The sequence below is a fragment of the Shewanella sp. SP2S2-6 genome, assembly GCF_031931965.1.
GTDB classification, from domain to species: Bacteria; Pseudomonadota; Gammaproteobacteria; order Enterobacterales; family Shewanellaceae; genus Shewanella; species Shewanella baltica.
This window is the reverse complement of the sequence record NZ_JAUOEQ010000014.1, coordinates 1-57,671: the sequence shown is the minus strand read 5'-3', so window position 1 is coordinate 57,671 and position 57,671 is coordinate 1. Positions and strand designations below refer to the sequence as shown.

The following is a 57,671-nucleotide window of genomic DNA, read 5'->3' as shown; positions in this document are numbered from 1 at the left end:
CGTGATTAATTTCAACAGCGTACTTTTACCCGCACCCGAGTGGCCGGTTAAAAATGCCATTTCACCTTGTTGTAGATGAAAATTCACATCTTCCAGCGCCATTTGGCCGCCAGGATAAATCTTACTGACCTGCTGAAAATCAATCATAAATTAGCTATCCGCTTTTTCTTGAGTGAACAAGGCATCGATAAATTCTTTCGAATTAAAAGTACGCAAATCATCAATTTGCTCACCCACGCCTATGTAACGGATCGGAATATTAAACTTATCGGCAATCGCAAAGACCACGCCGCCCTTAGCCGTTCCGTCTAACTTGCTGATGGTAATACCCGTTACACCTACGGCTTCTTGGAATAATTGCGCTTGGCTAATCGCATTTTGTCCCGTGCTCGCATCGAGTGTCAGCATGACCTCATGCGGCGTATCTGGGTCGAGTTTTTTCATCACTCGCACCACTTTCTTCAATTCTTCCATCAAGTGCGCTTTGTTCTGCAAACGACCCGCAGTGTCAGCGATCAACACATCCACTTTACGTGCCTTGGCCGCTTGCAAAGCGTCAAACAGCACAGAGGCACTGTCGGCACCTGTATGTTGGGCAATCACAGTAATATCATTACGTTGACCCCAAACCTGTAGCTGCTCGACTGCGGCCGCGCGGAAAGTATCGCCCGCGGCTAACATAACTGACTTACCTTGGCTCTGATATTGTTTGGCTAATTTGCCGATAGTGGTGGTTTTACCCACACCATTAACGCCGACCATTAAGATCACAAATGGGCCATTTGCATTGTCTGGCACTAACGGAATTGCGACTGGGTCGAGCGTCTTCTGCATTTCTTCCCGCAGCAAGTCATATAAAGCTTCAGCATCTTTCAATTGCTTACGCGACGCTTGCTCAGTCAAATTCTTGATCAAACGCGTGGTTGTTTCGACGCCAACATCGGCGATTAATAACTGTTCTTCGAGTTCTTCAAACAGATCATCATCGATTTTCTTGCCGCGAAATAGACCGATAAAACCACTGCCAATATTCTCGCTGGTACGCATCAAACCGCGTTTCAAGCGAGCAAATAGCCCTTCCTTAACGGGTCTCGCCTGCGGCTCAGGCTGCAATTCAACAACAGGCTCAGCGGGTTGCTCCGCAGCTAATGCTTCAGCGGCAGCTTGTTCGGCGGCAACACGAGCACGTTCAGCTTCCTCGGCTGCCGCTTGTTCAGCAGCGAGTCGTTCAGCGGCCAACTGATCTGCAGCAAGCTGTTCGGCCTCTAACTGAGCAGCCGCCAGACGAGCAGCTTCGGCTTGCTGTTCAGCTAAACGTTGGGCTTCAATTTGTGCTTGCTCTTGAGCAACGCGCTCGGCTTCAGCCTTAGCTTGTGCTAATTGCTCAGCAGCGGCTTGCTGTTCAGCTAAACGTTGGGCTTCGATTTGTGCTTGCTCTTGAGCAACGTGCTCGGCTTGCACTTTCGCAAGTTGTTCCGCTTCTAACTGAGCAGCCGCCAGACGCGCCGCTTCGGCTTGTTGCTCGGCTAAACGCTGGGCTTCGATTACTGCTTGTTCTTGGACAATACGCTCGGCTTGCGCCTGCTCGGCAGCTAACTGTTCTGCTGCCAGCTTTTCTGCGGCCGCTTGAGCCTCTGCCTCAACAGCTAAACGTTGCGCCTCTGCGTGTTCTTGTTCTAAACGCTCTGCTGCTTCAGTGTCTTGTGTTGGAGTAACAACTGGAGTTTCAGCGACGACCTCATCTTGGGACTTATCTTTACGAAACCAGGAGAAAAAACCTTTCTTTGCCATGTGTGATTCCAGCGCTCTACTTCAGTGTTGAATTTTGAATAAGACCCTGATGTTATACCAGATTGCCTCGGCAATTACGCCCAAAAAGTCGGCAATTAGCTAAGCTCACTCAGCCTTCTCACCTTTTAGTGAGACTTTGATATAAAATAGTGGCCTTTATTAAGGTGGCATAGTCTACCACTTTCTTTCTTCAGGCAAAATCACGGGGGCACTTTGGTTAAGAATCGAACGGTCAACAATAATGTGACCAAAAGTCAAACCGCCAAAAATAAACCCGGTAGCGGCCAAGTGCGGATTATCGCGGGACAATGGCGCTCGCGTCGTTTACCTATTCAAGATCTCGAAGGTTTACGCCCGACAACAGACAGAGTGCGCGAAACCCTGTTTAACTGGCTTGCCAATGACTTAGTTAATGCGCGAGTACTCGACTGTTTCGGCGGCAGCGGCGCTCTAGCCCTCGAAGCCCTATCTCGCTATGCCAGTTTCGCCAAGATTATCGAGTTGCAACGCGGCGCAGCCATGCAATTAAAAGAAAATCTGCAAACCCTTAAATGCGATAAGGCCGAAGTGCTCAACGCCGATACCTTAGTGGTGTTGCAAAGGGGCTGCGAGCAAGGTTTCGATGTAGTGTTTATCGATCCACCCTTTCGCAAAGGATTGGCAGAAAAGACCATTCAACTGCTCGATACTCAAGCTTGGCTCAATGATGGCGCGCTGATTTATGTCGAGATCGAATCTGAATTAACCCAACTGGCCATTCCATCTAGCTGGCACGCCTTGAAAGAAAAGAATGCGGGGCAAGTGAGTTACCGCTTATATCAATATCAAGCCGACAACACTGCCGAACCTATCGAAGATGAAAGCCATGCCCTTGCTGATTAACCTAGGTAAAGCCATTACCCTCATCGCTTGGTTGATGATGGCCTACAACTTGGTTATGCCATTTGAAGGTAATGTGGCGATTATTTTGAATATCCTGTTTGGCATAACCTGCATGATGCACTGCTTCCAAGTGGCCATTTTCCACATGCTATTTAAGACCTTACTGCCATTAACAAAGCTTGATTATCTGCAAGTATTTATCTTCGGTATTTTTAGCCTGTTAGCTTATCGACAAAAAGTGATGACTCCAGCGAGTTAACCTAACATTTAGACACCATCAGGCATTCAGACAGCAAAAAGCCCTCAACAGAGGGCTTTTTAATGACTAACGATAACGCAAGTTAATCGTTAAACCTTATCCTTTAGGGTAAGGGTGAGCGACGCCTTTGTGACAGTCGATACAGGTTTTTCTGTCTTCAGGGGCTTTCTTGAAGTTATTGCTGTGCATTCTCACTGCCATTTTGCTCATATTTTCTGATTGGTTTTCATAAATACGGTTGTGACAGTTTTGACAGGTTGAAGAATCGATTGCACGTAGGTAATCACGCGCTAACTCAGCTTGTTCTTTACGGTTTTCATCTAACCATGCTTGCGTGTTAAAGCCATCGATAGTTAAGAAACCAATAACGTCCTTAGAAACGATGATCTTTTTCTTCAGGTATTGGAATGGTTCCTGTGCGATGTGACATTGCTGACACTGAACCACGATACCCACACGGTTATTGCCGTGGGCAGACGCCATCACTTCATCTTTCAATGAATGCTGGCTGTGGCAGCTCATACAGAATGCGTCTTGGCTGGTTGCATGTAAGGTTGTTTGGGTTGCGAAATAGCCCACAACACCGATAACAATACCGACGACCAGTAGCGCCAGGATTGAATATTTTGCGCTAGGTTTAAATAGTGCACGCCAGTTCATCACTCTATCTCCAAAAATTGTCAAAATTAGTTTTTATAAGACTAGTTTATGTTCTTTCATTTATTAGAAATTTGATTTTAAGCCGAAATTTGCCGATTAAATTAACCTTAAAAGCGCAAAATGAGACTTAGCTCTAACTATTAGGACGACATTTGGTAAAAACCGCTAGCTGAGCTGCAATGCACTTTAACTAAAGCTAATGCAATCATCCCATAATCGCAAGTTAGCGATTATCGCGATGAGATTTCCCCTTTGAGAATCAATAACTATTGAAATCATTTCTAGAAAATAGAAATGTGATCCGGTCGAGGTTTTGTTTAATCATTGAAGGAGGCGGAGAAATAAATCATTAAAAATTAAAATTTGAACCGTATATGAAACTTTATCGGGCTAACTAAGGTCTCTAAGGGTAAGCAATCAATTTTCCGAGTTATCATGGCTAAATTTTGGATCACCATAGCAGTGTTATTTTCGCTAATCGCCCAATCGGCGATGGTGAGTGCTATGCCAACTTCAGCCAACACCAATGGCCACAGCAGTCAAACCATGCTGATGATGGATGCAGAAATGAACTGCATCATGCCAGATTGTGCTGCATCCGATTGCTTGCAACACTGCCAAGATAGTATGACAAATCATTGTCAAACCCATTGCCTATCATCACTTTACCTTGAGCCTGCAATGCTAGAACTGGCCTTCGCCAACCCAGCAAGCAAGCGTATTGCCATCCAAGGCTGGGCGATGCAAACTGCCGATCTTGGACTCATCACCCCGCCTCCCACCTCCAATTCACTGTAACGTCTTTCGTTTTTTACAACGTAAAACCGACTAAACACCTTAGCTTGCGCCGCTGCATATTCGCACTGCAACTAGGTACAGAGAATTTTTGGAGTTTATTATGAAAACCACTTTATTGAACAAAAGCTTACTAGGCCTTACTTTCGTTATCGGCGCCTTATTAAGTAGCACCACAGTTACAGCCGCCAGCTTAAAAAGCACAGATTCGCTCAGTGTTATCAGTATCAATGGTGTGCCAGCGACGCCCTTTAAACCTATCCAACTCTCCGCCGGGAAAGTACTGCTCGAGCTAAAATATCAGGATATATTTGATTATCGCGCCGATGATAGTGGCAACTGGGTTAAATCAGCGCCGCTTTACTTAGTGCTGGATGTGAAGGCGAGTGATAGCTACCAAATCACCCAGCCCAAAATAATGACTGAAGCTGAAGCGCGCCAATTTATTAAATATCCAACGATTCAACTCAGTATTAATGGTGAGAAAGCGGGCGAATATCCACTACAAAGCCACAGCCAACTGATGGCGAAAATGTTAGTCAGCAATCCCGCTTTCTAATTTAGACGAGTTAAATATTTAATCTGAGGCATGTGCTGAAATGTGAGTTAAATCATTACAGCATAATGCCTCTATGCTAGACTCAAGCCGTTCATCATTTGGAATACTTATGCATCACACACTCGGTCGTTACTTTTTAGTCATGTTCACTTTACTCGCACTCGTCGGGCAAAGTGTTGTGTCTAATGGTCACGCCATGGTGCCACACACTATGGATATGAGTGCGATGAATCATGAAGCTTCCTCCCAAATGCACCATACTGCCATGATGCAGATGAACACTGAGAACCCTTCTGACTCACATTCAATGGCCAACGCGGATTGCTGCAACGATAAAATGCTTCCCGGCGCGAAACAGCATTGCTGTGATGGCACCACATCATGTTCAAATGATTGTGGTCATTGTTTGACGATTTCAGTCGCTGGCACTCTATTCAGCCCACACCTCTGGCCAAGTGTGAGCATGAGCGATACTGCAATGGCCACTCCTATGCCTCATTTCCACTCGATCTCTTTGTCTTCGGCCTTTAAACCTCCGATAGCCTAGGCCTACTTTGCGCTTAATGGGCAAATCGCCCTTAAAGAAGCCAAGCTAAAACGACAATCCAGTTAGCCCTAAGCTAACACCCAAATTAGCCGTTTATTGTGGTGCCTTATCGTTAAATCGTGCACCCGAGTCTCGCAAAACGTTGATAACTGAGCCGAATGCCGAGCTGTGGCATTAATCCGTCTATCAAAGCGAACCGCTTTGATCTGCCGTCCTCACAGACGTTTATGCGCTCATATTCGGCCGTTAATCCGATGGAGTGAATAATATGAAAACCCTAACTAATCTCGCCTTAATTACATTCTTGCTGACCAGCACTAGCGTGTTTGCCACGGCTACGCCGCACGAACATCAACACGACAATGCAAATCCGCAGCAACAAGCACAAACCTATGTTTGCCCTATGCACCCCGAAGTGACAGGCACTAAAGGCGATTCCTGCCCTAAATGTGGTATGGATTTAGAGCCAAAAGCGACGGAAGCAAAAACAGCTGAAGGTGCGATGCACAACGCGCACGAACACCACTAAGCTAGGCTGGAGATGAGGCATATGAACCAATTTAATACCGCGAAAAAGCAGGCCCCTAAGGCCGTACTGATCTTGAGTAGCTTACTCATCAGTACGCCTTGGCTGAGCCATGCCCAACTGGCGAGCACACAAGAACCCGTTGCGACCGAAGCTGCAGTGACACAATCCGCCATTGCACCTAAAAACAACCAGTTAAATCAAGTGAAAACCTACACTTGCCCTATGCACCCCGAAGTGCTCAGCCATGAGCCCGGTCGCTGCCCTAAGTGCAATATGTTTTTGGTCGAAAAACTCGATACCGCGAGTCCTGCTGCCGAGCATGCACAGCATCAAGCCGCAGATCACCAAGCCTCTGAGCATGGGCAAACCTCTGCCGCCAAAGCTTCGAGTCAGGTATTCGATACCCCAACCCCTAAGGCCGACAGTTTAGTTAAAGCCCAAAATCATGTGACAACAATCAAGTACGTTTGCCCTATGCATGCCCACATTATCAGTGACGTACCCGGCACTTGCCCTATCTGCGGTATGAACTTAGAAAAGGTCGAAACGGGCGGTAATACCCAAGAAATCAACATCAATGTATCCGGCAGCATGCAGCAAGCGTTGGCACTCAAAGTCGCCAAGGTTGAACGCGACACACTGTGGAAATTTGTCGAAACCGTCGGTCAAATCGACTATGACGAAAGCCAAATCACCCATATCCATGCCCGCGTTACTGGCTGGATTGAAAAACTGATGATCAAATCCGTAGGTGATACCGTCAAGAAAGACCAGCTGATCTACGAGATCTACTCTCCCGATTTAATTAACGCCCAAGATGACTACCTGCTCGCCATGGACACTGCCAAAGCAAACGGCCAAGGTCGCTACAAAGATTTGGTGCGCAATGCGGGTTTACGCTTATCTTTCCTCGGTTTTAACGATAAGCAAATCAAACAATTAGCCGATTCACATCAAACCCAGTATCGCGTACCTTTCTACGCAAAAGAGGATGGCATAGTTAAAGCCCTCGACGTTCGTGATGGCATGTACATTCAGCCTTCGACCGAAGTCATGTCCCTAGTGGATCTCTCCAAAGTTTGGGTGATTGCCGACGTCTTTGAGAACGAGCAAAGCTGGATTGCCAAAGGTCAGAAGGCCGAAATTGCCGTTCCAGCCATGAATATCAGCAGCATCGAAGGCACGATCGATTATATCTACCCTGAGCTTGATCCAGTCACTCGCAGCCTGCGAGTACGAGTAGTGCTCAACAATACCGAGGTAGATTTAAGACCTAAAACCCTCGCCAAAGTCTCACTATTCGGTGGCCCGAATAAAGATGTGCTAGTGATCCCGCAGGAAGCTTTAATTCAAACGGGCAAAGAAAACCGCGTGATCGTCAAGCAAATCGACGACAGCTTTACCGCCAAGGCAGTAACCGTCGGCATGATGAGCCAAGGCAAGGCCGAGATTATTTCAGGCCTGAATGAAGGTGAACGTGTGGTGATTTCGGGGCAATTCTTACTCGACTCCGAGGCTAGCCTCAAGGGCAGTTTAATGCGTTTAAGCAGCGGTCATCAGCACTAGGAGCGCGTTATGTTGAAATATATTATCGAGGCGTCCATCAGGCAGCGATTTATGGTGTTGATTATCGCCATCATGATCACTGTTTGGGGCGTACAGGAGCTGCGAAAAACGCCGCTCGATGCGCTGCCGGATTTATCCGATGTGCAAGTGATCATTAAAACCCCTTATCCGGGTCAAGCGCCAAAATTGGTTGAAGAACAAGTGACTTATCCCTTGTCGACCGCCATGTTAGCCGTACCTGGTGCTAAAACCGTGCGTGGTTATTCCATGTTCGGCGACTCTTACGTGTATGTGATTTTTGAAGATGGCACCGACATTTACTGGGCTCGCTCACGGGTGCTTGAATACCTGAGTCAGATCAGCAGCCGTTTACCGCAAAATGTGCAACCTTCCCTCGGCCCCGATGCGTCTGGTGTCGGTTGGGTGTATGAATATGCGCTGGTCGATCGCTCCGGCAATTTAGATTTATCGCAACTCAAGAGTCTGCAGGATTGGTATCTCAAGCTAGAGCTGCAAAGCGTGGCGGGCGTGTCTGAAGTCGCCACCGTTGGTGGCATGGAGCAAACCTATCAGATAGTACTTGAACCCGATAAAATGGCGATCTATAAGCTGGATATTGCCACCATTAAACAAGCCATAGACAAAGCCAACAGCGAAGCTGGCGGCTCAGTGATCGAGATGGCCGAAGCCGAGTACATGGTGCGCGCCAAAGGCTATCGCCAGACGCTAGAGGATTTTCGTGAAATCCCCCTTGGCATCACCAGTCCTTCTGGCACAGGTTTAACGCTCAAAGATGTTGCTACTGTGCGTAAAGGCCCAGCCTCTCGCCGCGGCATAGCCGAACTCGACGGCGAAGGAGAAGTCGTTGGCGGAATTGTGGTGATGCGTTACGGCGCAAACGCCTTAGCGACAATTGATGCAGTGAAAGCAAAACTCGAAGAACTCAAAGCTGGCCTGCCCGATGGGGTTGAGATTATCCCAACCTATGACAGATCCCACTTGATCCTTAAGTCCGTCGACAACTTGTTTAGCAAGGTCGTCGAAGAAATGTTGGTGGTCGGCTTAGTCTGCTTGCTGTTTTTACTGCATGCGCGCTCCACACTCGTGGCCGTGATCACCCTGCCGCTATCTATCCTAATCGCCTTTATTGTGATGAATAAGATGGGTGTTAACGCCAATATCATGAGCCTTGGCGGCATCGCCATTGCTATCGGCGCCGTGGTGGATGGCGCGATTGTGATGATCGAAAACCTGCACAAACATTTAGAGCATTTTAAAGCGGAACATGAGCGCGAACCCGATACAAAAGAGCATTGGCGCATCGTCACCGAGGCCTCGATTGAAGTCGGCCCTGCGCTATTTTTCTCATTAATTATTATCACCTTAAGCTTTGTACCTGTGTTTGCACTCGAGGCGCAAGAAGGTCGATTATTCGCGCCACTGGCCTACACTAAAACCTTCGCCATGGCAGCGGCGGCCTTTTTATCGATCACCTTAGTGCCGATTTTGATGGGTTACTTTATTCGCGGCAAAATCCCCAGCGAACGCAGTAATCCCATCAGCCGTTTCTTGATCGCGCTTTACCAACCGTCACTCAAACTGGTACTGAAATTCCCTAAAGTCACCCTGATGTTAGCCTTAGTCGCGCTGGCCAGCGCTTGGTATCCTATGACCCGCATGGGCAGCGAGTTTATGCCCGCCCTCGAAGAAGGCGATTTGCTCTACATGCCAACGGCATTGCCAGGCATCAGTGCCAGCAAGGCCGCCGAAGTGCTGCAGCAAACCGACCGTTTAATTAAAACCGTGCCCGAAGTGGCCCGCGTGTTTGGCAAAGTAGGCCGCGCCGAAACCGCGACCGATCCCGCGCCGCTGACCATGCTTGAAACCACTATCATGCTTAAACCCCATGACGAATGGCGTGAAGGCATGACCTTAGATGGCATCATTGCCCAGCTGCAGCAAACCGTAAAAGTACCGGGACTCACCAATGCTTGGGTGCAACCTATCAAAACCCGTATCGACATGCTCTCGACGGGGATCAAAACCCCTGTCGGCATCAAGATCACTGGAGCCGATGTCAACGAACTGCAAAGCATTGGCACTAAGATTGAAGCTATCTTAAGCAAAGTGCCACACACCAAGTCGGCCTACGCCGAACGCAGTGGCGGCGGCCGTTATATCGATATCAGTCCGAAACTGGATGTGGCCGCTCGTTACGGTATGACGTTGCAGGATATTCAAGATGTGGTGCGTTATGCCATTGGCGGTATGGATATTGGTGAGTCGGTACAAGGCGCCGAACGTTATCCAATCAACCTACGTTATCCCCGTGAACTGCGCGACAACATCGAGAAACTGCGCGAGCTGCCCGTGATCACTAAGTCGGGGCATTATCTGCCGCTACGTAACTTGGCCGACATCGAAATTAACGATGGCGCGCCTATGTTAAAGAGCGAGAATGGCCGCTTAATCTCTTGGGTGTTTATCGATATCGAGGGCACCTCTATCGGTGAGTATATCGCCACCGCGAAAACGGCCTTAGACGCCGAACTCGTCGTCCCGCCCCGTTACAGCTATAGCTTTGCGGGTCAGTACGAATATATGCAAAGAGTCGATGCTAAGCTTAAACAAGTGATCCCTATGGCGTTAGCCGTGATCTTCATCCTGCTGATGATGACCTTCGGCTCCACCATTCAGGCCAGCATTATTATGCTAAGCCTCCCCTTCGCATTGGTCGGCAGCACTTGGTTGTTGTATCTGCTGGATTACAACATCTCAGTGGCCGTCGCTGTCGGTATGATTGCCTTAGCGGGTGTCGCCGCCGAGTTTGGGGTGGTGATGTTGGTGTATCTCAATAACGCCATCAAGCACAGGCAAGAAAAAGATAATTACCACAGCGTCAATGACCTGAAAGAAGCTTTGATTGAAGGCGCCGTTATGCGGATCCGCCCCAAAGCGATGACAGTGGCGACCATCTTCTTCGGCCTACTGCCCATAATGTGGGGCGCAGGTTCGGGTAACGATGTGATGCAAAAAATCGCCGCACCTATGGTCGGCGGCATGGTCACAGCGCCCATACTGTCGCTGTTTGTCCTACCCGCACTCTATCTACTGATTTACTCGCGTAAATTAAACAAAGACGCTTAGATATTTGAAATAAAACCCCTAGCGTCCTCAAAACTCTAGGGGTTTTATTATTTAGCACTACTCAGATTCATAAAATTCACCCGAGCCTTCTTCAGCAAAATAGTGCTGCATCAAAATAAATTTAGGCCGAACGCAGCTTTAACTCGTCGTAATACAGCATCCGACTCTTCACGGGCTTGTTCCGTTCCAACTTTGAGTATCGACACTAACTGAGCTTTATCAGATAAGAGTAAAGCCCGGCGCTCACGAATTGGCGCAAGCAACTCTTGTAAGCACTCCTCTAAAATAGCTTTAGTCTTACCATCACCTAAGCCGCCTTTTTGGTAATGCGATTTGAGCTCAGCCACATATTCTATGTCAGGGTGAAAAGCATCGAGATAAGTAAAAACGACATTGCCTTCGACCCGTCCCGTATCATTCACATTCAAATGCAAAGGATCGGTATACATAGCCTTAACTGCCTTTGAAATATCTTGCGCACTTGAACCTAACATTATGGAATTGCCCATAGACTTAGACATTTTACCTTTGCCATCAACACTGGGTAAGCGTGATACATTACTCAATAACGGCTTACACTCCAGTAGCACCTCATCCTGTGCTATCGAATTAAGCTTCCTAACGATTTCATTCGTCTGCTCCAACATAGGCAACTGATCATCTCCCACAGGAATAAGCGTCGCACGAAAGGCGGTAATATCAGCGGCCTGACTAATGGGGTAGGTTAAAAAACCTGCAGGAATGGCCCGACCAAAATCTTTATTGTTTATCTCACTTTTAACGGTCGGATTTCGTTCCAGTCTGGCAATAGAAACTAAGTTTGCATAGTACATAGTCAGCTCAGCCAATGCTGGAATAGCTGACTGTAAACATATAGTGGTTTTACTGGGGTCGATTCCGATAGCGAGATAATCAGCTACAACATTTAAAATATTCGATGCCACTTTCTGAGGGTTATGCCCATTGTCCGTTAGGCCTTGCATATCGGCGACAAGGATAGTTTGGTCAAATCTATGTTGTAACTCGACTCTTTGCTTGAGCGAGCCAACATAATGACCCAGATGTAAAGGCCCTGTCGCCCTATCACCAGTAAGCACTTTCTCTTGAGTATTTGAGGATAAAAGCGGTTTTGATGAACTAATTTGCATGTTATATCTCCGATAAATTAACCAACCGGAGACACAATAATGGATATTCACTAGTTGCCTTCCGGCAGCTTTTGAATATAAGAATCCTAGCGCCGCTCTATAGGAATAAGCGCCACCAAGTAGTTACGAAAGTGTATGATATGAAAGACATAGAATATTTTTTCATCATTTGACCTTAACTAAATAGCTAACTCATTGCAAATATAAAAAGCAGTAAACTAGATATACTCAGCACTTCCACTGCTTTCAAAACTGTACTGAATCCAATCAAACACGCTAACAATCCCACTGTCACTAAACCAAATCTCATTAGCGAATTCGTTGAATTACCTGCAAAATGGTTTGCCAGCAAGCGTCCGTTTAGCCTTGCTCTGATTAATTGCTAGAGAAGAAAGGATTCCATCACATGACCAAGCCATTTTGTTTGACCATCCGCCGGATATGGCCGCAAGCACTTTCCCTTAAAAGCCTATCGCGTACGTTACTTGCGGCGTTCGGTTTATGCGCTGCGTTAATCATTTCAGCAGCACCTGCCTTTGCCGCGCCCGCGACCGGTGAGTTCGTTGCCGATAAACGCTGTGAGCTATTTCAATCGAAAAATAAGCAGACGAATCCAGATCAATGGCAGAGCAATATTGGTGAGCGCTATCCGGTACTCGAAATCCTCGGCAACAGCGCCAAACCTGATTGGCTGCGAGTGCGCACCAACGCAGTGAAGTCTCCCATGCGGTGGATCAGTGGCGCTTGTGGTCAGTATCTTTCCAATGTTGCCGGCAGTAATGTATCGACACCTGCAACAGCGGTAGAACCCGCGCAAACCACCACGGCATCGAACATTAAAGCCAAAAGCCGAGATAGCCTTAAAGAGCATGGCACACCAGAGAAACGCCAAGGAGATCAATGCCAAATCGGCGGTGAATTTGACGCCAACGTGCTGGCATTAAGCTGGCAAAGCACCTTCTGCGAACTCTATGGCCGCCGCAAAGCCGAATGCCGCGCCCTCAGCCAAACGCCAGAATCGAGCCAGTGGCAACACTTCAGCCTGCACGGACTGTGGCCGAATAAACAACAATGCGGCACACGTTATGGCTATTGCAGCACAGTCAAACTGCAACCAAATGATTTCTGTACTTATCCTGAGCTTGAACTTAACCCATCGGTGCGCAAAAATTTAGAAGAAGTCATGCCAAGCGCCCAATATGGCACCTGTTTAGAACGCCACGAATGGTGGAAACACGGCACTTGCCGTAGCCAAGACCCTAACGAGTACTTTTTATTGGCAACCCAGCTGACCCAAGCGGTCAATGCCTCGGCATGGGTACAAAAATTTATTCATGAAAACATAGGTAAAAGTGTCAGTAAAAGTGAGTTAAACCAAAGTTTTGATAGCAGTTTCGGTCAAGGTGCTCACGCTAAAATGAGCCTAGAATGTGGCAAGGGATTACTGAGTGAAATCCGCATTAATTTGCCCGAGGTCATTAAAGCCTCAGACTCCTTGCCTAGCCTACTCGCCAAGGCTAACAAGGCAGGCAGAGGCTCCTGCCCTGAGACAATCATGATTGATAATGCTAATTAAACAGATGGTTAGACACATAAAAACGGCGACTGAGTGTCGCCGTTTTTAATCTTAAATGTGACTCGTCCTAAATATGGCCTTACATCTGATTAAGCTCGATCACCGCAAAGGTGGCACCTTGAGCATCAGCTATCACAGAGAATCGACCCACATCGGGGATATCACTGGGCGGAATGCACACTTGCGCGCCTAATGCTTGGGCTTTTTCTGCAAATGCATCGCAATCGGCTACGGTAAAATAAAGCAGCCAATGGGGAGAGATATCGCCCCATTCTGGCATGATGGTCATCATACCGCCGATGGATTGCCCATCAACTTGCCACTCAGAGTATTCGATGTCTGGCATATCGCTGAGCGTGTTAGTCCAAGGGAATATTTTGCAGTAAAAGGCTTCTTCAGTACGCGGCTCTTTGCAAGCCAGCTCAACCCAGCAAAGGGTATTGAGTTCACCCTGACGGCGAGCACCTATGTGGTTCTTCGCTTGCCACAGTGCAAAACGTGCGCCTTGCGGATCGCTCACCTGCGCCATCACGCCCGCATCTCCCACAATATGCGGCCCCATGTGCACTTGGCCGCCCGCAGCTTGAATAGCTGCAATGCTAGCATCCATATCATCCACGGCAAAGTAGACACGCCAATGACTGGGGATCTGCGACTCAGACTCAGGAATTTGGTACATGGCGCCTAAATCATCACCTGCTAAATTAAATAGCGAAAAATGACCTTCCTGGATTGGCATGTCTACTGAATCCCAACCAAATAACGCTTGGTAGAATGCCTTAGCAGCTTGCCAATCGTGGCTTGCGAGTTCAACCCAACATGCATGTCCTTGTGCGTACTGAGTAATTTTCATCATTTGCTCCTTCGTTTTTACAATCATTCGAGTTAAGCCTGAGTTCGGGCTTCTGTACAGTGTCGGGATAAAAAAGATCTGCAGGATTAAAACTCAATCGCTAAATACAAAAAAGCCCTCACATGGAGGGCTTAAATCATCGAAAAAATTAGGAATATTGCGGCAGTAAATTTGCCATCGCGAGCAGATGACAAGCACCCGTGACTATGCCAAATAACACCACAAGAATAATCAACGGTGTACCGCCTATCACTCTAAAACCTGTGCTCTCGGGGAATAACTGCCGCGATTTATAGGCCATCAGCGCCGGGACGATTACCGCCCACACTGTCGCCGCTAATGCCGCAAAGCCAATCGCCACCAAGAAGCCGTCGGGGAACAATAATCCTAAAATCGTCGGCGGCACAAAGGTCACTAACGCGGTTTTCATCCGGCCCGAGCGAGAATCGTCAAAACCAAACAAGTCGGCTAGATAATCGAACAAACCTAAGGTCACCCCTAAGAAAGATGAAGCCACGGCCAAGTTAGCAAACAGCGTTAACATACTGTTCAACCAGCTACTCGCCATCACCTCGGACAAAGCGCCCACCAAGACGCCCATATTGCCGCCTTTGGCAATAATATCGATAAACTGGCTGCGGGGAATATTGCCCATAGTCGCCACTAACCAACAGGCATAAATCACCAGCGCGATAAAGGTGCCGACGAAAATCGCCTTGATAATGGTGGTGGAATCTTTGCCGTAATACTTCACTAAGCTGGGAACGTTACCATGGTAGCCAAAGCTGGCAAGACCAAAGGGTAGCGCCGCCCACAGATAAGGTGAAAAGCTACTATTACCATCGGGTTCGAGCAACTTAGTCACATCGATTTCGATCAGTAAATTGCCAATAGCGAGGAAGAAGGTAATGATCATACCGCCGAGCATAATCGTGGTAATGCGATCCACGGCCTTAGTGCTGATCAACACTATGCTCGCCAATACTATGGCAAACACTAGCCCTGCCACACTTTGCGGTAACTCAATTCCCATGCCCTGCAAGCTGTGATTCACAATCGAGCCACCGCCGCTGATATAGGCATAGGTCAAAATATACAGCACGAACGCGATGGAAACGCCGTTCACTATCCGCCAAAACTGCCCTAAGGTTTGCTTGCTTAAAGTATCGAAGCTGGCACCGGGCTCGAAATGCAAATTGGTTTCGAGTAGCAATAAGCCCGACATCAACATGCAAAACCAAATGCCCAATAACATTAAAATCGAATAGCCAAACCACATACCTGCACCGACCACGGGCAGAGAAAACATCCCAGCACCTACGGTCGTGCCAGCAATAATCATGGCGCCGCCGAGCAAGGACTTACCTGCGGGCTTATGCTTAGCCGCATTCATATGATTTGCCATTAAACTGTATGCTCCGCGGTGACACTCGCCACTATCGTTTGTTTCACTGACGGACGTAATAAGCTATTGGCTTGATCTCGTATGCGATTGATATTGGACTTATCTTGGTTATCCGCCAGATATCCCAATTCTTTGAGCTTAACGCTCAAGGTGCCGTAAAGTTTCTTATCGTAGAACTCAGGCGCGGTAATGCCATGCAAAGCGCCTAAACGCTGGGCAAGTAGATGACTCTCAGACTCAAGTTCTGAGCGCTCCATCTTAGGTCTGTTCGCTAACAGGTTGAAAATAATCGCATAGCGTTGCAAGGTCTCGCTCACGGAACTGGCTAACAATAATAGTTGGCTAGTGTGCTCTGGCACGACAGCTAAGGTATCAGTCTCGACCACTAACCCTTGTTCAATGAAGAAATCCAGCACTTGATTGACATAGGCAGGTACATCTTTAATGCCCATAAAGAGTTCGGCTTTCAGCAGTGGATAAAAATCGGCAACGATTGACACCACTTGCTGACGCGGGATCTGCTCATTATGCGTTAAGCAGCTCGCAATTAATGACGGCACAATAAATAAGTGAATGATATTGTTACGATAGTAAGTCATAGACACAGCCTGACTCGCTTCGATAGACACGATTTCACCTAAAGGATCGGCACACACAACAAACTTATTCAGCTCTAAACCTTGCTGCACTAAATGCTTACCATCACCTTCGGCAACCGAAGTATAAGTAGTGTAAGGCACTTTTTTGAGTAGGGTCAGATACAGATCAAGCTGACGTTCCAGCAGACTGCGCTCTAAGGCATTTTGATCTGTGGCCAGCAACACTAAACTCGTCAAGGTCACCGAACTCGCCGCCGCCGCATCGTTGATATTTGTCATCACTCGATTCGCCAGCACGTTTACAGCTGGCGTTAACCAGCTTGGTTTTTGCTCAGGATCATCGGCCAACTCAGTACGCCAGTTTGGCGCGCGCTCATTTAAGAAGTTTTGCAGGGTTATAGGCTCGCCAAAGTTCACATAACCTTGACCGAAATTACCCAGTTTGCGGATCGCGCCAAACACTTGCCACACAGATTCTTTTTTCTTTTTCTTACCACTTAACTCTTTATGGTACGTCGCCACTTCCATCACATGGTCATAGCCTAAATACACAGGCACTAGCGTGACTGGACGCTCGATACCGCGCAGCACACTGTTCATAGTCATAGCAATCATGCCGGTTTTTGGCGCCAATAGACGACCCGTACGTGAGCGGCCGCCTTCGGAGAAATATTCCACCGAATAACCTTTAGCAAACAGTTGATCTAAATACTCACGGAATACTGCGGTATACAGCTTGTTGCCATTAAAACTACGGCGGATAAAGAAGGCACCACCGCGACGGAACATAGGTCCAGCGGGCCAGAAGTTGAGGTTAATACCTGCGGCAATGTGCGGCGGAACCATACCTTGATAGTACAAAATATACGATAACAGCAGGTAATCCATGTGGCTGCGATGACAAGGTACATAGACAATCTCGTGGCCATCGTGGTGCAGCTGACGAACTTGCTCGGCACCTTTGATGTTGATCCCGCTGTAAAGCTTGTTCCACAACCAAGTTAAGAAACGCTCGGCAATACGCACTAAGCTATCTGAGTAATCTGCAGCGATTTCATCAAGATACTCAATGGCTGTCTCGCGCGCTTGGGTCTCAGAAATCTTTTTGTTGGCCGCTTCTTCTTGAATCGCTTTACGCAAGGACTCGGATTTGAGCAGCGAATGAAACAGTGCTTGGCGATTTGGCAGCACAGGCCCTGTCATCACCTTACGTTGACGACGGAAATGCACCCGCGCTACCCGCGCTAACTTATGGGCGATCCCCATGTCAGTGCCGTGTTCGTCGGCCATGTATCGCAGAGATACCGCATTTGAAAACTGTACGAAGTTATGTCGACCTAAGAATAGAATCATCAAGCATTTGCGCAGCCAAGTCGGGTTTTCCCGCTCAAACACAGCCGCCTTCATAGTGTCGTCTTCTTTCCCTGGCGTGCGGCCCCAATACAGGCTCACGGGCACCAGTTGAATGTCTAATTCAGGGCGCTCCTTATGCACGGCCAACAAACGCATAAAGCATTCGAGGAAAGGCTCGTTACCGGCACGCTCACCAAACAGCGGCTTACGCCCTTGAAGGCAGACAACCCGAGGCGCAATCACACCATTTGCCACTAAAGGCTCATAGGGGCTCGGCAGTCCTAACTTAGCCGTAATTTCGCTCAGGGCAGCGATGTCACTCAGCGATTCCGTTTTCATCACATAAGCAAGGGGTCTGGAGGCATCCAGATTCAGATCGGCAAAGGGATCCTGAGGCACAACAATAGTGTGCACTAAGTGTTTTTGGATCCAGCGTAATGATTTCAACCAAAGAGAGTCGTGTTTAGGCATTATTCTTATGCAATTAAGTACGTTTACTAGCCCGGTAGAATACCAGACTATGGGTAATATTCGCTAATTCTCTCCAACATAGCTAAAAAGTGGTTAATACTTGCGCTGCAAATAATACTGTATATACTAACAGTAACTGTATAGAAAAACAGGAAACACCATGAGACCTTTGACGCCACGCCAAGCTGAAATTTTAGAGCTAATTAAACGAAATATTGCCGATACTGGCATGCCACCCACTCGGGCAGAAATCGCGACCCGTTTAGGTTTTAAGAGCGCCAATGCGGCTGAAGAGCATCTTAAAGCGTTGGCGAAAAAGGGCTGCATTGAGATCATGCCAGGCACATCGCGGGGCATTCGCCTACCTGCGGAAGTCGAAGATTTAACTGAAACAGGTTTACCACTTATCGGTCAAGTGGCTGCTGGCGAACCTATTCTTGCCCAAGAACATGTCGAACAGTACTACCAAGTCGACCCGAGCATGTTCCATCCCGCCGCCGATTTCTTACTGCGGGTTAAAGGCGACAGCATGAAGAATATCGGCATTCTCGAAGGAGATTTGCTGGCTGTCCATAAAGTACAACAAGCTAGAAATGGTCAAGTGGTTGTCGCTAGAGTCGACGACGATGTCACTGTTAAACGTTTCGAAAAAAAAGGCAATGTGGTCTATCTACACGCCGAAAATGAAGACTATTCCCCGATAAAAGTGGATTTAGGCTATCAAAGTTTAACAATTGAAGGACTCGCCGTCGGTGTGATCCGTAATGGAGATTGGCTATGAACAAACTACTTGGCAATGCACCCCGCCATCCGGGCTTGTGGCTCGATGAAGTCCGTGATGCCGACTATGACTGGCACCACGCACCTATCGCCTGCATGCCAACTAAGACTCAAGGCCGCCAAGAGTTAATCCATTTGAGTGCGCAACTCGCCCAGTTAAGCCAACAGGGTCGTTGGTTAGTACTCATCAACCCACCGAGCATTGGCTACAAACAAATGCTCGCCAATGCAGGCGTGCGTATGGACAGAGTCTTGCTGGTGCACGCTAAAGATGAAGTCGAAACCCTGTGGGCGATGGAAAAAGCCTTAACAAGTGGTACGTCCAGTGCGGTTATTACTTGGACCCAATCACTGGATGCACGCGATAATCGTCGCCTGCAAATCGTCGCTAAAAGTGCCCGCGCCATGGGTATAGTGCTAGAAGACGTAAACAGTCACTTACATGGCGACGTACGCATTGAGCAAGGCAATCTCTTCGGCCAACAATCTTTTTTTAGCGCTGTACATTAAATATTCATTTATTTTTTTACCTTGAAAGCCGCCTCGCCTATGAATGTGAGGCTTTTTTTTGGCAATTTTTCAGACAATTAGATAAATAAGTGATCTTGATCAATATTTAAACAGCAAGTATGGTTGATTTAGTCGGCGATGATATATCGCCGCCCGTGGCAAATAAATCGAGCCGTAATCGAGTTCAAAATGCCACTAAAAATAGAGAACAGATTTATTTCAGTCGTATGTGCCAGCGTGGCTAATACCAGCAGTAACAATACTTAATTAAAAGTAACAGCCGCCAACGCACGTTGAAGTCAAAAACGCTTTTTTGGGAACTGAAGAGTTTGCATAGAGTTGAGACTTACTGTGTTGCTCTTCTTTGTAGTTGCTATTCGCAATTGGCAGAGGAGAAGTCTTGTGAAGCAATTGTTGTATTGTTTACTCGTGGTGTTATTCGCACCACCGTTGGCCGCCGCGGACATGCGGTTCAACATGACCCCTGGCGTAACCGAGATCAGTGGCAAGGTTTATCACTTGCACATGACCATCTTGTATATCTGCTGCGCCATTGGCCTTGTGGTCTTTGGCGTGATGATTTACGCCATGATCAATCACAGAAAATCCAAAGGCGCTGTCGCGTCGCACTTTCACGAAAGCACTAAAGTTGAAATCGCTTGGACGATTCTGCCATTTATCATTTTGATCTTAATGGCGATTCCAGCGACAAAAACCTTAATTGCTATGGAAGATCCCAGCAATGCCGATCTCACCGTTAAAGTCACAGGTTCCCAATGGAAATGGCACTACAGCTATTTCGATCAAGACATTGATTTTTACAGCATACTCGCAACCCCAAGAACACAAATCGACGGTACCGAAACCAAAGGGGAAAATTACCTTTTGGAGGTCGATAAGCCGCTCGTGCTACCGATAAATCGCAAAATCCGCTTTTTAATGACCTCAGAAGACGTCATTCATTCATGGTGGGTACCTGCTTTTGCGGTGAAAAAAGATGCTAATCCTGGGTTTATCAATGAGGCCTGGACTCGCATAGACAAACCCGGCATTTACCGTGGTCAGTGCGCCGAACTTTGCGGTAAAGACCATGGTTTTATGCCGATTGTAGTGCAAGCCTTACCCGAAGCCGAGTTTGAAGCTTGGGTAGCGGAGCAAAAACAAGCTGCAGGCGCGGCGGCAGAAGCTGCTCAAGCTGCATTGTCACAGACCCTTAGCAAAGAGGAGCTGATGACCCAAGGTGAGCAAGTTTACCTCGGTCACTGCGCAGCCTGCCACCAGCCTAATGGCGAGGGGTTACAAGGCGTATTCCCACACCTCAAAGGCAGTCCGATAGCAACGGGACAGCTCAGCGGCCACCTTGAAATCGTGATCAACGGTAAAACGGGTACGGCCATGCAAGCCTTTGGTAAGCAATTGAATGCACAAGAAATTGCCGCTGTGATTACCTATGAGCGTAATGCGTGGGGTAATAATACTGGCGACGCTGTGCAGGCCAAAGATGTTAATGAGCATATGAACGGCAGTACTGGCACACAGGCACCTGCTACCGCACCAGTCAGCACGACCCCAACACCCGCACCTGCAACAGAGCCCGCAGCCGTTGTCGACTCCACAACCATAGTCGATCCAGCGAGTCTCCCTACTCTCACCCACGACGCCTTGATGGCCGAAGGTGAAACTGTTTACGCCACCACTTGTGCGGCCTGCCATCAGTTAACGGGAGCTGGCATACCACCAGCCTTCCCCGCACTCGCTGGCAGTGCTATCGCCACAGGACCCGTTGCTAATCATCTCGACATAGTAATACATGGCAAAACGGGCACGGCGATGCAGGCATTTGGCAAACAACTCAGTCCACAGCAACTCGCGGCCGTCATTACCTATGAGCGCAATGCTTGGGGCAACAATACCGGCGATACAGTGCAACCCGCTGATATCGCCAGCCATGGACAGTAGGGGATTATGATGAGCACAACGACTCAAGATCAAACCGCAGCCCATGATGACCATCATCATGGTGCGCCAAAGGGCATCATGCGCTGGGTGCTAACCACCAACCATAAAGACATTGGTACTCTGTATTTATGGTTCAGCTTCATTATGTTTTTAACCGGTGGCGCTATGGCCATGGTGATCCGCGCTGAACTGTTTCAGCCCGGATTACAATTGGTCGAGCCCAACTTCTTCAACCAAATGACCACAGTCCATGGGCTGATTATGGTGTTCGGCGCCGTGATGCCAGCCTTTACTGGGCTCGCCAACTGGCTGATCCCTATGATGATTGGGGCGCCCGATATGGCGCTGCCACGGATGAATAACTGGAGTTTTTGGATCTTACCCTTCGCCTTTACCATTTTGCTCAGCTCACTGTTTATGGAAGGCGGCGGGCCTAACTTTGGTTGGACCTTCTACGCGCCACTATCAACCACTTATAGCCCCGATAGCACGGCACTCTTCGTGTTCTCTATTCATATCATGGGGATAAGTTCAATTATGGGCGCAATCAACGTGATTGTGACCATAGTGAACTTACGTGCGCCCGGCATGACATGGATGAAGTTACCGCTATTTGTATGGACTTGGCTTATCACAGCATTCCTGCTGATCGCTGTGATGCCCGTCCTCGCGGGCGCTGTAACTATGGTGCTGACCGATAAGTTTTTCGGCACTAGCTTCTTCGACGCCGCGGGGGGTGGCGATCCTGTGATGTTCCAGCATATTTTCTGGTTCTTCGGCCACCCTGAGGTCTACATCATGATTTTGCCGTCCTTTGGCATTATCTCCGCCATAGTACCCGCCTTCAGCCGCAAACCATTATTTGGCTATGCATCAATGGTTTATGCCACTGCCAGTATTGCAATTCTGTCGTTCCTCGTGTGGGCGCACCACATGTTCACTACAGGCATGCCAGTGTTTGCCGAGCTGTTCTTCATGTATTGCACTATGTTGATTGCGGTGCCAACGGGGGTGAAAGTGTTTAACTGGGTCGCGACTATGTGGCGTGGTTCACTCAGCTTCGAAACCCCTATGTTGTTCGCCGTGGCCTTTATCATACTCTTCACCATTGGCGGGTTTTCGGGGTTAATGCTCGCCATTACGCCAGCCGACTTCCAATACCACGACACCTACTTTGTGGTGGCGCATTTCCATTATGTGCTCGTGACTGGGGCGATTTTCTCCATCATGGCGGCAGCCTATTACTGGCTCCCTAAATGGACGGGGCACATGTACAACGAGCGACTGGGGCAATGGCATTTCTGGTGTTCGGTGATTTCGGTCAACGTACTGTTTTTCCCGATGCATTTCCTTGGGCTAGCTGGTATGCCAAGGCGTATCCCCGATTACTCGATTCAATTTGCCGATGTTAATCAAATAGTCTCGATTGGTGGCTTCGCCTTTGGCTTATCGCAATTGATTTTCTTAGTGTTAGTCATCAAGTGCATCCGTGGCGGCGAGAAAGCCCCCGCTAAACCTTGGGAAGGTTCCGAGGGTTTAGAGTGGACATTGCCAAGCCCAGCGCCTTACCACTCCTTCACGACACCACCTGAGGTGAAATGAAATGACGAACCATCACCAGCCAGAAAAACCTAAGTCAAATCGAAAGCTTATCAGCATGCTCGTCATGGGCTGTATTGGTATGTTTGGTTTTGGGTTCGCGCTGGTGCCGCTATACGATGTGCTATGTGAGAAGCTGGGGATTAACGGTAAAACCTCCAATACCGCCAGTAGTTATCAAGCGATAACCATAGATACTAGCCGTATTGTCACAGTGGAATTTATCTCCCAAGTGCAAACGGGTATGCCGTGGAAATTTGAGCCGCAAACCAAGCGGCTCGAAGTTCACCCCGGCGAACTGATACACACAGCATTTTTGGCACGCAATGTGTCAGACAGGGCCACGGTCGGTCAGGCGATACCTTCAATATCACCTGGGCAAGGCGCGGCATATTTTAATAAAACGGAATGTTTTTGCTTTAATCAACAGCACTTAGCGGCTTCGACAAGCGCTGAGTTGCCGCTCATTTTCTTTGTGGATCCTCAGTTACCTGAATCCATCCACACTCTGACCCTCTCTTACACCCTCTACGACATTACCGACAAGCAGTTAGCGTCTGCCATAGAGCAAGGAGCTGCAAAATGACCACAAAACATGAAAATTACTATGTTCCCGCCCAAAGTGCTTGGCCCATCATTGGCGCTATAGGATTGTTTCTAATCGCCTTGGGTGCAGGGCACTTTGTCCATCAACTAAAATCTGGCGCATCGGGTGGCGGTTATATCCTGCTAGCGGGTATCGCCGTGATCCTCTTTATGCTGGTTGGCTGGTTTAGAACCGTGATCAACGAATCTATGACTGGACTTTATTCGCACCAAATGGATAGATCCTTTCGCCAAGGCATGAGCTGGTTTATTTTTTCAGAAGTGATGTTCTTCGGCGCATTTTTTGGTGCGTTATTTTATGCCCGAATGGTCGCAGTGCCTTGGCTCGGTGGCGCCTCCAATAATGCCATGACCCACGAAGTACTCTGGCCACAATTCGAAGCCGTTTGGCCGTTGCTCACTACGCCAGATGGCACCAAAACCGAAGCGATGCCTTGGAATGGCCTGCCGTTAATCAACACTATCGTGCTGCTGACCTCCTCAGTCACCTTACATTTTGCCCATGTCAGCCTAGAGAAAGGCAAGCGCTCGGCCATCACACTGTGGCTCGGGATCACCATACTTTTGGGTATGGGTTTCCTTGCCTTGCAGGCCGAAGAATATATGCATGCCTACCATGAGATGGGGCTCACCCTGACCTCAGGGGTTTATGGCAACACCTTCTTCCTCTTAACTGGCTTTCACGGCATGCATGTCTCGCTCGGCACTCTGTTTTTATTAGTCTTGTTTTTCAGAGTGTTGAAGGGCCACTTTAGCGCAGATAAGCATTTTGCTTTCCAAGCGGGGAGTTGGTATTGGCACTTTGTCGATGTGGTCTGGCTGTGTTTGTTTATTTTCGTCTACGTACTTTAAGGCTTTAGTAAGGCGTGGGATTGGGCCTGATTAACCCAGTCCCTAATGCCACCAGCAGCAACAGAATAACGAGTACCGAGAAAATCACCCGGCGACCAAGATAACGGCTCATAGGCACTTTGTCGTCACCTTTAACCATAATAAACAAGGCCCTACCTAGATTAAAAATGATGAACAGCAACAGCAGAACTAAGACCAATTTAAAAATGAATAGGGTATTCATGCAATATCCTTATGTTCTGCTGAATAAATTAACGGTTTTTTTACTGATATTGACTGTGGCTGTATTCGTGATGTTGGTCAAGTTGGGTCTATGGCAGTTAGCCCGTGGTGAAGATAAAACGACGCTTTTAGCCCAAATGGAAGCAAGACAAGCTTTGCTGCCATTAAGTTTTGAGCAGCTCCAACTCAAAGTCGGCAAAGAAGGCGTAACGGGTTATCGACTGCAAGTACGCGCCACTCCCGCAAGCTCACAAATCTGGCTACTGGATAATCAAATCTATCAAGGTCAAGTGGGCTATTTAGCCTTCCAACCATTGCAAGTAGAAGTTGAAAAACCTTGGTTGCTGGTCGAGTTAGGCTTTGTTGCCGCAGGCTCCCATCGGGATGAGTTGCCCCACATCACTCCCCTAAGCGGGGAATTAAATATCGAAGGCAGGCTTTATCAAAAGCAAATCAATCCCTTGAGCCAAGCTTTAATGGCTGAAATGGGGGCGAACATTCGCTTTCAAAATTTAAATATGCCCGAAATGGCTAAGGTATTAGGGCACCCAGTGTTACCTGTCGTGTTGCAACCAGAGCAATTACCTTCCCTCACATTGCCGCATCCTTGGCAACCCTTCCCACTGTCGGCGCAAAAACATTGGGGTTATGCGCTGCAGTGGTTTTCGATGGCAGCCGTGTTTGCTGGGCTCATGTTGTGGCAAGGGATTAAATATGTAAAACGCCAGAGTGCCGAAACAATCGCAAACTCAAGGAGCGAATAGGGAAATTCGTACCATACTTAGCAAGACACAAATAAAAACTAAATAAATATAAAACAATAAATTAGGGATAATTTGAATGAGAGGAGCAAGCATGAACTCCCAGAATAAATCGAAACACAAAGCATTGGGCTTGTTGTTGCTGGCGTTTATCGCGCCCGTGGTGATAGCCAAGCTAGTGCTGAGCCTGAATTTATACCACGGCGGCGCCACTAATCATGGCGAGCTGATCAATCCTGAGACCAGTTATGCCAGCCTTGGGGTTGAAAATCCCAATCCCAAAGAATGGCAACTGCTGTATTTACTGCCCGCCCAATGCGACGATGCTTGCCGCGAACGCCTGTATATTTTACGTCAAAGCCACACTGCTTTAGGGCCAGATCAGGCGCGAGTAGAACCGCTCATCCTCACTCATCCCGACAGCGATCTTAACGCCTTAAGCGCCTTTCACTTCAACACTCGTCCCGCCAATGCTGGCTTAAACCATTGGCTAGATGAACAGCAGCTGATCATAGTCGATCCCTTAGGCAGCTTAGTGCTGCGCTATCCCCAAGTGCAGGGCAAAGAAGCCCATTTAGCTCAAGGCAAGGCCTTGGTTGCGGATCTGCGTAAGTTGTTAAAACTGTCGAGGGTAGATTGATGCAGCTAACTTGGGTCCTACGCTTAACCTTAGTCTTTACCTTGTTGGTGATCTTAATGGGCGCTTACACTCGCCTATCGGACGCGGGGCTAGGCTGCCCAGATTGGCCGGGTTGCTACGGCCATATCAAGGTGCCCACCCAAGACCATGAAATCGCCCATGCACAAACCATCTTCCCCGATCATGATATCCACCCGGAGAAAGCTTGGCTGGAGATGATCCACAGATATATCGCCGGCGGACTTGGCTTACTGGTGTTATTCATCTTAGTGCTGTGTTTGAAAACGCCGGAAGCACCGAAAAAATTGCCGCTCATCATAGTGCTATTGATCCTCTTTCAAGCGGCACTCGGCATGTGGACAGTGACGATGAAACTCATGCCCATAGTGGTGATGTCGCATCTTATTGGTGGCTTCAGCCTGATTTCTCTGCTGTTACTACTCTATCTGCGAACCCGACCACGGCGGATCTTTAATAGCGAAACCCATGCCCGCAATCTGGCACCGCTGGCACTGGTGAGCCTATTCGTTCTTGTAGGACAGATTATGTTGGGCGCTTGGACATCATCTAATTATGCGGCGCTCGCCTGCACCGCGTTACCCATTTGCGAAGGCAATTGGGTGGATAATTTGGCAATAGCGGAAGCCTTTTCACCGTTTCAAGGCCAACACCACAGTTTCGAATTTGGGGTGCTCAATTACCCAGCCCGTATGACTATCCACATCGCCCACCGAATTGGCGCTATCGTTACCGCGAGTTTATTACTCGTGCTCGCCTATCGATTATTTGTTGGCGCTGCTGGGATGAGGGCCTTAAGCCTCTTATTGGTAGGGCTAGTGATCCTACAAGTGAGCTTAGGTATTTCTAACGTAGTGATGCATTTACCACTCGGCATTGCCGTGTCTCACAACGGCGGGGCGGCATTACTGCTGCTGACCTTAGTCGCAATTAACTATTTTTTATGGCGCAAAGCATAAGCGAGGGATCCAAGATGGCAAAACCACTCTCAATCACCAGTAGCCTACCCACTTTCAGCGTGACATGGCGCGCCTATTTTGAAATGACCAAACCTAAAGTGGTCGCACTGATGCTGCTCACTGTCTTAGTCGGCATGTGTCTGGCCGTGCCCCATGCGGTGCCCGTTCAACCTTTACTCGCTGGTATGCTGGGCATTGCCATGATGGCGGGCTCGGCGGCGGCGTTAAATCATCTGATCGATCGCCGTATCGATGGCTTAATGGCGCGCACCTACAATCGCCCACTACCCAAAGGGCGTATTTCGGCCACGCGCGCCTTAATTTTCGCTGCCAGCTTAGGCAGCCTTGGCTTTATCGTCTTATATTCCTTAGTGAATCCACTCACGGCTTGGCTCACCTTTGCCAGCTTGATTGGTTATGCCTTGGTTTATACTGCCTATTTGAAACGCGCGACATCACAAAATATTGTGATCGGCGGCCTTGCGGGAGCCATGCCTCCCTTGCTGGGATGGACGGCAGTGACGAACGAATTTCATGGTCATGCGCTGCTGTTAGTGATCATCATTTTTACGTGGACGCCGCCACATTTTTGGGCTCTGGCCATTCACAGACGCGCCGAATATGCCAAAGTGGATATTCCTATGCTGCCGGTTACCCACGGTGTCGAGTTTACTAAAACCTGTATTCTGCTTTACACAGTATTGCTGGCGATTGCTTGCCTATTACCTGTGCTGGTTGGCATGTGTGGGCCCGTGTATTTCGTCTGCTCTAGTTTACTCAGTAGCGGATTTATCTATAAAGCATGGCAACTTAAATATCGGGATCATGATGGCTTGGCGATGCAAGTGTTCCGCTTCTCTATCTATCATTTGATGTTGTTATTCATGGCATTACTGCTCGACCACTATTTGTGGAACTAGTGTATGCAACTCGTTTGTCGCGCTAACCTGTCGTTATGGAGCCAATAATGCAGAAAAGAATTTTAGTCATCGCCATATTATTGATCGGCCTTGGCGGCCTATTTGCGGTGAAATTTAATCCCCCGAAACCTATCGAGCTAGAGAGTGGTTTTTTGTTTCCGCAGGCCTATGAATTAGCGCCCTTTGAATTGGTTGATCAACATCAGCAGGTTTTTACCAACGCCAGCTTGCAGGGGAAATGGAGCTTATTCTTTATCGGTTTTACCTTTTGCCCCGATGTTTGCCCGACAACCTTAAATAAACTCGCGGCGGCTTATCCCGATCTAAACAAAATTGCGCCATTGCAGGTGGTGTTTTTATCCGTCGACCCCAAACGGGACACACCGGATAAACTCCTGACCTATGTTAATTTTTTCAATCCAGAATTTAAAGCGGTCACGGGCGAGCAGACACAAATCTTCCCGCTCACCCGCAGCTTAGGACTGACCTATGCCATGGTCGGTGAAGGGGAAAACTACCAAGTCGACCATAGTGCGGGTTATGTGTTGGTGTCGCCGCAGGGAACGCGAGTCGCAGTGTTTAAGCCTACGGCAGCGTTAGGCAAACCGCCGCAGGTGTTAAATGATGAAATGATTAGCGATTTTAGAAAAATAGTGGCGCAATACAAACCTAGCCGTTGATCACTCTTTGACCCAAGAGCCATCGTCCTTTGGCCTCACCCAAGGCTGAGAAAACCAATAGTAGCCATTGCGCGCCTTACTCGGCGCAGTGCAGTTGTAACGCGAACGACCCGCAGGTAAGGCTAAATCCGCTTGAACACTAAACTCGTTCTCACTCAACCAAGTCGGCTGTTTTGAACCTTGGCCTTGGATATAACACATCACTTGCTTAGCCGAGATATCGCTCATATCTAGGGTGACTTTAAGCTCTGGGCGCCAATGGCCGCCCTTTAACTCAGGATCACTAGGACTCTGCGCAATCACAGGCATATTTAAACTGTATAGCTTGGCCTTAAGGCTTTTTAAATCAGCATATTGTCCTGCAACAGGGAAACGCGGCAGCGCCGTTAATGGCGAATAGGGCCCAGCGGCACCCGATTGTTGCCCCAAGGCGACAAAGCCGTTCTCAGTTAACATATTCTGCAAGGCTTGATTGTACTCACCGTAGGGATAAGCCAGCATTTTGAAATTGTGACCTGTGGCATCCAAAATGGCTTTTTCTGTGTCTAAAACATTGGCCTTTACCCTCGCTAGCCACTGCGCCTGTGATTCATTTTCTAAGGCGCGGATCAAATGTTCGTGCGCCCAACTGTGGTTAGCAATATCGGCGCCTTCCTTGGATAGCGTTATCAGCTCATCCCAAGTCATCATCTCGGTAAACTTTTGTTTAATCGGCTCAATTGCCACAAACAAGGTGTAGGGAAATCCAAATTCCTTTAGGATAGGATGCGCCGTAGTGGCTATGCTGCGATAACCATCGTCGAAGGTAATTGCGACTGTTTTCGCAGGTAAATCTTGTTTTTGCTTTATCGCTTCAACTACCTGAGAAAGCGGGATCACCTTAAAGCCATCATCGGCTAGAAACTGCATTTGCTCACGAAATTGCGCGGGCGTCACGCTTGTGGCCGCAGGAGTGGTTTCTGACACATGGTGATATTGCAGAATGACCACGGCATGGGCAGAAAACGTCATTAGCCCTATGAGTGCCAACAGCACACGTTTAACCATAATGTGAACACCTCTGAAATTAATGAATACTGCTAAATCAACTTGGCTCGACCTAATGCTTAACGGCGCGAAAAATCGTCAATTACTGGCGCTTGCCCTGCCGATGATACTCTCCAATATCACTATCCCACTTTTGGGCTTAGTCGATACGGCTGTCATAGGTCATCTGAGTGAAGCCTATTATTTAGGGGGAGTCGCTGTCGGGTCAACGATTATCACATTAATCATTTGGTTATTGGGATTTTTGCGTATGGCGACCACAGGTTTAGTCGCGCAGGCCTATGGTGCAAATGATCTTCACGCCCAGCATAAACTCTTAGTCCAAGGCGCTATGCTAGCTGTGTTATTGGGCGCTGGCGTTATCGTGCTGCAAGTCCCGATATTAAATTTAGCGCTAGGATTATCCGAAGCGAGTAGCGAAGTCGAGCGCTATTGCCGCGAGTATTTTCAGGTACGAATTTGGTCAACGCCCTTCGCCCTACTCAACCTCGTAATGCTTGGCTGGCTATTGGGACGTCAGCAACCTAAAGCCGCCATGTGGCAGCTGATATTAGCCAACCTTGCCAATATTATTCTCGATGTGGTGTTTGTCCTCGGCTTAGGCTGGGGCGTTAAAGGCGCCGCCCTCGCCTCAGTCTTTGCCGATATCACCGCTTTCTCAGTCGCACTCACTATGGTGTTACAGCAACTCAAGCGCGAAGCCGATTTTCACTTATCCCAGCTATTACCCCATGTCACCCTGACGGGGTACGGCAAATTACTGAGGCTCAACACAGATATTTTTATCCGCAGCCTCTGCCTGCAAGCGGCCTTTGCCTTTATGACTTTTCATGGTGCGGGTCTGGGTGATAATACCGTTGCCGCCAATGCCGTGTTACTGAATTTACTGCTGTTAATCTCCTATGCACTCGATGGCATTGCCTATTATGCCGAGGCAGAGGTCGGCCGAGCCTATGGCCAAAAACAGGCGGAGCAATTACGGGAAGCAGTGATCTTAGCCTGGAGCTGGTCGGCCATTACTGCGTTAGGGTTCTGCGCTGTATTCAGTCTTTTTGGTAGCAATATTATCGCGTTATTGACCAGCATTAATGAGGTCAGAGCCACAGCACAGACCTATCTTATTTGGCTGATATTTTTACCTTTATGGTCTTTTAGCTCGTATTTATTCGACGGGGTTTATATAGGTGCCGCTAAAGGCAAAGTGATGCGCAATAGCATGATACTCGCCACCTTCGGTGCATTTTTCCCGACCTGGTATTTGCTGCAGCAACTATTATTGCCTGAGCAAGGTAACCACGCCCTTTGGGCCGCCATGAGTGCCTTTATGATCGTCAGAAGCCTGACGCTTGCCGGGCACTATTATTTCAGCAAAGACTTTTTAAATAAATAAATCTGTAAAGACAGTAGTTTACAAATCGCAAAATCACTATGATGTTGATTTTACAATTGTAACAAAGATGTGATTCTATAATGAAAAGGATTTTACCGCTGCTTTTTATGTGGCTATGCAACCATGCCGTTGCCGACACAGCGCCACAATTACCCGTTGAAGCCTTTGCCAGCATCCCAGATGTGAGCTCTGTACAGCTCTCGCCTAACGGCAAAAAACTCGCATCGGTTGTACGCGTCGACCAAGCCAAACTCAAAGGTACTGTCGTTAGTATCCAAGATATAGAAACGGGCGAAAAAAGCATTCCGCTGCACACGGATAATCAAAAATTTGTCATCCTGTCTCTGCAGTGGGCAAACGATAATATCTTACTGATCAGTGCTAAATTTCCGGCTAACCGTTACGGTACACCGACAACCGAAACCCGCCTTGTTAAGTATGATTCGACCACAAAAAAGACCTCAAGTGTCATTCCCCGCAGTGTCTTAGATCGTCTCAATTGGATCCCGCAACATCAGGGGCAAATTATCGATCTTATGGCAGATGACCCCGACAATATTTTACTGTCATTAGACGGAATGGGCGAAAACGTAGGCGAAGATAGTGTACTTAAAGTCAATTTAGCGCAGGGTAAATCCAGTTACACCCAAAATGCTAAAAAGAAGATCATCAGTTGGATTACTGACAGGCAACACAAGGTCCGTATTTCTATCTATAACGATGATACTGAGTACCGCATTTATGAACAGGCTGAGCAAAAGAGAGATTCACGTTTACTTTGGACCTTTAAAGCCTTCTCAGAGGACAGTGTTTGGCCATTAGGTTTTGATGCTGACCCCAATATTCTTTACGTTCGCGCCTATCACCAAGGTTTCGAAGCCATATTTAAAGTCAATCTGACCGATCCTAAGCTCACAAAAGAATTGGTCTACGCCAATGAAGATACTGACGTTGAAGGTAATTTACTCTATTCGAAACTGAAGAAAAAAGTGATTGGTATCAGTGAAGGTGACGGCGAAGAATACACCTTTTGGGAAAAAGAATATGTGGGCCTACAAAATGGCCTAAAAGCCGTGTTACCCAACGCACACAACTATATTACCCAGTTCAGTGCCGATGAACGCCGCTACATAGTGTATTCCACTAGCTCGACCGAGCCCGGCACTTACTATTTTGGCGATAGAGACGAAAAAACGCTTTATCCAATCGCTAACCGATACGGCAGACTCAAGAGTGAACTCCTCGCCGATACCCAATATTTAACTTATGAGGCAAGGGATAAGCTCAAAATCGATGCTTACCTAACCGTGCCAAAAGGGCTTGAAGCCAAACAACTGCCGACGATTATTTTCCCCCATGGCGGCCCCATCAGTTACGACAGCAACGACTTCGACTACTGGGCACAGTTCTTCGCTAATCGTGGTTATGCGGTATTTCGGATGAACTTCAGGGGCTCGGCAGGTTACGGCTATGAGTTTATGAAAGCTGGTCTAAAAAGCTGGGGACTCGAAATGCAAAACGACGTAGAAGACGGGACTCGCTACCTAATAGATCAAGGGATTAGCGATCCTAAACGTATTTGTATTGTCGGAGCTAGCTATGGGGGTTACGCGGCCTTAATGGGTGCAGCCATGACTCCCGATCTCTACCGCTGCGCCGTAAGTGTAGCGGGTGTCACCGATGTGGCCTATCTAGTGAAATCGAGCCGAAGATTTACTAACTACAAAGTGGTTAAAGAGCAAATAGGGGATGACTTTGATGCGCTCTATGACCGCTCCCCGATCAGTAAAGCCGATAAAATTAACATCCCAGTATTGCTGCTACATGGCGATAAGGACAGAGTGGTGAAGGTTCAACATAGCCGAGAAATGTATGACGAACTCAAATCACTGAAAAAACCAGTGGAGTATATTGAGCTGGAAAATGGCGATCATTACTTGAGCAATAACGACAACAGACTCGCGACATTTAAAGCCTTAGATAAGTTCTTAGCTGATAATCTCAACCCTAAGTTATAACTGAACAACAGTACTTTAAGCGAAAGCCAAAACATAAAAAAACGCGACTCTAAGGTCGCGTTTTTTATTCAGCTCAACAAACAAGATTAAGCGTAAGAATGCTCACCGTGTTGGTGATCTGTCACGTCACGTACGCCAGTCAACTCACCTGGGAACATGTCTAACAGTTGTTTCTCGATACCATCCTTCAGGGTGATATCAACTTGAGAACAACCGTTACATCCACCGCCGAACTGCAGTACAGCTACGCCTTCTTTAGTGATTTCAACCAGCATGATATTACCACCATGGCCGGCTAACTGAGGGTTGATCTCAGATTGGATCACGTATTCGATACGCTCGACTAAAGGTGCATCACCAGACACTTTACGCATTTTTGCGTTAGGAGCTTTGAGCGTGAGTTGTGAACCTAATTGGTCAGTCACAAAATCGATAGTGGCATCTTCAAGGAAAGGTGCACTCTTCTCATCGACCATAGCATTGAAGCCAGTGAACTCGATTTCTATATCATCACTTTCCACTGCATCCGGTGGACAATAAGACACACCACACTCGGCTTGCGAGGTTCCTGGACTGATCACAAATACGCGAATATGAGTGCCTTCAGGTTGATCTGCTAACAACTTAACAAAATGGGCTTGAGCCGCATCGGAAATGGTAATCATGAAAACCTGCTCCGTCAGGGGATACCTGAGTGTTTTAGTAAGAATTAGCCGTATGATACTCCGACTCACCTTCGCTTTGTAGTCCCTTGGGTAGCAAGTTTGTGGATTTTTGCCATAGCGATCACGATTTACTCATCATAAATAAGGCTATAAACACCGTATTATGCACGAATAAACAAGCATTCTTTACAAAAAAAGCGACCCAATTGGGTCGCTTAAGCTAGACATAAAACACAACTTATTTAGCCGCTTCTTGTCCTGCTATACGACCAAAAACAATAATATCAGTGTAGGCATTGCCACCAAGACGATTAGTACCATGTGTTAGGCCTGTCACTTCACCTGCGGCAAATAAGCCGGGAATAGCATTTCCTTGCTCATCCAATACACGAGTATGAGTATCAACCACAAGTCCACCCATTGTATGGTGCACAGAAGGTGTAGCCTTTAAAATCCAATAAGGTCCTTTACTTAAATCAACCAATCCTGAGCGATGATTAAAAGCCTCATCCTTACCAGTAGCAGCATAATGATTAACATCTTTGATAGTCGATGCTAGTTTTTCCACTGGAATATCGAAAACCTTCGCCGCTTCTTCCAATGTATCAACTTTATACATCAGACCATCTTTAGTGAACTCTTCTAGCTCTCCTTGGTGCATAGCAACGGTATGGGCAACATCTTCAATAGCTTGGTTCCATAACACATAAGTATAACGGCCAGGTTGGGCTAAAATGGCTTGTGAGATAACATCGCGGCGCTCTAATTCCTCAACAAAGCGCTCACCCTTCTGGTTGATTAACACCGCACCAAAGAAGCGAGAGTCTGCAATCAAGGCAATAGCACCAGAGGTTGGGCTACAAATAGGGTATGACTGGATATATCCCATATTTTTAGCTGCTGCATGTATTTTTTCTGCCATCACAATACCGTCACCAGTGCCACCTGAATGACCAGTGCTACCATAACGTTCATCTAACTCTGGGTTGTATTTTTTGCGCATTTTCATGTTAGATGAGAATCCACCCGTAGCAATCACAACACCGCGTTTAGCATGGTATGTAATAGTTTTTCCATTATGAGTCGCTTCTACACCAACAATTCGACCCGTTTGATCTTGGATTAACTTTTCAGCCTTAGTATTAGTATGGATCGGTAAGCCCACTTCTTCAGCTTTAATAGAAAACTTACTAATCACCTCAGCGCCAGTGTGACCTTTAGGGATTAAGGCCCGTTTAACACTATGTCCACCAAACTGAAATAACTGATCAGGATAAAATTCTACTTTGACGTAATCCCTTAACCACTCTGCAGCCCCTACAGCATTATCGACCATGGTCTTAACCATTTCAGGATCACCTTTAAAATCGCCACCTTTTAACGTATCGCTAATAAACAGGTCTTTGCTATCAGTCACACCCATATTTTTCTGTACCCAACTATCAGCAACATTCATCTCAGCACCCGAGATCAATGAGTTACCACCAATAATTGGCATTTTTTCAATAATAACGGCAGTTCGGCCTGCGGCCATTGCTTCTAAGCCTGCACTAAAGCCTGCACCACCAGAGCCAATGACTACGACATCATAGGTATATTCTGCAGGAGTTAATGCTTCACTTTTTTTAGCTGAAGCGACAGCAACTAGTGTTACCCCTGCGGCTTCAATACTCTTGCCCACGGCTTCTTTTAGCGCTTTAGACGTCACTGTTGCACCAGTGATACCATCAACCTCGATAGAGTTGTTATCAATAATTGCCTGTTTCACATCTTTAAATACGGCACCTGCAAGGACTTTATTTTCCTTTTGCTTAAGTACATCAATCGCAACAATATGCCCGTCTTTGAATGTTGTTTCGACCTGCACTTCGCCATGCTTACCTTGAGCAGTACCTTGGCTTTTTATTATTTGATGCGTAACTTGGCAGCCAGCAATAATAGCTATCGCAGTTACAGTAAGACCTATCATGGATTTTTTATAATGCATTATTGCTTCCCTTATCAACTTTTATAAAGAGATTGAATATTTTAAATGATCACTAATAGAGATGAGGCCGTATATTTGAAAAACATCAGACCCTCTGATTAATAGTTAAAATTGATAACCAATCGATATACCATACTCAAGCCCATCGTTATATTGCGAACCCCAACTATCATAATGAGTTAGATGCAACTTAGAATATATTGAATCTGTTAGTTTTGTTTGTATAGTTGTTATGATTTGGTGGCCGTAACTGTTGTATGAAAAAAGCTCTTGATGTACTTCATCCCTATCGATTTGAGCCTCATAATTTAAGCTTAAACTGTGGTTAAAACCCAAAAAGTCAAATGGATACTTTGCATTCAGTACGACCGCGTAGCCTGATAAATCGTTAAACTTCGCTGATGTAGGTGAAAAATTTCCAAATGTATAGTTCAAACCAACACCATAATTTAATGATAAATCTTTGAATTTAGCATTATGGGTAAGACCAAAATAAAGATTATCCTCAACTAAAGTTTCACTCGCTGATACAAAGTTTTGCGTCCAAAAATTAAACTGAGAGTCTCCTAGCCGATTTTCTATTATCATTAACGATTTAATTGCAGTTTTGCCATCTATGTTTCTTTGATTTTCAGCGAGTTCGGCAGGATTTTCTAACTTAACATTAGCAAAATAGGATCCCCAATCTGCAATTCCCAGATGATTTAACTTAACAAAAGGTTGATTAAAAACGCCTGGGTTATCATTTTTCGTGTCGTTTGTGTAGAATTTATAACCTAAATCTACGCTAGTCTTATTCACATCAGCATATACTGAACCACTGACAAAAATCGCGCCAAACAAAGCTGTTATAACACTCTTGTTACACATAAAACCTCTCACATATCCATATATTATTTGAGACAATGTTCTTTTAAAAAAGAATACTATCCATGCCTGATAAACTTTATTGGATTAATTTACTATAGCTAACATGAAGGCTATGTGATCTAGACCCAAAGGCGCTGTTAGATTTAAAAAGTGTGTGGTTAAATGTAGTAAACATCGATGAAATATATTTAAGTCATTTAGTTATAATTAATTTTGCTATAAACATGCCATTTTTTGATGATGTTGTAAAAAACCAATCGAGTTGATCTGCCAGCCGTTTAACCAACAGTAATCCTAAACCGAATCCATTATGACCGTTACTATTGTAGGAATTAATAATTTCAACACAATGACCTTCTTGAGTAATATTAATATCGACTCCACCATGTTCAATACTATTCTTTAATAAATTACTTATTATTATTTTTAAAGGCTGGAGCTGAACTAGCAAACAAGTATCATCAGCTAATAACTGTATTTTTTGTTCATGACCATGTACTTGTTGCTGCTCCTCGATAATACTGAGAAGTAAAGGTGACAGAGCTACGTTTTCTTTTTCTAGGCTGGAGCACTCTTTATTTGTTAACCATAGCAGTGTTTCAATAAGAGACTTCATTTGTCCAGTCGCTTGAGAAGCATACAAAGTCGCTCCAGTGAGTTCACCTTGTTGTAAAGCGAGGATTTCGAATGAAGACTGGCATATTGCAACAGGCGTACGTAATTCATGGCTAGCAAATCGCAGAAAATTTAGCTCCCGCTGCTGAGCCTCTTGAAGTTGTAAAATTGAGTTATCTAAAGCATCAACAATAGCCTTTAATTCAGCATATTCTTGTTTCGGTAAGCTAAGTTTCCTTCCTCCCTCCCAATCATGCTGCTTAATCGCATGGCTAATTTGATGGACAGGTGTAATCACTTTACTTTGCATATAAAACGCAAGGCCTGCGCTTGCACAGAAGGTTATCAATACTAGAAGCAAGATTGCAGTCATGTTTTTAGGTGCAAATTGCAAGTCATGGGTAACGCTGTACTGCAGCCAAACATAGAGTGGCTGGCCACTCTGTGTGTAGTACACACTCAAAGCATCAACAAAGGGACCTTCTGCATGCTCATACAGAATTGTATTCGCATCAGTTAAGACTTCATCATTACTTAATTGTCGAATCAGCGGAGGGATATCTGACCAATTAAGATAGACGGTTAAGTTATCAGTTTTTAGAATCGGCTGATTAAGTAATTGTTTTTGCGGTTGAGCATGTTCCGCCATAGTCAGTAATGATTCAGCAGCTTGCCCTGCATTATGTATGGTGACCTCATGCATAGAAATCATACCTGCACACATCATGCACAGTGGTATAAAGCTATTAATACCTAATGTTATTAATAGAAAAATAACACCCCATACTTGGTAGTTCCGCTTGAGGCTAAGCTTAGGAGCTTGCATTGATATCATCCCTAAGGCTTAGACCGACTCCACGAATCGTATGCAATATTTGTCGTTCAAAGGGTCGATCTATCACCCTTCGTAACAGATGAATATGGCTGCGTAAACTATCACTATCAGGAGCACTATTGGGCCAAATCGTTCGCTCAATCTCTTCTCTACTCACTGTTTCTGGGCTACGCCGAGCTAATAAAACAAGGATCTGCCAGCCTGTTTTAGGTAAAGCAAGAAGCTGTCCTTGGCGATATACCCTATGGTTTCCAAAATCAATTTCTAGCTCCCCAATGACTAGCCTTTGAGGCGCCGGACGACGCTGAGCAACCACCTTCAATCGCGCGACGAGTTCCTCCATTGCAAATGGTTTTACTAAATAATCATCCGCGCCAACAGCAAACCCATTCAAGCGCTCATTCAGACTGCTACGTGCGGTTAACATTATTATGGGCGAAGTAATGCACTGTGCTTTCCAGCGTTCACATGCTTCAATCCCATCACCATCAGGCAAATTTAGGTCGAGAATAATAGCGTCAAATTGCTGCTGGCTAATTAGCATATCAGCCTGAGCTAGGTTGAAAGCGTAATCGCACTCTATGCCACTCAATTCAAGATATTGAATGATGTTGTTAGAGAGAAGTCGATTATCTTCAACCAGTAATATCAACATATTTAGATCAACTCATATTGATGGGCTAAATGGATTAAGTTTGCTCTATTTGTAGCCCCAAATTTCTTGCGCATAGCTTCCATATGATATTCAACTCCTCTGACACTTATCGGGAGCTGAGTTGAAATTTCGTCATTCTGAAGGCCGTTTGCGACCATGAGCAGGATATCTCTCGCATTATCTTTAAGTAGCGAGCTTTGTAGAAATGGATTGAACAATTGTTTATTACATTCAAACAGCTTGTTTTGGGCTTCCTTTAAAGTATCAGCCAATCCCTCTAATGCTATCTCTGAGTCGCTAAGATGGCTGAGTAGTATGAAGCGGCCTGCCCAATGACGATTAGTGTGGCATGAGATGGGCCAGCTCAAAACACTTTGAATATTATGCTTACTAAACAGTAGGCTGGTCTTATCATTTTTTTCACTCGTGAATCTATACATATAAGATTTTGAAGTATCTAATGAAAATCCAAAATTGAAATCATTGGCTGCAACCTGATTTAAATAAAAACGCTGTAATTCAGCGACAACAGGGGAAGAAGCTATACTGGCGATAGGTTTTCGTAACGCCGTAGGAGAGAACAGATTGGTATCTTTTGGAAAGTGATAATTTTCATACGCACAATGTGGAACTCCCTGAAACCAGAAACCACAGATACCATGCAGCTTCAAAGAATAGCTTATCGCGTGAATAACATCTTTCAGCATAGATGCCGCATTTGCATTTGATAGCGCCTGTTTAGCGTCCATAAATACCCTCCAAACGAAATAACATAGGAAGGTACATCAATAAAATTAACAAATAAAACTTATTGATACAGATACTTAAACCTTGTCTCAGAATTAAAACTTATTCATTTTCACTCAGTATTTTTGACATAATTTTGACATACACATAGATATAATGATGTGACCGCTATGTTTTAAACAGCGTCAACATCATCCAACAAGCCTGGCGCCTCTGCCCTTGCCAAACACCATACCTGCACATGTACGTATCGCGCTTCGAATAAGCGGGCAATTTCAGAGACTGTGGTGCCTGTCGTGACCACATCATCCACCAGTGCAATACGCTGGAACGCAAAATCATCCGCTAACATAAAGGCATCGTGTAAGTTTCGTCGTCGTTGTGCACCTGAAAGTCCGGCCTGCGGCCGAGTGTCTTGCTGGCGCGTTAATCCCTCGCTCACTAACGGCAGTTGCATGAGCTGTGATAACTCATGGGCAATTAACCACGCCTGATTAAATCCCCGTTGTTGTAAGCGTTTTGGATGCAATGGAACTGGCACTATCGCTTGCGGCAAGGTGATTAATCCTTGCTGTTCTAATAGCTTAATTCGCGCCACTAAGGCGCGACACAGCACGGGCAAAGCGGCAAGTTGCCCTTGATATTTAATCGCGCCAACCCAAGCCCCTAAACCTTGATGGTAACTGCAGGGGGCAACGACTTTACGCGGCTGACGCTTTTGGCATTCCCCGCAATAATCGACCTCGATTTGCATCGACTTACCGCAGCCTAAGCAAATAGGTCCATGATATAAGCCAGATTGAAGACAAACGATGCAAATGCCCGTCTCGGAGATAGGTATGGATTGGTGGCACAGCAGGCAACGGTTAGGTAAACTGCCCGCCAACCACCTTGTGCCGAGTTGATAGCCTAAACGCATAATCCGCAAAGCAGATTGCGGCCAAATCCTTTTGACAAAGTGCGGCATACATTCACCTAATCCATTTTTGAGGCACTCAAGTGAGCCAAGTGACATCCACAAACCACGCAAATTTGCATATTGAAATCAGAGGCCAAGGGCCAGATCTGGTGATGCTTCACGGTTGGGGAGTCAATAGCGCTGTGTTTACGCCATTACATGAGTCACTGTCTCAGTATAGGGTGCACTATGTCGACTTGCCGGGCTTCGGCCATAGTCAGATGGTGGAAGGTGATCTATTAGCTTGGGTCGATGCCTTAGTAGCCGCATTACCAGAACACGCTATTTGGGCCGGCTGGTCACTCGGTGGGCTCGTTGCGACTCAGGCAGCACTAAGTTACCCACAAAAAATCAAAGGCTTGATCACTATCGCCTCATCCCCCTGCTTTATGGCAAGGGAAGACGAAGCATGGCCGGGCATTCCACCCCAAGTCCTTAATCAATTTAGAGAACAACTCGAGCAAAATTTACCTAAAACTATAGAGAGATTTCTAGCGATTCAGGCCATGGGCAGCGAAACCGCCAAAGAAGATATCAAACGGCTGCGCGATCTTGTTCTTGCGCGCCCATTACCCGATGCCAGAGCCTTAACTCAAGGTTTAAGCATGCTGACTGACATCGACTTAAGACCGCAACTGACAGAATTACAGCAACCTTGGCTAAGGATCTGGGGTCGACTCGATGGGCTAGTGCCCAAACGCGTACCACCTAAGATGCCGATCACGCCGCAAATTGAAGATATGATGCTTGCCAAAGCCTCCCATGCGCCGTTTATTTCCCATCAACAGGAGTTTTTGCAAGTATTTATGCCTTGGTTAACGTTACAGACACGTTAACGCTTTATCTTTGAGCGATTAATGACTAGTATTTAACCATTAATGTGCCAAGGAATTTTCCATGTTAGTTGTCAGTAACTACCCCCAAGTCCCACTAGCGACCAGTAATGTCGCGACGGACTCGGCTCGGGTCGACAACCAACTGAAACCAGTGGTCATTCCCCCACAAGCTGCCACTAAAGGCCATGAAGAACGCGCCTTTAATCCGCAGAATGAACGCACAGCAGATCAAACTCAGCAACAAACCAAAACGCTCGAGAATAATCAGCAACAAGTTCAAGAAAAACAGCAGCAACAGCAATCCTCGCAGCAACAAAGCCAACAACAGCAAGAGAAAAAAGCCCCCCTTGTGGTGGCCGAGCGGGTGTTACCTAAGACGCTTAAAGTTGCTGCACGCGGTCAAGCGGCGCTGCAACGTAAGGATATCCGCTTAAAGGTCAGTCAAGGTGCGGCAAATTATGCCAGCAGTAACGCCAAAGCGAATACCAGTAGTGCGGCAAGGCAATCACTCCAAGGTGAATCAACTCAATTTTATCAACAGCTTGGGCAACGCATTGGTCAGTTCTATCAACAACAGACTCAGCCAGAGCAAGAATCTATTATGTCGACGTGGATTTAACCTATTCCAATCGTATGAATCCGTTTGCGCACAAAATTAACCTGAATGATAAACAAAAATGCCGCTAAAAATAGCGGCATTTTTTATGCTGTTTAACGCTTATTTAGGCAAACGATACAGCTCTTGCTGGTAGGCCAAACTGCCCCATAATGCCCAACTTAAGGCTTTCTTCTCTAACGCTGCTGCAGCTGGCGCATAAGGCGTTAACTGCTCAGTTTTTTCGTTATATTCGAAACCTTGAGCCGCTTTTTCTGGCTGCAGGATCACTACATCTTTACCTTCCATCAGGGCAAAGTTTTTATCGTATTGCATTAACGCGCGTCCAGGCCAATCATCGCTGACCTGGGTCAAATCTCGGCCTAGCATAGGATAAGAGTCTGAAATACCAATCAATGATAGAAGTGTTGGCGGTAAATCAATTTGGCTCACAATGCGATGATCGCGTTTTGGCGCTAAATTATCCCCAAGGATTAAACCCGGAATACGAAAACGTGTCACTGGCACCAGATCCGCGCCACCCACTCGACTGTCATGGTCGGCAACCACGATAAAAATCGTGTCTTTCCAGTAGTCCGCATTTTTCGCCAGTTTGAAAAACTCACCAATCGCATAGTCGGCATATTTCGCTGCATTGTTGCGGGTTTGCTTAGGTTGCTCGTACAGCTCGATACGATCATCTGGGAATTCAAATGGATCGTGGTTGCTCGAGCTAAACACTAAACTAAAGAAAGGCTTACCTTCGCTGTGCAGACGCTCAAACTCACTATTCGCCTTACGCATTAAATCTTCGTCAGAGGCGCCCCACGAACCCACAAAGGTCGGAGATTTATAATCTTTCTGATCTATGATGTCACTAAAGCCGTTGCCCAAAAAAAAGCTACGCATATTGTCGAAATGGCTCTCACCACCATAGATAAACTGCGTGGTATAACCATGATTTTTAAGTAATTCAGCTATGCTGAAGAAGCCAACTTGGCTCTTACCCAGTTTCACCACAGCACGGGCTGGAGTCGGGGTAAAGCCTGTTGTCACGGCTTCGATTCCGCGCACTGAACGAGTACCAGTAGCGTACAAGTTATCGAAATACCAACCTTCTTTGGATAAAGCATCGATATTCGGAGTCAGGGGTAAACCGCCTAAACTGCCCACAAAACGTGCGCCTAAACTCTCTTGCAGTAAGATCACTAAGTTCTTTGGCTTACCAGTATAACTGGCTTGGTTAAAGCTTAGCGATGGGATATCCGTAGAGGTAAATGCACTGTCAGGACGACCACTTTCCTGTCTTATGGTCGCAATAATCTCAGCATTATCTAACTTACCATACACTTTAGAAGCATCTTCTTCACTGCCCATTTGCTTGATGGCAAACACTAATGAATAGGCTGAATTGATAACTAACGAGTTAACTAATGGATCATCGGCAAAGGCCACTAGAGCAGGGTTAAGTGGCCTATGACCTAAGGTTGAACGAGCACCTAATATCGTGATAGCGATAACAATTAATGCTAATACTGGACGCCAATACCAGCGTGGAAAGCGTAAATTTTTAGTGAGCTTACCGCTTAACACCCAGCCACCCCAAAGCGTACCGATAGTTAATAGTACGGAGAAGATCAGCTCAAGTTTGCGACCCGCCCACAGCATAGAAAGCACTTCTTTCGGGTAGATCAGATATTCCACATACAAACGATTCGGGCGAATACCGTATTCTTCAATAAACGCAGGGGTCGATGCTTCTAAAAAGAGGATGATCCACAGACCGACAGTTAACCACACCCGCAAAATCGGCTGCCACAGACGGCCAATAAAATGATCACCCGAAAACAATGCGGTTCCTAAGGCAGCAATACCCCATAACCAGCACAGGGTAGCGATATCGACGCGTAAACCTTGGATTAAGAGATGCGACCAACCATCAACAGCGGCCACGCGATCGGCTTGCCACAGCCCTAAAGCGATACGGCTCGCGGTGGCAATAAAAAGCACTAATAGCGAGAAAATAAAGATGGCGCGGAAAGGCCCATGGGCATTGTTGTGCCCGCGAGGTGATAAACCAGATTGCATGTGTTACCCCAAAACGTATAAAGAGCCACTCAGCGTTGGAGTGTCAATTTGAAAAAAATCGGTGAATAAGCTGTGCTATGACAACCGATTTTGCTTAACGTTGCATTAAATGCCGACTTTATATTCCCTAAGACGATATTGATGCAACAATTTTGTGAGTAACATGTAAAAAAGTCGACTCGGACATGGCTTAAGTCCGAGTCTTAACGGTTCACGCTTACTTTTTCAGCTTAGCGAAGGCATCAGCAAAGGCATTGCCCATGGCCGCGTTCGCAGGTGCTTTAGGTGCTTGCTTTTGCGCAGGACGTGCAGCAGGTTTCGTCGACTGTGGTGCCTTATCATTATGAGCTCTGGCAGGATTATGTGGTCTTTGCTGCGATTTACTTTGATCGATAGCTTCATCCAAACGCATGCTCAAACCGATACGGCGACGCTCAACGTCCACTTCCATCACTTTGACTTTAACCACATCACCCGCCTTCACGATTGTGTGGGGATCGCTGATAAACTTGTCGGTCAGTGAAGAGATATGCACCAGTCCATCTTGATGCACGCCAATATCGACGAAGGCACCAAAGTTAGTCACGTTGGTCACCACGCCTTCGAGCACCATTTCAGGTTTCAAGTGTTTAAGTTCTTCCACACCATCTTTAAACTTGGCGGTTTTGAACTCACCACGGGGATCGCGACCAGGCTTATCCAGCTCGGCTAAAATATCCATCACAGTTGGTAAACCAAACTCCGCCGTAATGAACTCTTCAGGTTTGATGCTGCGCAGTAGATCTGAGTTACCCATCAGGCTCGCCAGCTCCACTTGTTTAGCCTTAGCGATAGTTTCGACGAGTGAATAAGCCTCTGGATGCACAGACGAAGCATCGAGTGGGTTGTCACCTTCACGAATACGTAAAAAGCCCGCCGCTTGCTCATAGGCTTTAGGCCCTAAACGTGGCACTTTCAGTAACTCTTTACGATTTTTAAACTGACCATTGGCATCACGGTAATCGACCACGTTTTTCGCTAACGTCTTGTTTAAACCGGCCACTTGCGACAACAAAGGCGCAGAGGCCATGTTGAGATCCACACCCACGCCGTTTACACAGTCTTCAACCACGGCTTCCAGCGAACCCGATAATTGGCTTTGGCTCACGTCGTGTTGGTATTGGCCCACACCGATAGACTTAGGCTCAATTTTCACCAGTTCGGCTAACGGATCTTGCAAACGACGCGCGATAGACACAGCACCACGAATCGAGACATCGAGATCAGGAAACTCTAGCGCCGCCAATTCCGATGCCGAATACACAGACGCGCCCGCTTCGCTGACCATCACTTTAGTCAACTCTGGATGGGTATCTTTCACGGCGGCAATCAGCTCAGCGGCCAGCTTGTCGGTTTCCCGTGATGCCGTGCCGTTACCAATCGCAATTAATTCAACTTTGTGCATTTTGACTAAGTTAGCCAGAGTACGAATCGACTTTTCCCACAGATTTTGCGGTGCATGCGGGAAAATCGTCGCATGGCACAACATCTTACCCGTGTTATCGACCACCGCCACTTTCACGCCAGTACGTAAACCTGGATCGAGTCCCATGGTGGCTTTCGCGCCCGCTGGAGCGGCCATCAATAAGTCACCTAAGTTACGGGCGAAAACTTTTATCGCTTCGGCTTCGGCGCGTTCGCGCATTTGCGAAATAAACTCTGTTTCCATCTGTAGCGCAATCTTAATGCGCCATGTCGCCGTCACCACGGTTTTTAACCATTGATCAACGCTGCTATCGCCTAATTTCAGCCCTAAGTGATCACAGATAATCACTTCGCAGTAACTACCTTGGCCCGCTTCGGCGGCGGGGTCTGCATTCATAGATAAGGTTAAGAAACCTTCGTTACGGCCACGCAGCATAGCCAGCGCACGGTGTGATGGGATCTTAGCTAACTGTTCGGTATGCTCAAAATAATCTCGGAATTTCGCGCCTTCTTTCTCTTTACCGGCAATTAAACGGCTTTCTAACACACTGTTTTGGCTTAAATGCTCACGCACTTTACGCAGTAATTCAGCGTCTTCGGCGTAGCGTTCCATCAGGATATAACGCGCACCTTCGAGCACAGCTTTAACATCGGCAAAACCCGCTTTGCTATTGATATAACCCGCCGCTGTAGTCTCGACATCTACGCTACGATCAACCAGTAAGGCATCGGCTAATGGCTCAAGCCCAGCTTCGATAGCGATTTGGCCCTTAGTGCGGCGCTTAGGTTTGAAGGGCAGGTATAAATCTTCGAGACGTGTCTTGCTGTCGGCGTCGTCAATAGCCCTTTGTAATTCTGGCGTTAACTTACCCTGAGCTTGGATGCTAGACAGAATCACTTGGCGTCTGTCGTTCAGCTCACGCAGGTAACCTAAACGTGTGTACAAGGTACGCAGTTGCGTATCGTCTAATCCGCCCGTGGCTTCTTTACGATAACGGGCAACGAAGGGAACTGTCGCACCATCGTCAAGCAGAGTGATGGTTGCGGCAACTTGTTGCTCACGAACATTCAGTTCTTGAGCGATAATCTGAGCGATGTTATGTGCATTAGTTTGCATAAATAAAGTGTCGTGCCTAACTGTAAAGTAAGTCGTTATTGCGCCAAAGATACCACAGGCGCCCCGTATGTTTCATGCTAAAGCCTAAGTCAAATCAGAGTCTTTGATCTTTCCCCGTTATGCCATGGTGACCGCAGCGGTTGTCACGGCGGCAACCCTGTCGCTAATCTGCCTCGCTGGCGAGAGTGGTTTCAAAAGGAGTGTAACGGATCTGATTGATATACCACTCTTTTGGACCCGATGGCGTTTGCACTACCACCTCATCGTCCACTTGCTTGCCGATTAAGGCACGCGCCATGGGCGAGTCGATGGTGATGTAGCCCAATTTGGTATCGAGTTCATCTTTACCGACGATCCGGTAACGCACGCGATCACCCGCTTCATTTTCAAGCTCAAACCAAGCGCCGAAGAATATTTTACCTTCCTGCTGCGGTGAGTAATCGACGATTTTTAACTCTTCCAGCCGCTTAACTAAGTACCTTACTCGGCCATCAATTTGTCTTAACAAACGCTTGTTGTAGGTGTAATCAGCGTTTTCGCTACGGTCGCCTTGCGCCGCCGCTTCTTGGACTTTAAGGGTGATTTGCGGCCGATATTCTTTCCACAAATACTTCAATTCTTTATCTAAAGTTTGCCAACCCTGTCGGGTGATCAAATGCGCTTTCATAACTCTTTATTATCCACATGCTGAGCAAAAAACAGCGGCAATTTCACAAAATGCACGCTAAAAATCACATACAAACTCACGGGCTAAAGCCCTAGGCCTACTACTTGGTTACGTCCACTCTCTTTCGCCAAGTACAATTGCTGGTCCGCTGTTTCGATCAGTGTTTGCCAAGTCAAATCACTTTTGGGCAGCACGCTCGCAACACCCGCACTAATCGTCACTTCTTGGAAGCTCGACTCGAGATGTTCAAGATGCAAAGCTTGTACTGCATTCACTATTTTCTGTGCCGTATGAATGGCACCGGCAAGCTTGGTTTCTGGCAGAATACAAATAAACTCCTCCCCGCCATAACGTGCAACAAAGTCAGTCGCGCGCTGCAGAGAATCGCTTATGGCTTTTGCAACCTGTCGCAAACATTGGTCGCCTTCCTGATGACCATAACGATCATTAAAACGTTTAAAAAAATCCACATCTAGCATCACCACAGATAAGGCTAACTCGTTGCGGCAGCAATGTTTCCATATTTCAGGAAGTCGCTGCTCAAACTGACGTCGATTGGCGACGCCCGTTAAACTGTCATGCAGCGCGATGGAATGCAACAGATCGGATTGTCGCTTGAGGGTAAACTGATTCTTTACCCGCGCAGTGGTGATAATTGGATTGATAGGTTTATGGATAAAATCGACTGCACCCAGCTGAAAACCTTTAACTTCTTGCACTTCATCAAAATGAGCCGTGACAAAAATAACCCCAATAGTCGCGGTTTCAGGATCGGCTTTAATATGTTGGCAAACGTCAAAACCCGACATACCAGGCATTTCAATGTCTAACAGCACTAAATCTGGCTGTACCTTCTGGCATATGGCTATCGCCTGCTCACCATTGGTCGCCATGAACAACTCATACTCTTCATTGAAGAGTTGATGCAGTATTTTGATATTGAGCGGCTGATCATCAACGATGAGGATCTTACCTTTCTCACTTTGGGGCCGAGCAATTAATTCTGCAAGATGCATTACGCCTCCTCCAACATGATAATCCGTAGCGTATCTAATGCCTGATTAAAATCGAGCGCTTGCACTTGCCCATGCAATATGGACCATTGTGGATGGCCTGACAGCAATTCAGCTAACTGGTCAGTTAAGGCCATAGCCTCTAAATTGTTCTCTTTTAATAGGTTCATTAGGGTATTAAGGTCCGTCTTAACACTTTGCACCGATACCGAAGAATACACGGCTTTTTCTACATTATCGCTAATAACTGCATTAAATTCTTCCACCTCAAAGTAGGTTGAAAGCTGCTGACTACTCTGATTAATGAGTACCTCTAACGTATCCGTCCAGCGCTTAATATCAATCAGTTCAGGGCATTCTTGCTTAAACTGTTTCTCTAAGTAAGCCGCATGCGCAGCTAAACGCCGAGCACCAAAATTACTGGCAATGCCTTTAATACCATGGCTAATCGCCGCCGCCGTTGAGTGATCAAATATCTTAGTCGACTGCTTAAAGAGCGCGAGTTGCTTCATCATTTCAGGCGCAAAACTTTTGGCCATTTTTTGGAAGAAAGACTGATTCCCCCCAAAACGACGCAGGATCAGGCGAATATCATCGAGTAATTGCTCATCACTCTGCTCCTGCGTCGCTTCAGGCCAGTGCCCTTCAAATTCAGCAGAGGTCATATCCTCACGGCCAACTAAGCGCAAAATACTCGGTAGTAATAGTGGCATATCGATGGGTTTGCCAACATGGTCATTCATACCCGCATTGAGACACTCTTGCCTATCGGACTGTGAAGCATTAGCTGTCATCGCAAGTATCGGTAATGCTGCAAAACGTCCATCAGCGCGGATACGTCGAGTCGCCTCCAATCCATCCATATCGGGCATTTGCATGTCCATGATGACAATATCGAATAAGTCACCACTCTCGAGCACCAAGGAAACACCTTCCATGCCGCCTTCTGCCAATACGACATTCGCGCCCTCATAACTCAATAGCTCATCGATAACTTGTCGATTGAGTTGATTATCTTCCACCACTAATATGGTTAGCCCTGCTAAAGATCGCTGTGAACGTGGCTGAGGGTGCGCCTCCATTGTCTTACCTTCGATGGCATTCAACACAGCTTCTGCCAAGATCTGCGATGTCACAGGTTTAGTGAGGAAATTAACAAAAGGGACACTGCTAATCTGCTGACTCTCGGCAATCACTTCATGACCGTAAGCCGTTAACATTACCACCAGCGGAGTCTGGTTATTCGCGTCTGAGTTACGCAGCATTTCGGCGGTTTGCAACCCATCAAGGTCTGGCATACGCCAATCCATCAACACCACATCAAACGGTGCCGATTTTTCATGGGATTGTTTAGCCTTCTCTAGAGCAGCATATCCGCCTAAGGCAGTTTCAACCTCACACCCAAATCCGGTCAAAATTTTCTCTAAAATTTCTACCGTCAATTCATTATCATCAACCACTAACACTCGGTATCCGCTAAGGTCTGCGTGCCGAGTTTCTTCGACTTGTATGATAGGAAACGTCACATCAAACCAGAAACGGCTTCCAACACCCACCTTGCTGGTCACATGTAACTCACTGCCCATAAGGCCGATCAGCCTTTTGCTTATTGCTAGCCCGAGCCCTGTGCCCCCAAAACGGCGTGATGTTGAGGATTCTGCCTGTTCAAATCCGGTAAAAATCCGCTCAATCTGCTCGTCACTGATACCAATACCCGTATCGGTAATTGAAATTTGCACTGTGACTGTATCTGCCTCATGTCGTAAACATTCAATGCCGACAATCACTTGACCGTGGTGAGTGAATTTAAGGGCATTACCTGCGAGGTTAACGAGGATCTGTTGCAATCTAAGTTGATCTGCTAACAGCCAAGGAGGCAAAGCCGTGTCGAGATCAAACATCACCTCGACATCTTTATCACCATGGTTACCCGACAGTACAACGGCAAGATCCCGCATCAGCAATTCAATCGAACAGGGATGAAGATCGAGTACTAACTTGCCAGCATCAATTTTAGAAAAGTCGAGAATGTCGTTCAGCAGTCCTAATAAGGACTTAGCGGCCGTTTGAGTTTTATTAACATAATCTTGCTGCTGCCTAGACAAAGAGGTGTATTGAATTAATTGCAGCATGCCTAATACGGCATTCATTGGGGTGCGAATTTCATGGCTCATATTGGCTAAAAATGCAGACTTAGCCGCACTCGCCGCATCGGCCTCCTGCTTAGCTTCTCGCAAGCTTTCTTCCAATTGTTGCTGTTCAGTGATATCTAAATTAATCCCAATCACTCTAATCGCATGACCCTGTTTATCGCGCTCTACTTGGGCGGCTGCCTGAACGAAGCGAATCGAGCCATCTGTCCTTACCACCCTAAAAATAGGGTCATATTTCGCCGTTCCTTCAACAGCGCCTTTCAATTTAGCATCAGCAAAAGCAATATCGTCAGGATGGACCCGCATCGACCAGTGCTCATAGGTTAATCCTTGTTCACGAAGACTTTCAGGCTGATCGTAAATCGCAAACATACGTTCATTCCATTCAAGCGAATTACCGAGCAGATTCCAAGTCCAGATACCTAACTGAGCCACTTCGGCGGCCTTACTTAAATGGTTACTGGCCGTCATCAGTGCTTGTTGCTGCAGTAACATCAGTGAAATATCGACGCCAATGCCTAAATAACCAATAATCTCGCCAACACTGTCCCGCATCGCAGTGACAGAAAGTGACACTTGAAACTGGCTACCGTCTTTACGCACATAGGTCCAATTGCGGGTTTCCGAACCTTCGGCTCTTGCCTTATAGATGAAAACATCAAAGCCTTGAATGTCGTGACCATATTCAGCGGAGAGCTCCGCAGACCTGACCATTACCTCCTCTGGCAAATGCAGAGGCGCAGGGGTAGATTGACCTATCATTTCCTCGGCTGAATAACCGAGTAAGCGCTCTGCTCCACGGTTAAAAATGGTGATATTCCCTTGTACATCAGTGGCTATGATGGACATTTCAGAGGCGGCATCGAGCACGTTAGTCAGTAATGACCCTAAGTTATTTTTCTCAATCTGTGTCAACTTACGGTCGGTAATATCAATCCTTAATGCCACAAAACGTTCAATTTTACCGTATTCATCAAATACTGGACCAATCACAGTATCGAACCATTTCAACGTTTGGTGCTTATCACGATTGCAGATTTCACCGTGCCAAGACTGTCCCACGTTTATCTGTTGCCACATAGCTCGCCAGAAAGATGCATCATGTTCACCTGACTTGAGTATTGCATGGGTTTTCCCCACCAGTTGCTCACGCGCATAGCCACTAATACGGCAAAAATTATCATTCACCTCTAAGATGACGCCATTGGGGTCAGTAACGGAATAGAGTAGCTGTTGATTAATAGTGTCGAGCAAGGTTTGGTTTTCGAGTAACGCCTGCTGCAGCGCATGGGTACGCTTGGCTACTTGCCGTTCGAGACTCGCATTTAAGCTCAATATATATCGCTCAGCTTCCTGCTGCGCCGTAATATCGCGGATCGTTTGACTCATACCTACTATGTTGCCGTGTTCGTCGTAAATAGGCATGGCTGTTGTCGAGGTTGATAAATGGCTACCATCTTGTCGTTGATGGCTAGATATCCGATTTAATAAGGTTTTCCCCGCTAACACTTCGGCGAATAATGCTCTTTCTTGCTGCACTATGCTGGCAGGAATAATCAATTTACAACACGACTGGCCAAGAGCGTGCGCCTCGGTATAACCAAATAACTGCTCCGCACCTCGGTTCCAACTGGTAATTTGGCCTTTAGTGTCATAACTGATAATGCCATCGAGGGAATGCTCCAGCATGTTAGCGCGCCTTGCCTGCTCAAGTTGTACTTGTTTCTTACGCTGCAAACTAATAGACCACATGGCAATTAACGCAGCTAAAAGCAGGCTAAACAAACTGCCACTTAACAGCACTAAACTGGGCTGATTAAGACGCAGTGACTTAATAAATGATGGATAAGCGATGACTTCTATCTGCCATTGACGCCCAAAAATGTCTTTCGTCATTTTATGGCGATATGCAGATAGTGGAGACGCATCATCAGGGTGTGTTTCAAAAAAACTGATGGGGTGCTCAGCTTGGGTGATATCGCTAAGGAGCAGCTTAGTCATCTTTTGATTTAGCGCTAACCCAGTCAGTACTTCATTCGTCACTAAGGGTGCATAACTCCAACCATACCCAGCTGAAAGTCTTTCCTGTTGTGTTTTAGGTACTAAACCCGTGCGATAAATAGGCTGCAGAATTAAGAATGATTGTAGCGGCCTGCCCGTAGCCTGCACTAATGTGATGGGTGCAGATAAACGCACTTCACCGGATAACATAGCCGCATCGGCAGCGGCTTTACGATGTGCCTCTGAGGCAATATCTAAGCCAACGGCAGCTTTATTGCGGTCTACTGGCTCAATATATTCAATAACGTATCTTTCACCATCATGAGCGTTAAGTTGGCGAATATTAAAATCAGGCCAATCATCTTGACGAACTCTTGCTATAAATGCCGCTTCATCGGCACTGGGTACTCGACGAATAAAGCCAAATCCACGGGCGCCGGGAAACTCATGGTCCACATCCCGCGTTAAACTATAGCGATGGAAGCTAGCACGACTAATTCCATGCTCACCCGCAGTGACTATCGTACCGCGTGCACCGCGTAAACCATATTGATATAAGGTGATACGGTTAATCACGTTCTCACTGATTTGCTCCGCGTTTTCGCGCAAGGCTTGCTCAATCGTTTGGGCGTTCATGCGCCCCGTCAACCCTGTTAATAACGCGCTTAGCGCCAATCCAATCAACAGGACTAATAAGCCCCATTTCGAAGCATTTTTATAACTCATGGACAAGTGCATAAACGCCTAATAATTGATAATCAGAGAGTTATGATTTTGGACTAATAAAAATCCTTTTGCCACTCAGCGAATATCAACAAACGATAAATGCGCCAAAAGTTGCTGATGCCCATTTAGTTACAATTTCACCCTTGGCGTGAATAAACGCGAGTATTCCCATGCAATTTCATTTGCTTAGTATTAACATTGGGCAATAAATGTCAGCATTTATCGCATTCAAGCCACTAAGGTGAGCTAGTCGCCTAGGTTGAATGCGGCTATATTAGGCAGATTCGTTTTCAATTTCAGCCAGTTGGTTAATCTTAACTGTTTCTCGTCAGTAGAATAAGCACCAATCTGAGCAATTAAAGGACATCCCATGGGACAAGAAACCTCGAAAATCCTCGTCGTCGATGATGATATGCGCCTGCGAGCGTTACTCGAGCGTTACCTGATGGAGCAAGGTTATCAGGTGCGCAGCGCGGCCAATGCCGAGCAGATGGACCGCCTATTAGAACGTGAAAACTTCCATCTACTCGTGCTCGACTTAATGTTGCCCGGTGAAGATGGCCTGTCTATCTGCCGCCGTTTGCGCCAGCAAGGTAATCCTATTCCGATCGTGATGCTGACGGCCAAGGGCGATGAAGTCGACCGTATTATTGGCCTAGAGTTAGGCGCCGACGATTATCTGCCAAAACCTTTCAATCCACGGGAATTGCTCGCGCGGATCAAAGCCGTGATGCGTCGCCAAACCCAAGATGTACCCGGTGCGCCCGCCCAGCAAGAAGCACAAATCAGCTTCGGTGAGTTTTCGCTAGATTTAGCCACCCGTGAAATGTACCACGGCGACGAATCGATTGCGCTCACCAGCGGTGAGTTTGCCGTGCTTAAAGTGCTCGTCACCCATCCACGCGAGCCCTTGTCTCGGGATAAGTTGATGAACCTCGCCCGTGGCCGCGATTATTCTGCGCTAGAACGCTCCATCGACGTGCAAGTGTCACGTCTGCGGCGTTTAATCGAAAAAGATCCTGCAAATCCGCGTTACATTCAAACGGTGTGGGGATTAGGTTATGTGTTTGTGCCCGATGGTGCAGCGCGTCGATGAGCCGCATTGCCATCTTAATCTCCTGCGGTTATTGAGCCCCCGATGAAAGCTAAGTTTTGGTGGCGGTTTGTGCCTCGCAGCGCGTTTAGTCAAACCGTGATGCTGATTGGTTGTCTATTACTGATCAATCAGCTGGTGTCTTACGTCACAGTTGCCGTCTATGTGCTTAAGCCAAGCTACCAACAAATCAATCAGTTAATCGCTCGCCAAGTCAAATTGCTGTTTGTCGATGGCATAGATATTGGCCGCGAGCACTTAACCATAGTCGATGCCCTCAATGCCAAAGTCCACGACGATGGCATGAAGATTTACAATCAGCAGCAAGCGCGCGAAGCTGGCATTGAGCAAGCGACTTACTATGGTTTCTGGTCGGCGCAGATGTCGGAATATCTCGGCGGCGACGCCGAAGTGCGTGTCACCCACGGCAGCGTATTACAGATTTGGATCCGTCCACCACAGGCGCCCTCGATTTGGATAAAAGTGCCGCTTATCGGTCAGAATGTTTCAGACCTTTCGCCGCTCACCCTCTATTTAATGGTCATAGGCGCCCTCAGCGTCGCTGGGGGGTGGTGGTTTGCCCGCCAACAAAACCGCCCACTTAGGCGACTACAAAAAGCCGCGATTGCCGTTTCCCGCGGTGAATTCCCCGATCCCTTGCCGCTTAATGGTTCGAGTGAAATTGTCGAAGTGACTAACGCCTTCAACCAGATGGCGCACAGCATGAAACAACTGGAGCAGGACAGAGCGCTATTGATGGCGGGGATTTCCCACGACTTGCGCACGCCGCTCACCCGTATTCGTCTCGCTTCTGAGATGATGGTTGAGGAAGATCAATATCTTAAAGATGGCATAGTCAACGATATCGAAGATATGGACGCCATCATCAGCCAGTTTATTGCGTATATTCGCCAAGATCAGGAAACCAGCCGTGAACTAGGGCAAATCAATAAACTCATTCAAGATGTCGCTCAAGCAGAAGCCAATCGCGCCGGCGAAATTGAAGTAGTATTAACTGACTGCCCCGAAGCTCAATTCCAAGCGATTGCCATCAAGCGAGTACTGAGTAACTTAGTCGAAAATGCCTTTCGCTATGGTTCTGGCTGGATCCGCATTAGCTCGCAGTTCGATGGCAAACGTATCGGTTTTAGTGTTGAAGATAATGGTCCAGGAATCGACGAGACACAAATTACCAAACTATTTCAACCATTTACCCAAGGTGATATCGCCCGAGGCAGTGTCGGCTCAGGCCTAGGTCTCGCCATCATCAAACGAATTATCGATAGACACCAAGGGCAAGTCACCCTCTCCAACCGCGCCGAAGGCGGTTTGAGAGCCCAAGTGTGGCTGCCGCTGGAATAGCGCGAGATCACATCTCTGCAAATCAAATGACAACGCTGACATTCAAGTGTGCGCTTGTCATATTAATGTCACGCTAAATTCATAAACTCAGAACAGTTAACTGGCTCTGACAATTATGAAGATTGCAAAATGAAAATTTCAACGCTGTCGCTCTCTGCTTCTGCCCTGTTGTTATTGCTCGCGGGATTATTAGCGGCCGTAGTGCTGTGGAGTAGTGATCAGCGACAAAATATAGAACAACAAACACTCACACTGCAAAGCATACAAGAAGACTTCCTCGTCGGCGTACGCCGCGATCTCGACGGCTATCTCGCCAGCGGCAACTCTAGCCAACTTGAACAAGCTAAAACTAAACTCAGCGCCATTAAGAACCAGCTCACAGAGCTTAATCTCGCCACCATGGGCGCTACCGATAATGACTTGCAAGCTATCTTAAGCAGCTTCATTCAAGATTTAGATACCAAGTACCGCGCCGCGGGTAAACTCGCTGGCAACCCCAGGCAACTGCTGGCCCACGCCGAATCTGAAATGCTCGACTATAACCGTCGTTTGGGCAGTTATGCCGATAAAGGCTTAGCCACAAATGCGGTGGTCGCCGAACAATATCTGCAATTGAGCCGCGATTTACCTTCCATCGTCTATCAACTTTCCCAGCTGACCGATGGCTATCTGATCGGCAAAAATCAGCAACTCAAGGGCATTTTAGACAGCACCAGCAAAGAGCTAAACACGTGGCACGACGCCCTCAGCGCACTGCCGTTAATCGGCGTATATGAGCAGCAAGAAGCCGATGAGTTTGCCCTCGGTGCCAGCGAACCAGAACAGATTGAAGTCGGCGAAAGTGACCGCAGTGAACTGCTCAGTCTCGCCAATCGATACAACAAAGAAGTCGCCAATACCCACCAATTGCTGCAAGCCAACCAAGAGATGCAAGATCAACTCATTCAAGCAATTAGCAATGTGGAACAACAGCTTATTGGCTTAGGTGAGGCTCAGGCGGCAAAGAATCAACAGCTGAAATATGAGCTACAACTGATCCTCTACACTATGGTTTCCATCATGGCCTTGTTTGCTATAGGTTATTTAATCCTGCAGCAAAATCGCGTCGTCAAACCGCTGAAACGTCTTAATCAAGCCTTTATGAAATTAAGCGAATCGAACAGCCGCGAGCGTTTAGATATTAATCGTCGCTGCGAGACTGGCCAAATCGCAGGTCATTTCAACCAGTTGCTGCAAAGGTTTGAACAGGAAGACGAGGCACAACGCCAGCAAATCACTAAGGTTTCTCAATCATTAAGCCAACTGGTTGCGCGCATTACTCAGCTATCGCAGCACACAGAGCACACTCAGACGATTGTGGCCGATACGCAAACACAGACCGAACATATCCGTAGCCTCGCCAATGAGGTGAGCCACACTTCGGCACTCGTGGAAGACAGCGCCGCCGAAACCATGCGCCAAATGCAGTCGAGCCAAACTGAAGCCGAGGCCGTACTCAGCGCAACTGAGCAGACGCAAACCGCCGTTGGCCTTTGCCATGCTTCCCTTGAAAGCCTGAATAACTCAGTGACGGATGTGTCGAAAATCATTGATGTAATTGGCAATATCGCCGAACAAACTAACTTACTCGCCCTCAATGCCGCCATTGAAGCTGCGCGGGCGGGAGAGCAAGGTCGCGGCTTTGCCGTGGTTGCCGATGAAGTGCGAAATTTAAGTCAGCGCACCCAAGTGTCTTTAAACGAAATCGTGAAGATTCTGCAGCAACTGACCCAATCGAATCATGCCCTCAGTGAGAGTGTCGATGGCATAGCACAGGCCACCAGCAGTCAAAAACTGCGTGCTCAGAGCCTATGGCAAGTGGCGCAAACGGTGCAAAACCAAGCGAGCGACATGGCCAATACCGCTAAACAAGGCTCGCTCAATGCCAAGGAGCAAGTCGATTATCTCGATCAATTTGTGCGCACTATGGATAGCTTAAAAGAACAGGCGCAAACCAGTTCACAACAGAGTGAAGTCATCGCCCAAGAAGTACAGCAGAGCGTCGAAGACATTGAAAACAGTTTAGGCATTGCCGATACTGGTAACTTAGCACCACAGTCGCGGGCCGCTTAACCCGCTAAAAT

General features: G+C 47.0%; 48 protein-coding genes (1 of these 48 running past the window's edge). 27 read left to right on the top strand and 21 right to left on the bottom strand.

Translation table 11 applies throughout. From position 1 onward, the window contains the following. Nucleotides 1-147: the 5' end (the start) of a cell division ATP-binding protein FtsE gene (gene ftsE / locus Q4Q57_RS11550; protein ID WP_006079632.1), read on the bottom strand. It extends 567 nt beyond the left edge of the window; the window shows 147 of its 714 coding nt (coding positions 1-147); its start codon is at nucleotides 145-147; its stop codon lies beyond the left edge, outside the window. Nucleotides 148-150: 3 nt separating this feature from the next. Next, nucleotides 151-1,791 carry a signal recognition particle-docking protein FtsY gene (ftsY, locus tag Q4Q57_RS11545; RefSeq protein ID WP_311890906.1) on the bottom strand — a complete coding sequence of 547 codons (1,641 nt, stop codon included), beginning with the start codon at nucleotides 1,789-1,791 and terminating at the stop codon, nucleotides 151-153. A gap of 213 nt (nucleotides 1,792-2,004) precedes the next feature. On the opposite strand from ftsY, the gene rsmD reads away from it, so the two are divergent. Continuing rightward, nucleotides 2,005-2,673, top strand: coding sequence for a 16S rRNA (guanine(966)-N(2))-methyltransferase RsmD (gene rsmD, locus Q4Q57_RS11540; RefSeq protein WP_311890905.1), 669 nt, complete (start codon nucleotides 2,005-2,007; stop codon nucleotides 2,671-2,673). Beyond that, nucleotides 2,648-2,932: a DUF1145 domain-containing protein gene (locus Q4Q57_RS11535; protein ID WP_012588824.1), complete on the top strand. Its 285-nt coding sequence runs from the start codon at nucleotides 2,648-2,650 to the stop codon at nucleotides 2,930-2,932. The genes rsmD and Q4Q57_RS11535 overlap by 26 nt, the downstream gene beginning before the upstream one ends. A 96-nt stretch (nucleotides 2,933-3,028) precedes the next feature. Here the strand turns inward: Q4Q57_RS11535 and Q4Q57_RS11530 are convergent, their stop codons facing one another. Then, the gene (locus Q4Q57_RS11530) at nucleotides 3,029-3,592 is read right to left on the bottom strand and encodes a NapC/NirT family cytochrome c (protein WP_006079625.1); all 564 of its coding nucleotides are present in this window, start codon (nucleotides 3,590-3,592) and stop codon (nucleotides 3,029-3,031) included. A gap of 435 nt (nucleotides 3,593-4,027) precedes the next feature. On the opposite strand from Q4Q57_RS11530, the gene Q4Q57_RS11525 reads away from it, so the two are divergent. The 6 genes from Q4Q57_RS11525 (at nucleotide 4,028) to Q4Q57_RS11500 (ending at nucleotide 10,735) form a co-directional block, all read left to right on the top strand. Beyond that, on the top strand, nucleotides 4,028-4,390 hold the full coding sequence (locus tag Q4Q57_RS11525) for a hypothetical protein (protein WP_311890904.1): 363 nt from the start codon (nucleotides 4,028-4,030) through the stop codon (nucleotides 4,388-4,390). A 100-nt stretch (nucleotides 4,391-4,490) separates the two neighbouring features. Next, nucleotides 4,491-4,946: a DUF2057 family protein gene (locus tag Q4Q57_RS11520; protein WP_311890903.1), complete on the top strand. Its 456-nt coding sequence runs from the start codon at nucleotides 4,491-4,493 to the stop codon at nucleotides 4,944-4,946. Nucleotides 4,947-5,055: 109 nt separating this feature from the next. Next, complete coding sequence (locus Q4Q57_RS11515; RefSeq protein WP_311890902.1) at nucleotides 5,056-5,493, top strand: hypothetical protein; 438 nt, start codon at nucleotides 5,056-5,058, stop codon at nucleotides 5,491-5,493. 268 nt (nucleotides 5,494-5,761) lie between these two features. Continuing rightward, nucleotides 5,762-6,022 (top strand): heavy metal-binding domain-containing protein, encoded by a 261-nt coding sequence (locus Q4Q57_RS11510; protein WP_311890901.1) that lies wholly within the window; start codon nucleotides 5,762-5,764, stop codon nucleotides 6,020-6,022. A gap of 21 nt (nucleotides 6,023-6,043) precedes the next feature. Continuing rightward, nucleotides 6,044-7,588 carry an efflux RND transporter periplasmic adaptor subunit gene (locus Q4Q57_RS11505; protein ID WP_311890900.1) on the top strand — a complete coding sequence of 515 codons (1,545 nt, stop codon included), beginning with the start codon at nucleotides 6,044-6,046 and terminating at the stop codon, nucleotides 7,586-7,588. Between the two features lie 9 nt (nucleotides 7,589-7,597). After that, nucleotides 7,598-10,735: an efflux RND transporter permease subunit gene (locus Q4Q57_RS11500; protein WP_311890899.1), complete on the top strand. Its 3,138-nt coding sequence runs from the start codon at nucleotides 7,598-7,600 to the stop codon at nucleotides 10,733-10,735. A 110-nt stretch (nucleotides 10,736-10,845) separates the two neighbouring features. Here Q4Q57_RS11500 and trpS read toward each other — a convergent pair whose 3' ends face one another. After that, the gene (gene trpS / locus Q4Q57_RS11495; protein WP_311890898.1) at nucleotides 10,846-11,883 is read right to left on the bottom strand and encodes a tryptophan--tRNA ligase; all 1,038 of its coding nucleotides are present in this window, start codon (nucleotides 11,881-11,883) and stop codon (nucleotides 10,846-10,848) included. Nucleotides 11,884-12,289: 406 nt separating this feature from the next. Between trpS and Q4Q57_RS11490 the strand changes: the two genes are divergently transcribed. Next, on the top strand, nucleotides 12,290-13,459 hold the full coding sequence (locus tag Q4Q57_RS11490; RefSeq protein WP_311890897.1) for a ribonuclease T2: 1,170 nt from the start codon (nucleotides 12,290-12,292) through the stop codon (nucleotides 13,457-13,459). A 79-nt stretch (nucleotides 13,460-13,538) separates the two neighbouring features. Here the strand turns inward: Q4Q57_RS11490 and Q4Q57_RS11485 are convergent, their stop codons facing one another. The 3 genes from Q4Q57_RS11485 to plsB form a co-directional block, all read right to left on the bottom strand. Then, entirely contained in the window at nucleotides 13,539-14,312 is a 774-nt protein-coding gene (locus Q4Q57_RS11485; RefSeq protein ID WP_311890896.1) for a VOC family protein, read from the bottom strand. Nucleotides 14,313-14,460: 148 nt separating this feature from the next. Continuing rightward, nucleotides 14,461-15,717: a tryptophan permease gene (gene mtr / locus Q4Q57_RS11480; RefSeq protein WP_311890895.1), complete on the bottom strand. Its 1,257-nt coding sequence runs from the start codon at nucleotides 15,715-15,717 to the stop codon at nucleotides 14,461-14,463. Further along, nucleotides 15,717-18,140 (bottom strand): glycerol-3-phosphate 1-O-acyltransferase PlsB, encoded by a 2,424-nt coding sequence (plsB, locus tag Q4Q57_RS11475; RefSeq protein WP_311890894.1) that lies wholly within the window; start codon nucleotides 18,138-18,140, stop codon nucleotides 15,717-15,719. The genes mtr and plsB overlap by 1 nt, the downstream gene beginning before the upstream one ends. A 160-nt stretch (nucleotides 18,141-18,300) precedes the next feature. On the opposite strand from plsB, the gene lexA reads away from it, so the two are divergent. From lexA to Q4Q57_RS11445, 6 genes are all read left to right on the top strand, one after another. Next, the gene (lexA, locus tag Q4Q57_RS11470) at nucleotides 18,301-18,921 is read left to right on the top strand and encodes a transcriptional repressor LexA (RefSeq protein WP_106649027.1); all 621 of its coding nucleotides are present in this window, start codon (nucleotides 18,301-18,303) and stop codon (nucleotides 18,919-18,921) included. Further along, the gene (locus Q4Q57_RS11465) at nucleotides 18,918-19,430 is read left to right on the top strand and encodes a cell division inhibitor SulA (RefSeq protein WP_006084614.1); all 513 of its coding nucleotides are present in this window, start codon (nucleotides 18,918-18,920) and stop codon (nucleotides 19,428-19,430) included. Before lexA ends, Q4Q57_RS11465 begins: the two co-directional genes overlap by 4 nt. Nucleotides 19,431-19,832: 402 nt before the next feature. Next, complete coding sequence (gene coxB / locus Q4Q57_RS11460; RefSeq protein ID WP_311890893.1) at nucleotides 19,833-21,389, top strand: cytochrome c oxidase subunit II; 1,557 nt, start codon at nucleotides 19,833-19,835, stop codon at nucleotides 21,387-21,389. A gap of 9 nt (nucleotides 21,390-21,398) precedes the next feature. Then, nucleotides 21,399-22,991: a cytochrome c oxidase subunit I gene (ctaD, locus tag Q4Q57_RS11455; protein ID WP_106649025.1), complete on the top strand. Its 1,593-nt coding sequence runs from the start codon at nucleotides 21,399-21,401 to the stop codon at nucleotides 22,989-22,991. A 1-nt stretch (nucleotide 22,992) separates the two neighbouring features. Further along, nucleotides 22,993-23,574, top strand: a complete 582-nt coding sequence (locus Q4Q57_RS11450) for a cytochrome c oxidase assembly protein (protein ID WP_006079604.1) — start codon at nucleotides 22,993-22,995, stop codon at nucleotides 23,572-23,574. Further along, on the top strand, nucleotides 23,571-24,446 hold the full coding sequence (locus Q4Q57_RS11445; RefSeq protein WP_006079601.1) for a cytochrome c oxidase subunit 3: 876 nt from the start codon (nucleotides 23,571-23,573) through the stop codon (nucleotides 24,444-24,446). The genes Q4Q57_RS11450 and Q4Q57_RS11445 overlap by 4 nt, the downstream gene beginning before the upstream one ends. A 4-nt stretch (nucleotides 24,447-24,450) precedes the next feature. Here the strand turns inward: Q4Q57_RS11445 and Q4Q57_RS11440 are convergent, their stop codons facing one another. Then, nucleotides 24,451-24,669 carry a DUF2909 family protein gene (locus Q4Q57_RS11440; RefSeq protein ID WP_311890892.1) on the bottom strand — a complete coding sequence of 73 codons (219 nt, stop codon included), beginning with the start codon at nucleotides 24,667-24,669 and terminating at the stop codon, nucleotides 24,451-24,453. On the opposite strand from Q4Q57_RS11440, the gene Q4Q57_RS11435 reads away from it, so the two are divergent. The 5 genes from Q4Q57_RS11435 (at nucleotide 24,668) to Q4Q57_RS11415 (ending at nucleotide 28,646) form a co-directional block, all read left to right on the top strand. Then, nucleotides 24,668-25,432 (top strand): SURF1 family protein, encoded by a 765-nt coding sequence (locus Q4Q57_RS11435; protein ID WP_311890891.1) that lies wholly within the window; start codon nucleotides 24,668-24,670, stop codon nucleotides 25,430-25,432. The two genes, Q4Q57_RS11440 and Q4Q57_RS11435, sit on opposite strands and share 2 nt — an antisense overlap. 91 nt (nucleotides 25,433-25,523) lie before the next feature. Continuing rightward, nucleotides 25,524-26,069 carry a hypothetical protein gene (locus tag Q4Q57_RS11430; protein WP_311890890.1) on the top strand — a complete coding sequence of 182 codons (546 nt, stop codon included), beginning with the start codon at nucleotides 25,524-25,526 and terminating at the stop codon, nucleotides 26,067-26,069. Then, nucleotides 26,069-27,046: a COX15/CtaA family protein gene (locus Q4Q57_RS11425; RefSeq protein ID WP_311890889.1), complete on the top strand. Its 978-nt coding sequence runs from the start codon at nucleotides 26,069-26,071 to the stop codon at nucleotides 27,044-27,046. The genes Q4Q57_RS11430 and Q4Q57_RS11425 overlap by 1 nt, the downstream gene beginning before the upstream one ends. 14 nt (nucleotides 27,047-27,060) lie before the next feature. Then, entirely contained in the window at nucleotides 27,061-27,966 is a 906-nt protein-coding gene (cyoE, locus tag Q4Q57_RS11420; RefSeq protein ID WP_063882479.1) for a heme o synthase, read from the top strand. A 47-nt stretch (nucleotides 27,967-28,013) separates the two neighbouring features. Further along, nucleotides 28,014-28,646: an SCO family protein gene (locus Q4Q57_RS11415; RefSeq protein WP_259483612.1), complete on the top strand. Its 633-nt coding sequence runs from the start codon at nucleotides 28,014-28,016 to the stop codon at nucleotides 28,644-28,646. On the opposite strand, the gene Q4Q57_RS11410 is transcribed toward Q4Q57_RS11415, so the two are convergent. Continuing rightward, nucleotides 28,647-29,693, bottom strand: coding sequence for a polysaccharide deacetylase family protein (locus Q4Q57_RS11410; protein WP_311890888.1), 1,047 nt, complete (start codon nucleotides 29,691-29,693; stop codon nucleotides 28,647-28,649). It abuts the gene before it with no gap. A gap of 22 nt (nucleotides 29,694-29,715) precedes the next feature. Here Q4Q57_RS11410 and Q4Q57_RS11405 point away from each other — a divergent pair, with 22 nt between their 5' ends. Beyond that, a complete protein-coding gene (locus tag Q4Q57_RS11405; protein ID WP_311890887.1) occupies nucleotides 29,716-31,083 on the top strand; it encodes an MATE family efflux transporter in 1,368 nt (455 codons plus the stop codon). Between the two features lie 80 nt (nucleotides 31,084-31,163). Then, complete coding sequence (locus Q4Q57_RS11400) at nucleotides 31,164-33,101, top strand: S9 family peptidase (protein WP_311890886.1); 1,938 nt, start codon at nucleotides 31,164-31,166, stop codon at nucleotides 33,099-33,101. 86 nt (nucleotides 33,102-33,187) lie between these two features. Here Q4Q57_RS11400 and nfuA read toward each other — a convergent pair whose 3' ends face one another. The 7 genes from nfuA to Q4Q57_RS11365 all read right to left on the bottom strand — a co-directional run bounded on the left by nfuA (nucleotide 33,188) and on the right by Q4Q57_RS11365 (nucleotide 40,442). Then, nucleotides 33,188-33,766 (bottom strand): Fe-S biogenesis protein NfuA, encoded by a 579-nt coding sequence (gene nfuA / locus Q4Q57_RS11395; protein ID WP_006079591.1) that lies wholly within the window; start codon nucleotides 33,764-33,766, stop codon nucleotides 33,188-33,190. A gap of 238 nt (nucleotides 33,767-34,004) precedes the next feature. Then, nucleotides 34,005-35,753 (bottom strand): urocanate reductase, encoded by a 1,749-nt coding sequence (urdA, locus tag Q4Q57_RS11390; RefSeq protein WP_311890885.1) that lies wholly within the window; start codon nucleotides 35,751-35,753, stop codon nucleotides 34,005-34,007. Nucleotides 35,754-35,858: 105 nt separating this feature from the next. Continuing rightward, entirely contained in the window at nucleotides 35,859-36,623 is a 765-nt protein-coding gene (locus Q4Q57_RS11385; RefSeq protein ID WP_311890884.1) for an outer membrane protein OmpK, read from the bottom strand. Between the two features lie 193 nt (nucleotides 36,624-36,816). Further along, on the bottom strand, nucleotides 36,817-38,064 hold the full coding sequence (locus Q4Q57_RS11380) for a HAMP domain-containing sensor histidine kinase (RefSeq protein ID WP_311890883.1): 1,248 nt from the start codon (nucleotides 38,062-38,064) through the stop codon (nucleotides 36,817-36,819). Beyond that, nucleotides 38,051-38,728 carry a response regulator transcription factor gene (locus Q4Q57_RS11375; protein ID WP_006084628.1) on the bottom strand — a complete coding sequence of 226 codons (678 nt, stop codon included), beginning with the start codon at nucleotides 38,726-38,728 and terminating at the stop codon, nucleotides 38,051-38,053. The genes Q4Q57_RS11380 and Q4Q57_RS11375 overlap by 14 nt, the downstream gene beginning before the upstream one ends. A gap of 2 nt (nucleotides 38,729-38,730) precedes the next feature. Beyond that, nucleotides 38,731-39,477: a helix-turn-helix transcriptional regulator gene (locus tag Q4Q57_RS11370; RefSeq protein ID WP_311890882.1), complete on the bottom strand. Its 747-nt coding sequence runs from the start codon at nucleotides 39,475-39,477 to the stop codon at nucleotides 38,731-38,733. Between the two features lie 173 nt (nucleotides 39,478-39,650). Then, nucleotides 39,651-40,442: a ComF family protein gene (locus Q4Q57_RS11365; protein ID WP_311890881.1), complete on the bottom strand. Its 792-nt coding sequence runs from the start codon at nucleotides 40,440-40,442 to the stop codon at nucleotides 39,651-39,653. A 32-nt stretch (nucleotides 40,443-40,474) separates the two neighbouring features. On the opposite strand from Q4Q57_RS11365, the gene bioH reads away from it, so the two are divergent. Further along, the gene (bioH, locus tag Q4Q57_RS11360) at nucleotides 40,475-41,269 is read left to right on the top strand and encodes a pimeloyl-ACP methyl ester esterase BioH (protein ID WP_311890880.1); all 795 of its coding nucleotides are present in this window, start codon (nucleotides 40,475-40,477) and stop codon (nucleotides 41,267-41,269) included. Nucleotides 41,270-41,330: 61 nt separating this feature from the next. Then, nucleotides 41,331-41,888, top strand: coding sequence for a hypothetical protein (locus Q4Q57_RS11355; protein WP_311890879.1), 558 nt, complete (start codon nucleotides 41,331-41,333; stop codon nucleotides 41,886-41,888). A 99-nt stretch (nucleotides 41,889-41,987) separates the two neighbouring features. Here the strand turns inward: Q4Q57_RS11355 and Q4Q57_RS11350 are convergent, their stop codons facing one another. From Q4Q57_RS11350 to Q4Q57_RS11330, 5 genes are all read right to left on the bottom strand, one after another. After that, the gene (locus tag Q4Q57_RS11350) at nucleotides 41,988-43,952 is read right to left on the bottom strand and encodes an LTA synthase family protein (RefSeq protein ID WP_311890878.1); all 1,965 of its coding nucleotides are present in this window, start codon (nucleotides 43,950-43,952) and stop codon (nucleotides 41,988-41,990) included. 217 nt (nucleotides 43,953-44,169) lie between these two features. Further along, nucleotides 44,170-46,533 carry a Tex family protein gene (locus tag Q4Q57_RS11345; RefSeq protein WP_311890877.1) on the bottom strand — a complete coding sequence of 788 codons (2,364 nt, stop codon included), beginning with the start codon at nucleotides 46,531-46,533 and terminating at the stop codon, nucleotides 44,170-44,172. A gap of 163 nt (nucleotides 46,534-46,696) precedes the next feature. Next, the gene (gene greB / locus Q4Q57_RS11340; protein ID WP_006079584.1) at nucleotides 46,697-47,200 is read right to left on the bottom strand and encodes a transcription elongation factor GreB; all 504 of its coding nucleotides are present in this window, start codon (nucleotides 47,198-47,200) and stop codon (nucleotides 46,697-46,699) included. Between the two features lie 83 nt (nucleotides 47,201-47,283). Next, nucleotides 47,284-48,216 (bottom strand): diguanylate cyclase, encoded by a 933-nt coding sequence (locus tag Q4Q57_RS11335; protein WP_311890876.1) that lies wholly within the window; start codon nucleotides 48,214-48,216, stop codon nucleotides 47,284-47,286. After that, nucleotides 48,216-53,105: a PAS domain S-box protein gene (locus Q4Q57_RS11330; protein WP_311890875.1), complete on the bottom strand. Its 4,890-nt coding sequence runs from the start codon at nucleotides 53,103-53,105 to the stop codon at nucleotides 48,216-48,218. The genes Q4Q57_RS11335 and Q4Q57_RS11330 overlap by 1 nt, the downstream gene beginning before the upstream one ends. 358 nt (nucleotides 53,106-53,463) lie before the next feature. On the opposite strand from Q4Q57_RS11330, the gene ompR reads away from it, so the two are divergent. The 3 genes from ompR to Q4Q57_RS11315 all read left to right on the top strand — a co-directional run bounded on the left by ompR (nucleotide 53,464) and on the right by Q4Q57_RS11315 (nucleotide 57,660). Continuing rightward, nucleotides 53,464-54,189: a two-component system response regulator OmpR gene (gene ompR / locus Q4Q57_RS11325; RefSeq protein ID WP_006079507.1), complete on the top strand. Its 726-nt coding sequence runs from the start codon at nucleotides 53,464-53,466 to the stop codon at nucleotides 54,187-54,189. A 42-nt stretch (nucleotides 54,190-54,231) separates the two neighbouring features. Continuing rightward, nucleotides 54,232-55,548, top strand: coding sequence for a two-component system sensor histidine kinase EnvZ (envZ, locus tag Q4Q57_RS11320; RefSeq protein ID WP_311890874.1), 1,317 nt, complete (start codon nucleotides 54,232-54,234; stop codon nucleotides 55,546-55,548). A 129-nt stretch (nucleotides 55,549-55,677) separates the two neighbouring features. Next, the gene (locus Q4Q57_RS11315) at nucleotides 55,678-57,660 is read left to right on the top strand and encodes a methyl-accepting chemotaxis protein (RefSeq protein WP_259542514.1); all 1,983 of its coding nucleotides are present in this window, start codon (nucleotides 55,678-55,680) and stop codon (nucleotides 57,658-57,660) included. Nucleotides 57,661-57,671: the final 11 nt, after the last annotated feature.

Coding starts and splice junctions, on each gene's coding strand:
- Q4Q57_RS11505 (WP_311890900.1), top strand. CDS start 6,044: ATGAACCAATTTAATACCGCGAAAAAGCAGGCCCCTAAGGCCGTACTG.
- ompR (WP_006079507.1), top strand. CDS start 53,464: ATGGGACAAGAAACCTCGAAAATCCTCGTCGTCGATGATGATATGCGC.
- Q4Q57_RS11430 (WP_311890890.1), top strand. CDS start 25,524: ATGAACTCCCAGAATAAATCGAAACACAAAGCATTGGGCTTGTTGTTG.
- envZ (WP_311890874.1), top strand. CDS start 54,232: ATGAAAGCTAAGTTTTGGTGGCGGTTTGTGCCTCGCAGCGCGTTTAGT.
- Q4Q57_RS11370 (WP_311890882.1), bottom strand. CDS start 39,477: ATGGACGCTAAACAGGCGCTATCAAATGCAAATGCGGCATCTATGCTG.
- greB (WP_006079584.1), bottom strand. CDS start 47,200: ATGAAAGCGCATTTGATCACCCGACAGGGTTGGCAAACTTTAGATAAA.
- ctaD (WP_106649025.1), top strand. CDS start 21,399: ATGAGCACAACGACTCAAGATCAAACCGCAGCCCATGATGACCATCAT.
- Q4Q57_RS11535 (WP_012588824.1), top strand. CDS start 2,648: ATGAAAGCCATGCCCTTGCTGATTAACCTAGGTAAAGCCATTACCCTC.
- Q4Q57_RS11415 (WP_259483612.1), top strand. CDS start 28,014: ATGCAGAAAAGAATTTTAGTCATCGCCATATTATTGATCGGCCTTGGC.
- Q4Q57_RS11330 (WP_311890875.1), bottom strand. CDS start 53,105: ATGCACTTGTCCATGAGTTATAAAAATGCTTCGAAATGGGGCTTATTA.
- cyoE (WP_063882479.1), top strand. CDS start 27,061: ATGGCAAAACCACTCTCAATCACCAGTAGCCTACCCACTTTCAGCGTG.
- nfuA (WP_006079591.1), bottom strand. CDS start 33,766: ATGATTACCATTTCCGATGCGGCTCAAGCCCATTTTGTTAAGTTGTTA.
- Q4Q57_RS11405 (WP_311890887.1), top strand. CDS start 29,716: ATGAATACTGCTAAATCAACTTGGCTCGACCTAATGCTTAACGGCGCG.
- Q4Q57_RS11385 (WP_311890884.1), bottom strand. CDS start 36,623: ATGTGTAACAAGAGTGTTATAACAGCTTTGTTTGGCGCGATTTTTGTC.
- Q4Q57_RS11500 (WP_311890899.1), top strand. CDS start 7,598: ATGTTGAAATATATTATCGAGGCGTCCATCAGGCAGCGATTTATGGTG.
- Q4Q57_RS11410 (WP_311890888.1), bottom strand. CDS start 29,693: ATGGTTAAACGTGTGCTGTTGGCACTCATAGGGCTAATGACGTTTTCT.
- Q4Q57_RS11485 (WP_311890896.1), bottom strand. CDS start 14,312: ATGAAAATTACTCAGTACGCACAAGGACATGCATGTTGGGTTGAACTC.
- plsB (WP_311890894.1), bottom strand. CDS start 18,140: ATGCCTAAACACGACTCTCTTTGGTTGAAATCATTACGCTGGATCCAA.
- Q4Q57_RS11465 (WP_006084614.1), top strand. CDS start 18,918: ATGAACAAACTACTTGGCAATGCACCCCGCCATCCGGGCTTGTGGCTC.
- Q4Q57_RS11445 (WP_006079601.1), top strand. CDS start 23,571: ATGACCACAAAACATGAAAATTACTATGTTCCCGCCCAAAGTGCTTGG.
- Q4Q57_RS11425 (WP_311890889.1), top strand. CDS start 26,069: ATGCAGCTAACTTGGGTCCTACGCTTAACCTTAGTCTTTACCTTGTTG.
- Q4Q57_RS11365 (WP_311890881.1), bottom strand. CDS start 40,442: ATGCCGCACTTTGTCAAAAGGATTTGGCCGCAATCTGCTTTGCGGATT.
- mtr (WP_311890895.1), bottom strand. CDS start 15,717: ATGGCAAATCATATGAATGCGGCTAAGCATAAGCCCGCAGGTAAGTCC.
- urdA (WP_311890885.1), bottom strand. CDS start 35,753: ATGCATTATAAAAAATCCATGATAGGTCTTACTGTAACTGCGATAGCT.
- Q4Q57_RS11380 (WP_311890883.1), bottom strand. CDS start 38,064: ATGCAAGCTCCTAAGCTTAGCCTCAAGCGGAACTACCAAGTATGGGGT.
- Q4Q57_RS11335 (WP_311890876.1), bottom strand. CDS start 48,216: ATGCATCTTGCAGAATTAATTGCTCGGCCCCAAAGTGAGAAAGGTAAG.
- Q4Q57_RS11355 (WP_311890879.1), top strand. CDS start 41,331: ATGTTAGTTGTCAGTAACTACCCCCAAGTCCCACTAGCGACCAGTAAT.
- Q4Q57_RS11520 (WP_311890903.1), top strand. CDS start 4,491: ATGAAAACCACTTTATTGAACAAAAGCTTACTAGGCCTTACTTTCGTT.
- Q4Q57_RS11440 (WP_311890892.1), bottom strand. CDS start 24,669: ATGAATACCCTATTCATTTTTAAATTGGTCTTAGTTCTGCTGTTGCTG.
- Q4Q57_RS11510 (WP_311890901.1), top strand. CDS start 5,762: ATGAAAACCCTAACTAATCTCGCCTTAATTACATTCTTGCTGACCAGC.
- ftsY (WP_311890906.1), bottom strand. CDS start 1,791: ATGGCAAAGAAAGGTTTTTTCTCCTGGTTTCGTAAAGATAAGTCCCAA.
- trpS (WP_311890898.1), bottom strand. CDS start 11,883: ATGCAAATTAGTTCATCAAAACCGCTTTTATCCTCAAATACTCAAGAG.
- Q4Q57_RS11345 (WP_311890877.1), bottom strand. CDS start 46,533: ATGCAAACTAATGCACATAACATCGCTCAGATTATCGCTCAAGAACTG.
- Q4Q57_RS11525 (WP_311890904.1), top strand. CDS start 4,028: ATGGCTAAATTTTGGATCACCATAGCAGTGTTATTTTCGCTAATCGCC.
- Q4Q57_RS11490 (WP_311890897.1), top strand. CDS start 12,290: ATGACCAAGCCATTTTGTTTGACCATCCGCCGGATATGGCCGCAAGCA.
- Q4Q57_RS11400 (WP_311890886.1), top strand. CDS start 31,164: ATGAAAAGGATTTTACCGCTGCTTTTTATGTGGCTATGCAACCATGCC.
- Q4Q57_RS11515 (WP_311890902.1), top strand. CDS start 5,056: ATGCATCACACACTCGGTCGTTACTTTTTAGTCATGTTCACTTTACTC.
- Q4Q57_RS11350 (WP_311890878.1), bottom strand. CDS start 43,952: ATGCAATCTGGTTTATCACCTCGCGGGCACAACAATGCCCATGGGCCT.
- Q4Q57_RS11450 (WP_006079604.1), top strand. CDS start 22,993: ATGACGAACCATCACCAGCCAGAAAAACCTAAGTCAAATCGAAAGCTT.
- Q4Q57_RS11315 (WP_259542514.1), top strand. CDS start 55,678: ATGAAAATTTCAACGCTGTCGCTCTCTGCTTCTGCCCTGTTGTTATTG.
- Q4Q57_RS11375 (WP_006084628.1), bottom strand. CDS start 38,728: ATGTTGATATTACTGGTTGAAGATAATCGACTTCTCTCTAACAACATC.
- Q4Q57_RS11435 (WP_311890891.1), top strand. CDS start 24,668: ATGCAATATCCTTATGTTCTGCTGAATAAATTAACGGTTTTTTTACTG.
- Q4Q57_RS11530 (WP_006079625.1), bottom strand. CDS start 3,592: ATGAACTGGCGTGCACTATTTAAACCTAGCGCAAAATATTCAATCCTG.
- lexA (WP_106649027.1), top strand. CDS start 18,301: ATGAGACCTTTGACGCCACGCCAAGCTGAAATTTTAGAGCTAATTAAA.